This window comes from Streptomyces sp. NPDC096012, from assembly GCF_040426375.1.
Lineage (GTDB): Bacteria > Actinomycetota > Actinomycetes > Streptomycetales > Streptomycetaceae > Streptomyces.
In genome coordinates, this window is sequence record NZ_JBEOTD010000054.1 from 1 (window position 1) to 42,871 (window position 42,871).

At 71.3% G+C, this 42,871-nt stretch carries 41 protein-coding genes and 2 riboswitches; of the genes, 11 read left to right on the forward strand and 30 right to left on the reverse strand.

The window, feature by feature from the left end:
* Positions 1 to 173 precede the first annotated feature (173 nt).
* From ABVB68_RS33550 to ABVB68_RS33615, 14 genes are all read right to left on the reverse strand, one after another.
* A complete protein-coding gene (locus ABVB68_RS33550) occupies positions 174 to 359 on the reverse strand; it encodes a hypothetical protein (RefSeq protein WP_353604972.1) in 186 nt (61 codons plus the stop codon).
* Between the two features lie 195 nt (positions 360 to 554).
* A complete protein-coding gene (locus ABVB68_RS33555; RefSeq protein ID WP_353605009.1) occupies positions 555 to 1,100 on the reverse strand; it encodes a hypothetical protein in 546 nt (181 codons plus the stop codon).
* 266 nt (positions 1,101 to 1,366) lie between these two features.
* Positions 1,367 to 1,942, reverse strand: a complete 576-nt coding sequence (locus ABVB68_RS33560) for a GNAT family N-acetyltransferase (RefSeq protein ID WP_353604974.1) — start codon at positions 1,940 to 1,942, stop codon at positions 1,367 to 1,369.
* Between the two features lie 158 nt (positions 1,943 to 2,100).
* On the reverse strand, positions 2,101 to 2,373 hold the full coding sequence (locus ABVB68_RS33565; RefSeq protein WP_353605010.1) for a hypothetical protein: 273 nt from the start codon (positions 2,371 to 2,373) through the stop codon (positions 2,101 to 2,103).
* 532 nt (positions 2,374 to 2,905) lie between these two features.
* Entirely contained in the window at positions 2,906 to 4,417 is a 1,512-nt protein-coding gene (gatB, locus tag ABVB68_RS33570; RefSeq protein ID WP_353604975.1) for an Asp-tRNA(Asn)/Glu-tRNA(Gln) amidotransferase subunit GatB, read from the reverse strand.
* Between the two features lie 16 nt (positions 4,418 to 4,433).
* Positions 4,434 to 4,673 carry a hypothetical protein gene (locus ABVB68_RS33575; protein ID WP_258780702.1) on the reverse strand — a complete coding sequence of 80 codons (240 nt, stop codon included), beginning with the start codon at positions 4,671 to 4,673 and terminating at the stop codon, positions 4,434 to 4,436.
* Positions 4,670 to 6,169: an Asp-tRNA(Asn)/Glu-tRNA(Gln) amidotransferase subunit GatA gene (gene gatA / locus ABVB68_RS33580; protein ID WP_503006462.1), complete on the reverse strand. Its 1,500-nt coding sequence runs from the start codon at positions 6,167 to 6,169 to the stop codon at positions 4,670 to 4,672. The genes ABVB68_RS33575 and gatA overlap by 4 nt, the downstream gene beginning before the upstream one ends.
* Before the next feature lie 2 nt (positions 6,170 to 6,171).
* Positions 6,172 to 6,468 carry an Asp-tRNA(Asn)/Glu-tRNA(Gln) amidotransferase subunit GatC gene (gene gatC, locus ABVB68_RS33585; RefSeq protein WP_353605012.1) on the reverse strand — a complete coding sequence of 99 codons (297 nt, stop codon included), beginning with the start codon at positions 6,466 to 6,468 and terminating at the stop codon, positions 6,172 to 6,174.
* Positions 6,469 to 6,560: 92 nt separating this feature from the next.
* Positions 6,561 to 7,055, reverse strand: a complete 495-nt coding sequence (locus tag ABVB68_RS33590; protein ID WP_353604976.1) for a cupin domain-containing protein — start codon at positions 7,053 to 7,055, stop codon at positions 6,561 to 6,563.
* A gap of 522 nt (positions 7,056 to 7,577) precedes the next feature.
* On the reverse strand, positions 7,578 to 9,815 hold the full coding sequence (locus ABVB68_RS33595) for a putative bifunctional diguanylate cyclase/phosphodiesterase (protein ID WP_353604977.1): 2,238 nt from the start codon (positions 9,813 to 9,815) through the stop codon (positions 7,578 to 7,580).
* A gap of 259 nt (positions 9,816 to 10,074) precedes the next feature.
* Positions 10,075 to 12,270, reverse strand: coding sequence for an NAD-dependent DNA ligase LigA (ligA, locus tag ABVB68_RS33600; RefSeq protein ID WP_353604978.1), 2,196 nt, complete (start codon positions 12,268 to 12,270; stop codon positions 10,075 to 10,077).
* Between the two features lie 15 nt (positions 12,271 to 12,285).
* Positions 12,286 to 13,293: a methionine synthase gene (locus tag ABVB68_RS33605; protein WP_353604979.1), complete on the reverse strand. Its 1,008-nt coding sequence runs from the start codon at positions 13,291 to 13,293 to the stop codon at positions 12,286 to 12,288.
* A gap of 30 nt (positions 13,294 to 13,323) precedes the next feature.
* A complete protein-coding gene (locus tag ABVB68_RS33610; RefSeq protein WP_353604980.1) occupies positions 13,324 to 14,022 on the reverse strand; it encodes an SDR family oxidoreductase in 699 nt (232 codons plus the stop codon).
* A gap of 7 nt (positions 14,023 to 14,029) precedes the next feature.
* Positions 14,030 to 14,569, reverse strand: a complete 540-nt coding sequence (locus ABVB68_RS33615; protein WP_353604981.1) for an LOG family protein — start codon at positions 14,567 to 14,569, stop codon at positions 14,030 to 14,032.
* Positions 14,570 to 14,634: 65 nt separating this feature from the next.
* On the opposite strand from ABVB68_RS33615, the gene ABVB68_RS33620 reads away from it, so the two are divergent.
* On the forward strand, positions 14,635 to 14,958 hold the full coding sequence (locus ABVB68_RS33620; RefSeq protein ID WP_353604982.1) for a DUF427 domain-containing protein: 324 nt from the start codon (positions 14,635 to 14,637) through the stop codon (positions 14,956 to 14,958).
* 58 nt (positions 14,959 to 15,016) lie between these two features.
* Positions 15,017 to 15,799, forward strand: coding sequence for an alpha/beta fold hydrolase (locus ABVB68_RS33625; protein ID WP_353604983.1), 783 nt, complete (start codon positions 15,017 to 15,019; stop codon positions 15,797 to 15,799).
* 49 nt (positions 15,800 to 15,848) lie between these two features.
* Here ABVB68_RS33625 and mnmA read toward each other — a convergent pair whose 3' ends face one another.
* The gene (mnmA, locus tag ABVB68_RS33630) at positions 15,849 to 16,979 is read right to left on the reverse strand and encodes a tRNA 2-thiouridine(34) synthase MnmA (RefSeq protein ID WP_353604984.1); all 1,131 of its coding nucleotides are present in this window, start codon (positions 16,977 to 16,979) and stop codon (positions 15,849 to 15,851) included.
* A 60-nt stretch (positions 16,980 to 17,039) separates the two neighbouring features.
* On the opposite strand from mnmA, the gene ABVB68_RS33635 reads away from it, so the two are divergent.
* Positions 17,040 to 17,729, forward strand: coding sequence for an N-acetylmuramoyl-L-alanine amidase (locus ABVB68_RS33635; protein ID WP_353604985.1), 690 nt, complete (start codon positions 17,040 to 17,042; stop codon positions 17,727 to 17,729).
* A gap of 259 nt (positions 17,730 to 17,988) precedes the next feature.
* Here the strand turns inward: ABVB68_RS33635 and ABVB68_RS33640 are convergent, their stop codons facing one another.
* The 3 genes from ABVB68_RS33640 to ABVB68_RS33650 form a co-directional block, all read right to left on the reverse strand.
* Positions 17,989 to 19,158 carry a cysteine desulfurase family protein gene (locus tag ABVB68_RS33640; protein ID WP_353604986.1) on the reverse strand — a complete coding sequence of 390 codons (1,170 nt, stop codon included), beginning with the start codon at positions 19,156 to 19,158 and terminating at the stop codon, positions 17,989 to 17,991.
* A 100-nt stretch (positions 19,159 to 19,258) separates the two neighbouring features.
* A complete protein-coding gene (locus ABVB68_RS33645) occupies positions 19,259 to 19,555 on the reverse strand; it encodes a DUF4190 domain-containing protein (RefSeq protein ID WP_353604987.1) in 297 nt (98 codons plus the stop codon).
* A gap of 31 nt (positions 19,556 to 19,586) precedes the next feature.
* A complete protein-coding gene (locus ABVB68_RS33650; RefSeq protein ID WP_353604988.1) occupies positions 19,587 to 19,754 on the reverse strand; it encodes a hypothetical protein in 168 nt (55 codons plus the stop codon).
* Positions 19,755 to 19,898: 144 nt separating this feature from the next.
* Between ABVB68_RS33650 and ABVB68_RS33655 the strand changes: the two genes are divergently transcribed.
* The gene (locus ABVB68_RS33655) at positions 19,899 to 20,525 is read left to right on the forward strand and encodes a TetR family transcriptional regulator (protein WP_353604989.1); all 627 of its coding nucleotides are present in this window, start codon (positions 19,899 to 19,901) and stop codon (positions 20,523 to 20,525) included.
* Positions 20,526 to 20,586: 61 nt separating this feature from the next.
* Here ABVB68_RS33655 and ABVB68_RS33660 read toward each other — a convergent pair whose 3' ends face one another.
* On the reverse strand, positions 20,587 to 21,480 hold the full coding sequence (locus tag ABVB68_RS33660) for a thioesterase family protein (protein WP_353604990.1): 894 nt from the start codon (positions 21,478 to 21,480) through the stop codon (positions 20,587 to 20,589).
* A 253-nt stretch (positions 21,481 to 21,733) separates the two neighbouring features.
* Here ABVB68_RS33660 and ABVB68_RS33665 point away from each other — a divergent pair, with 253 nt between their 5' ends.
* Positions 21,734 to 23,023 carry an alpha/beta hydrolase gene (locus ABVB68_RS33665; protein ID WP_353604991.1) on the forward strand — a complete coding sequence of 430 codons (1,290 nt, stop codon included), beginning with the start codon at positions 21,734 to 21,736 and terminating at the stop codon, positions 23,021 to 23,023.
* On the opposite strand, the gene ABVB68_RS33670 is transcribed toward ABVB68_RS33665, so the two are convergent.
* From ABVB68_RS33670 to ABVB68_RS33715, 10 genes are all read right to left on the reverse strand, one after another.
* A complete protein-coding gene (locus tag ABVB68_RS33670; protein ID WP_353604992.1) occupies positions 22,932 to 23,588 on the reverse strand; it encodes a trimeric intracellular cation channel family protein in 657 nt (218 codons plus the stop codon). The two genes, ABVB68_RS33665 and ABVB68_RS33670, sit on opposite strands and share 92 nt — an antisense overlap.
* A 47-nt stretch (positions 23,589 to 23,635) precedes the next feature.
* The gene (locus tag ABVB68_RS33675; RefSeq protein ID WP_353604993.1) at positions 23,636 to 25,027 is read right to left on the reverse strand and encodes a M1 family metallopeptidase; all 1,392 of its coding nucleotides are present in this window, start codon (positions 25,025 to 25,027) and stop codon (positions 23,636 to 23,638) included.
* Between the two features lie 115 nt (positions 25,028 to 25,142).
* Positions 25,143 to 26,672 carry a dipeptide ABC transporter ATP-binding protein gene (locus ABVB68_RS33680; protein WP_503006473.1) on the reverse strand — a complete coding sequence of 510 codons (1,530 nt, stop codon included), beginning with the start codon at positions 26,670 to 26,672 and terminating at the stop codon, positions 25,143 to 25,145.
* A 32-nt stretch (positions 26,673 to 26,704) separates the two neighbouring features.
* Positions 26,705 to 27,799 carry an ABC transporter ATP-binding protein gene (locus ABVB68_RS33685; protein WP_353604995.1) on the reverse strand — a complete coding sequence of 365 codons (1,095 nt, stop codon included), beginning with the start codon at positions 27,797 to 27,799 and terminating at the stop codon, positions 26,705 to 26,707.
* Entirely contained in the window at positions 27,796 to 28,803 is a 1,008-nt protein-coding gene (locus ABVB68_RS33690; RefSeq protein ID WP_353604996.1) for an ABC transporter permease, read from the reverse strand. Before ABVB68_RS33690 ends, ABVB68_RS33685 begins: the two co-directional genes overlap by 4 nt.
* Before the next feature lie 72 nt (positions 28,804 to 28,875).
* Positions 28,876 to 30,627 (reverse strand): ABC transporter substrate-binding protein, encoded by a 1,752-nt coding sequence (locus ABVB68_RS33695; protein WP_503006469.1) that lies wholly within the window; start codon positions 30,625 to 30,627, stop codon positions 28,876 to 28,878.
* 55 nt (positions 30,628 to 30,682) lie between these two features.
* Positions 30,683 to 31,681 carry an ABC transporter permease gene (locus ABVB68_RS33700; protein WP_353604998.1) on the reverse strand — a complete coding sequence of 333 codons (999 nt, stop codon included), beginning with the start codon at positions 31,679 to 31,681 and terminating at the stop codon, positions 30,683 to 30,685.
* 350 nt (positions 31,682 to 32,031) lie between these two features.
* Positions 32,032 to 32,793 (reverse strand): enhanced serine sensitivity protein SseB C-terminal domain-containing protein, encoded by a 762-nt coding sequence (locus ABVB68_RS33705; protein WP_503006475.1) that lies wholly within the window; start codon positions 32,791 to 32,793, stop codon positions 32,032 to 32,034.
* Positions 32,794 to 32,950: 157 nt separating this feature from the next.
* Positions 32,951 to 33,742, reverse strand: coding sequence for an enhanced serine sensitivity protein SseB (locus ABVB68_RS33710; protein ID WP_353605000.1), 792 nt, complete (start codon positions 33,740 to 33,742; stop codon positions 32,951 to 32,953).
* Between the two features lie 192 nt (positions 33,743 to 33,934).
* A complete protein-coding gene (locus ABVB68_RS33715) occupies positions 33,935 to 34,615 on the reverse strand; it encodes an AAA family ATPase (RefSeq protein ID WP_353605001.1) in 681 nt (226 codons plus the stop codon).
* A gap of 179 nt (positions 34,616 to 34,794) precedes the next feature.
* A riboswitch (glycine riboswitch) is annotated at positions 34,795 to 34,887 on the forward strand.
* A riboswitch (glycine riboswitch) is annotated at positions 34,888 to 35,000 on the forward strand.
* 41 nt (positions 35,001 to 35,041) lie between these two features.
* Between ABVB68_RS33715 and gcvT the strand changes: the two genes are divergently transcribed.
* The 4 genes from gcvT (at position 35,042) to ABVB68_RS33735 (ending at position 39,438) form a co-directional block, all read left to right on the forward strand.
* Entirely contained in the window at positions 35,042 to 36,160 is a 1,119-nt protein-coding gene (gene gcvT / locus ABVB68_RS33720) for a glycine cleavage system aminomethyltransferase GcvT (RefSeq protein ID WP_353605002.1), read from the forward strand.
* A 117-nt stretch (positions 36,161 to 36,277) separates the two neighbouring features.
* Positions 36,278 to 36,655, forward strand: coding sequence for a glycine cleavage system protein GcvH (gcvH, locus tag ABVB68_RS33725; protein WP_353605003.1), 378 nt, complete (start codon positions 36,278 to 36,280; stop codon positions 36,653 to 36,655).
* Between the two features lie 14 nt (positions 36,656 to 36,669).
* Positions 36,670 to 37,950 (forward strand): serine hydroxymethyltransferase, encoded by a 1,281-nt coding sequence (gene glyA, locus ABVB68_RS33730; RefSeq protein WP_353605004.1) that lies wholly within the window; start codon positions 36,670 to 36,672, stop codon positions 37,948 to 37,950.
* Positions 37,951 to 38,070: 120 nt separating this feature from the next.
* Positions 38,071 to 39,438, forward strand: a complete 1,368-nt coding sequence (locus ABVB68_RS33735) for an L-serine ammonia-lyase (RefSeq protein WP_353605005.1) — start codon at positions 38,071 to 38,073, stop codon at positions 39,436 to 39,438.
* Between the two features lie 192 nt (positions 39,439 to 39,630).
* Here ABVB68_RS33735 and ABVB68_RS33740 read toward each other — a convergent pair whose 3' ends face one another.
* The gene (locus tag ABVB68_RS33740) at positions 39,631 to 40,287 is read right to left on the reverse strand and encodes a hypothetical protein (RefSeq protein ID WP_353605006.1); all 657 of its coding nucleotides are present in this window, start codon (positions 40,285 to 40,287) and stop codon (positions 39,631 to 39,633) included.
* Positions 40,288 to 41,026: 739 nt separating this feature from the next.
* Between ABVB68_RS33740 and ABVB68_RS33745 the strand changes: the two genes are divergently transcribed.
* Both ABVB68_RS33745 and ABVB68_RS33750 read left to right on the forward strand, forming a co-directional pair.
* Positions 41,027 to 42,067 carry a phosphatidylinositol-specific phospholipase C domain-containing protein gene (locus tag ABVB68_RS33745; RefSeq protein ID WP_503006472.1) on the forward strand — a complete coding sequence of 347 codons (1,041 nt, stop codon included), beginning with the start codon at positions 41,027 to 41,029 and terminating at the stop codon, positions 42,065 to 42,067.
* Positions 42,068 to 42,160: 93 nt separating this feature from the next.
* Positions 42,161 to 42,715, forward strand: coding sequence for a glycoside hydrolase family 25 protein (locus ABVB68_RS33750; RefSeq protein ID WP_353605008.1), 555 nt, complete (start codon positions 42,161 to 42,163; stop codon positions 42,713 to 42,715).
* Positions 42,716 to 42,871 lie beyond the last annotated feature (156 nt).

A 42,871-nucleotide genomic window follows, 5' to 3' on the forward strand; every position in this document is an offset into this window, starting at 1 on the left:
GCGCGCCCGGGGGGGGGTGCGCGCGTCGGCGGGGCGGGCGGGGCGCGCCCCCCCGGGGGTCGGCCCCCCCGCCCCCCGGGGTGGAGGTGGGCCGACCCCCGTGCGGCCCACCTCCGCCCTGTCCGTGCCCGGGCCGCCGGCGGCGGGGCCGTCGGCGCCCGCCGGGGCGGGGGTCACGCGGTGCGGGGCTGCCGGTGCCGGCGGGGGCGGTCGATATGTGACTCGGCGGCCGCGGCACCCTCGCAGGACTCGTCGCGGGCGGCGCGGCGGGCCCGGGCGGCCTCGCGGGCCAGACGGTGCTGGGCGGCCTCGCGGATCAGCTGGGCGGAACGCATCCGGTGGTATTCGATCTCGAACACGGCTTGTCCTTCAGGTGAGTCGGGGTGGTGCTTCGCTTTCTGCGACGCCTCCACCTTCGTCTCCCAGGGGGGTCGGCCACATCGGGAGAGTTCCGCATCTTCGGGCCGCCGGCGGGCCGCACGCACGCGTAAGGGGCCTTAGGGAGTCCGTAAGGTGCTCACGGATTCCCTAAGGCCCCTGGGACCTGCGGGTTGTCAGCCGGCCGAGGGCACGCCGAGCAGCGCGTCGGAGTACTTGAGGACGGCCAGGAGGAGGCCGACGACGCCGAGCGAGACGCCGGCCCAGGCGACCGACCTGGTCCAGGGGGCCTGCGGGCGGCCGGGCGCGCCGAACGCCGGGCGTACGAGGACGACCACGCCGGTGATCAGCGCGGCCAGCGCGAACAGGCCGGCCCACAGGGCGGTGGTGTGCCAGGAGTCGCCGTAGACCTCCTTGAGCTGCGTGGCGACGTTCGCCGACGAGGAGGTGCGCAACTGGCCGACGAGCTGCTCGCGGGCACCGGCGACGGTGCCGATCCAGCCGCCGCTGAGCGAGACCAGACCGAGCGCGGCGGACACCACGGCACCGGCGCCCTGCCCGATCCCGGAAGCGGTCCTGCCTTCCGGATCGGGGGCTTCGAGCGCCTCGTCCCCGACGGCCTCCGTGCCGGCGGGCACCGCGTCGGCGTCGGCGGCCCCGGCGGACTCGGCGCCGGTCCTCCCCGCGTCGGTCTTCCCCACGCCGGTCTCGCCCGCGTCCACGGTCCGCGCGGCACGGCTGCCCGCGCCACCGCCTTCGGCGTCACGGTCTCCCGCGTCACGGCCCTCAGCGTCACGGCCCTCAGCGGTGGCGGTCTCGGGCGCCTCCGCCGGCGTCTGCGCCCCCGTCGTTCCGGATGTCCGGCCCTTCCCGGCGGCGCCGGGCCGCGCCGTCGTCTCGTCGGTGCGCGCCTCGATACCGCTCTCGGCGCCTTCCTCTGTCTTCGTTGCCATGCCCGGCACCGTACGGACGCTGTCTGAGAGCCGTCTTAATGATCGGCGCGTGCGGCACGCGCGCGTGCCGCACGCCACTCGGGGGCGAGCACCGCCCAGATCTCGGTGCTGGTGCGCACGCCGCGGTGCAGGTAGTTCTCGCGCAGCAGGCCCTCGCGGCTCATGCCGAGTCGCCGGGCCACGTTGATGCTGGGCCCGTTCGCCGACGACACGTGCCATTCCACGCGGTGCATGCCGCGCTCCTCGAAGGCCCAGTCGAACAGCACCCGCATGCCGCGTGTGACGAGCCCGCGCCCGGCCGCCCGCGGTTCCAGCCAGCAGCCGGCCTCGCAGACCCCGGCCGGGGTGTCCCAGACACGGAACAGCAGGCCGCCGACGAGCCTCCCACCGAGCCAGACGCCGTGCAGGCTCCCGGCGTCGGCGCTCCGCTTGACGGCGTAGGACGTGAGGAAGGCACGCGCGGACTCCAGGTCGGTCACCGCGTCCGCCAGGCCGACGTGCCGGCCGATGAACTCGCGTCCCCGGTCGATGCAGGCGAGCAGCTCCTCGGCGTGCCAGGTCTCCAGGGGCCGCAGTTCGGCGCCGTCGTCACCCAGGGGTATCGCGTACATCGTGCCGCTCTTCCTTCCGCGGTCCGCCGGTCGGGACCCGGCCGAGCCTCTCATGCGCGGCACGGTGCTCGGGCGGCCCGGTGCCGGTAGGGGCACCGGCCCAGGGCAGGCGGTGTCCGGGGCGCAGGACGCTCCGGGCGCAGGACGCTTCGCGCGGTTCAGTCGAACTGGTCGCCCAGCGCCATGACCATCGTCCCCGCGATCAGCAGCCACAGGGCCCTGCGGGTCCGGCCGCCGAACCCGAGGAGCGCGGCGAGGGCGCAGACGGCGGCGCCGAGCGCGTAGGCGGCGGGGACCAGCACCGGGGCGGACCCGGTGAGCCGGAGCAGCGCGGCCCCCAGCCCGGCGAGACTCAGCAGCCCCCCGGTACCGGCGGCGGTCCACCGAGCCCGCCGGGCCTCCCCGGCCTGTGCTTCCCCGTCCTCGTCCAGGCCCTCGGCACCCGCTGCCGGGCCGTCCGCGTCCTCGGTCCGGCCGCCCCTGTCCGCCGCCCGGCCGTCCACATCCCGGCCCCCGCCCGCGACGTCCGCTGTACGGCCGTCCTCGACCGGGCCTGCGATGTCCGCTGCCCGCTGCCGCGCGCCCGCTGCCCGCCCCTGCGTGTCCTCGGCCTCGGCAGTCCCGGCTATCTCGGGGTCGGTGCCGGAGTTGGTGCGTCCGTTCATGGCGGTCGAGCGTAGTACCCGCGACCGGCTCTGCCGTGCGCCGGTCGAGCGTGGTACCCACGACCCGGCTCCCTCTGCCGTACGAAGGAACCAGGGCGCCTGGCCGGCCTGTCCAGCCGTTCAGCCGTTCAGCCGTTCAGCCGTTCAGCCGCTCGACCCTGCCCCCCGTCGGCCCTGTCCGCCCACTCGGCCCAGTCGGCCCCGTCCGCCCCATCGCCTCGCGCGGGTCGCGGGGCGCCGCGGATGACGGTACGGCCCCGGAGGGCATGCCTCCGGGGCCGTACCGAACAGGGCGGGGTCAGCCTTCGACGCCCAGCTTCTCCAGGATCAGCTCCTTGACGCGGGCCGCGTCGGCCTGGCCTCGGGTGGCCTTCATGACCGCGCCGACCAGAGCGCCGGCCGCGGCCAGCTTGCCGCCGCGGATCTTGTCCGCGACGCCGGGGTTGCCGGCGATGGCCTCCTCGACGGCGGCGGTCAGCGCGCCCTCGTCGGAGACGACCTTCAGGCCGCGCTTGTCGACGACCTCGTCCGGGGTGCCCTCGCCCGCGAGGACGCCCTCGATGACCTGGCGGGCCAGCTTGTCGTTCAGGTCGCCCTTCGCGACCAGCTCGGCGACCCGGGCCACCTGCTGCGGGGTGATCGCCAGCTCGTCCAGGGTCTTGCCGGACTCGTTGGCGCTGCGCGCCAGCTCGCCCATCCACCACTTGCGGGCGGAGGCCGCGTCGGCACCGGCGTCGATCGTCGCGACGATCGGCTCCAGCGCACCGGCGTTGAGGATCGCCTGCATGTCGGTGGCCGAGATGCCCCACTCGGCCAGCAGCCGGGTGCGGCGGGCCAGCGGCAGCTCGGGCAGGGCCGCGCGGATCTCCTCGACCCACTCGCGCGAGGGCGCCACGGGGACGAGGTCGGGCTCCGGGAAGTACCGGTAGTCCTCGGCCTCCTCCTTCACGCGGCCCGAGGTCGTGGACCCGGTGTCCTCGTGGAAGTGGCGGGTCTCCTGGATGATCGTGCCGCCCGAGGACAGCACGGCCGCGTGCCGCTGGATCTCGAAGCGGGCCGCACGCTCCACGGAACGCAGCGAGTTGACGTTCTTCGTCTCGGAACGCGTGCCGAACTTCTCGGTGCCGTTCGGGCGCAGCGACAGGTTCACGTCGCAGCGCATCTGGCCCATCTCCATGCGGGCCTCGGACACGCCGAGGGCCCGGATGAGCTCACGCAGCTCGCGGACGTACGCCTTCGCCACCTCGGGCGCGCGCTCGCCGGCGCCCTCGATCGGCTTGGTGACGATCTCGATGAGCGGGATGCCGGCGCGGTTGTAGTCCAGCAGGGAGTGGGACGCGCCGTGGATACGGCCGGTGGCGCCGCCGACGTGGGTCGACTTGCCGGTGTCCTCCTCCATGTGGGCGCGCTCGATCTGCACACGGAAGATCTCGCCGTCCTCCAGCTGCACGTCGAGGTAGCCGTCGAAGGCGATCGGCTCGTCGTACTGGGAGGTCTGGAAGTTCTTCGGCATGTCCGGATAGAAGTAGTTCTTCCGGGCGAAGCGGCACCATTCGGCGATCTCGCAGTTGAGCGCGAGACCGATCTTGACGGCGGACTCGACGCCGGTCGCGTTGACGGCCGGGAGCGCGCCGGGCAGGCCGAGGCAGGTCGGGCAGGTCTGCGAGTTGGGCTCGGCGCCCAGCTCGGTCGAACAGCCGCAGAACATCTTGGTCCTGGTGCCGAGTTCGACGTGGACCTCGAGGCCCATGACGGGGTCGTACGACGCCAGCGCGTCCTCGTACGACACCAGGTCGGTCGTGGTGGTCACGGTGAAAACTTCCCTCTCAGCCCAGCAGGACGTCGTCGTCGCCCAGCCGCTTCAGCTCGCGGTAGAGGATGGCGAGGCCGGTGACGATCGCGACGGCGGACACGGTGGCGTCGATCAGCCGCAGCGTGTCCTGCTCGGCGCGCGCCTTCTTGATCTGCTTGGCCACACCGAGCGCGCCGAACGCGGTCCCGGCCATCGACAGGTACGTGCCGGACTTCGACTTCTTGAAGCCCTTGGCCTTGTTCAGTGCGCTCACAGCGACGGAGCCTCCTCGATCAGCGGGTGCCCCCACTTTTCCACGAAGGCGGCCTCGACGGCGGCACCCACCTTGTACAGCCGGTCGTCCTTCATCACCGGGGCGATGATCTGCAGGCCCACCGGGAGGCCGTCCTCCGGGGCGAGACCGCAGGGCAGGGACATGGCCGCGTTGCCCGCCAGGTTGGTCGGGATGGTGCACAGGTCCGCGAGGTACATCGCCATCGGGTCGTCGGCGCGCTCGCCGATCGCGAACGCGGTGGTCGGGGTCGTCGGGGAGACGATCACGTCGACCTGCTCGAACGCCTTGTCGAAGTCCTGCTTGATCAGCGTGCGGACCTTCTGGGCGCTGCCGTAGTACGCGTCGTAGTAGCCGGAGCTGAGGGCGTACGTACCGAGCATGATGCGGCGCTTGACCTCGGGCCCGAAGCCGGCCTCACGGGTCAGGGAGGTGACCTCCTCGGCCGAGTGGTTGCCGTCGTCGCCGACCCGCCGGCCGTAGCGCAGGCCGTCGAAGCGGGCGAGGTTGGACGAGCACTCGGAGGGGGCGATCAGGTAGTACGCCGACAGCGCGAGGTCGAAGGACGGGCAGTCCAGCTCGACGATCTCGGCGCCCAGCCCCTTGAGCAGCTCGACGGACTCGTCGAAGCGCTGGATGACGCCGGCCTGGTAGCCCTCGCCGCGGAACTGCTTGACCACACCGACGCGCATGCCCGCGACGCTGCCGTTGCGGGCGGCCTCGACGACCGGCGGGACCGGGGCGTCGATGGAGGTGGAGTCGAGCGGGTCGTGCCCGGCGATGACCTCGTGCAGCAGGGCCGCGTCCAGGACCGTACGGGCGCAGGGGCCGCCCTGGTCGAGGGAGGAGGAGAAGGCGACCATGCCGAAGCGGGAGACCGCGCCGTAGGTCGGCTTGACGCCGACCGTGCCGGTGACGGCGGCCGGCTGGCGGATGGAGCCGCCGGTGTCGGTGCCGATGGCGAGCGGGGCCTGGAAGGAGGCGAGCGCGGCGGAGGAGCCGCCGCCGGAACCGCCGGGGATCTTGGTGAGGTCCCAGGGGTTGCCGGTCGGCCCGTAGGCGCTGTTCTCCGTCGACGACCCCATGGCGAACTCGTCCATGTTGGTCTTGCCGAGGATGACGACGTCGGCGTCCTTCAGGCGCTTGGTGAGCGTCGCGTCGTACGGCGGGATCCAGCCCTCGAGGATCTTCGAGCCGACGGTCGTGGGCACGCCCTCGGTGGTGAAGATGTCCTTGAGCGCGAGCGGGACGCCGGCCAGCGGGCCGAGCTTCTCGCCGCGGGCGCGCTTCTCGTCCACGGCGCGGGCCTGGGCGAGGGCACCCTCGCGGTCGACGTGCAGGAAGGCGTGGACCTTCTCGTCGACGGCCTCGATGCGGGCGAGGTGTGCCTCGGTGACCTGGACGGCCGTGAGCTCGCCGGCGGCGATCTTCTCGGCGGTCTCGGCCGCCGTGAGCTTGATGATGGTGCTGTCCGTCATGGTCAGTCCTCCCCCAGGATCTGCGGCACCTTGAAACGCTGCTGCTCCTGGGCCGGGGCGCCGGAGAGCGCCTGCTCGGGGGTGAGCGAGGGACGGACCTCGTCCTGCCGCATGACGTTCGTCAGCGGCAGCGGGTGCGAGGTCGGCGGTACGTCTTGGTCGGCGACCTCGCTGACGCGGGCGACCGCGCCGATGATGTCGTCGAGCTGGGCGGCGAAGTGGTCGAGTTCTTCGGGCTTCAGCTCCAGACGCGCCAGCCGGGCGAGGTGGGCGACCTCCTCGCGCGTGATGCCAGGCATGCAGCGTTCCTCTGGGTGAGTGCGTGTGGTTTGGGGCCAATCCTATGGGTCGGGGCCCCGTACCCGTGAAACGGTTTGCCGGGACCCCGTCCTCACCGGCGCCGGCCGTCCCAGGCGCCGCTCTTCACGAAGTGGTTGTCGTACAGCTCCTGGACCTCCAGCAGGCTCTCCTCGGTGGCCTGACCGGTGCGGATGCGCTGCAGGTGGCGGAAGTACTCGAAGCGCTCGACGCCCGGGGCGATGACGATCAGGATGTCGGCCGTGCTGCCGGGGGCGGCGGCGAAGGCGTGCGGCCGGTCGGGCGGCACGACGACCAGGTCGCCGCTCAGGGCGGTGACGACGTCGTCGCCGGACAGCAGCTCGGCCTCGCCGTCGAGGACGAAGAACATCTCGGCCGAGCCGTGGTGCACGTGCGGGCGGGCGCCGTCGGCGCCCTCCGCCAGGGTGACGCGCACGGTGGACAGCGCGCCCCCGGTGGCGCTGCTGTCGGCCAGCAGCCTGACGCCGAGGGGCGCCCGGCCGACCAGCTCGGCCTCCGCGTCCCGGACCAGCACGGTGTCGTCGAACTTCGGTACGAACAGTGACATGGCATCCCCCTGGTGTGGCCGGACCGGGCGGGTGCGGTCCGGCGGCGGCGAGCACGACGGTCGCGGCGGCGGAGCGGACCCGTGGACGCCGGCCTCCGCACCGCCGTGCCGCAGGACTACCAGGGTGGCACCGAGCGGGCGCGGGAGCTGCTGTGGGGCCGTGGGCGGGCGAGGAACGTGCCTGGGGCGGCGCGCGTGGGGGCGTGCTTGCAGCGGGGCCGCGGGGAGCGTGCTCGCAGAGAGGTGGGCGGGCGAGGAGCGTGGCTGGGGGCGGGGCGGGTGGGGAGCGTGCTTGCAGCGAGGTGGGCGGGACGAGAGCGTGCCGTGGGGCGGATGGGGGGGTGGGGCGGGAGTGTGGGGCGGGGCGGGAGCGCGGCACGGGACGCGGCACGGGACGAGAGCGCGGCACGGGACGAGAGTGTGCCGCGGGGCGGACGAGAAGCCGGCGTGGCGCCGGGCCGGGTGGGGCGGGAGTCGGTGTCCGCGGGAGGGGGTGCGGGCCGGGGTCTGCCGACGGGGGTGCTACTCGCCCGCCGGGAGTGCGGCCCGGGGCCGCTGCCAGCCGCGTGATCCTCGCGCCAGCAGCCACGCCGTCGCCTCCTCGGGCGGCATCGCCGCGGCGACCAGCCAGCCCTGTACGGCGTCACAGCCCAGGTCCCGCAGCCGCTCCCAGGTCTCGTCGTCCTCCACGCCCTCGGCGACGACCAGGAGGCCCAGCGAATGCGCGAGGTCGACGGTGCAGCGCACGATCTCGGCGTCCTCGTTGTCGACGGCCAGCCGGGCCACGAAGGAGCGGTCGATCTTCAGCTCGCTGACGGGCAGCCGCCGCAGGTGGACCAGGGAGGAGTACCCGGTGCCGAAGTCGTCCAAAGACATCTTCACGCCGTGCCCGGTGAGCCCGGCGAGGGTGTCGGCGGCCCGCTGCGGGTCCTCCAGCAGGACGTGTTCCGTTATCTCCAGCTGGAGCGCCCCGGCGGGGACCCCGTGCCGGGCCAGCCGCGCGGCGACCGAGCCCGCGAAACCCGGTGTGTGGACGTCGCGCGGGGAGACGTTGACCGCGACCGGCACCGGCAGGCCCTGGGCCCGCCAGCGGGCGACCTGCGCGAGCGCGGTGTCCAGGACGTACTCCGTGAGATGGGGCATCAGGCCAGAGGACTCGGCGATCGCGATGAACTCGTCCGGCGGAACCTTCCCGCGCTCGGGATGCACCCAGCGGACCAGCGCCTCCAGGCCCGCGACCTGCCCGTCGAAGCGGACCTTGGGCTGGTAGTGCAGCTGCACCTCGTGCGCGTCCAGGGCGCGGCGCAGGTCGCCCAGCAGGCCGAGGCGGTCCGGGGTGTTCGAGTCCCGCTTGGACTCGTACACCTCGACGCCCGTACGGTCCCGCTTCGCCTGGTACATCGCCACGTCGGCCCGCCGCAGCAGTCCTTCGGCGTCCAGGGCGTGGTCGGGGAAGACGGCGACCCCGGCGCTGGCCTCCAGGACGAGGGTGAGCCCGTCGAGGTCGAGCGGGGAGCTGAGGGCGCCGACGAGGCCACGGGCGATCCGGGTGGCGGAGGTCGTGGAGTCGGCGACGGGAAGTAAGACGGCGAACTCGTCACCGCCGAGCCGCGCCGCCTCCGCTCCGCGCGGCAGGGCGAGCCGCAGCCGGTCGGCGATCTGGAGCAGCAGCCGGTCACCGGCGAGATGACCGAGGGTGTCGTTCACCGACCGGAACCGGTCGAGGTCGATCAGCATGAGGGCGGAGCGGGCGTCGATGCGTTCCGCGTCGTCGAGGGCGGTCCAGATCCGGTCCAGCAGCCACTGGCGGTTGGGCAGTCCGGTCAGCGGGTCGCGCAGCTGCTCCTCGGCGCGGGCCCGGGCCATCCACAGGGTGGAGTCGAGGGCGACGAGCGGGATGGCGAACAGCGGGAGCAGGATCGGCTGGGCGTCGGCGACGACGCACAGCAGGGGCGCGATGCCGAGCAGCGCGACGGCGACCAGACCCTGCCTGACCAGGGCGGTGCGGGGGACGGCGGGCAGGCCGCCGCCGCGCGGGGCGCGCAGGTACCAGAACAGGCCGCGGCTGACGGCGAGGTAGGCCACCGCGACGAGGACGACCTCGGGGACGGTGGTGACGCTCCAGCTGTCGGGCCGCCAGGGTGTCTCGACGCTCGGCACCCGGCCGAACGCGCCGAGCAGCAGGGCGCCGACGCCGATGCCGAGGATGTCCACCGATCCGTGCAGCACGCCCTGGCGCCAGCGGTGCCGCCGGGCGATGCCGACGAGGACGACGACGGTGAGGCTGACCATGCCGGCCGGCACCCAGCCGTACAGCAGCAGCACGGCGAGGGTGAGTGCGGCGCCGGAGCCGGTGCCGCCCCACCAGCGGGCGCGGCCCAGCATGACGAGGTGGCCGACGATGACGCCGGTGAGCAGGGCCAGCGACCAGCCGACCGTGCCACCCGGGAAGAGGGCGTGGTGGCCCGTGAAGGCGTGGTAGAAGCCGGCGCCGAGGACGAGTGCGGCGGCGGCCACGACGGCCGCGGGCAGTGCGGGCCAGGAGGGTGGCCGTTCGTGACCGGAGCCGGGCAGGCCGGGGGTGGTGTCGATGGTCAGGGGTATGGCGGCGTGCGGTTCGCCGGCGGCGCCGGATCCGGCCGGGCGCGGCTGGCCGCCCGTCCGTCCGCCCCGCCCCGTCCACCGGTTCCCCCGCCACGCGAGCGCCCGGCGGCGCAGACGCAGCCGTGAGCCCGGGGCGACGCTCTCGGTCGGTTCCATTCCCGTCCCTCTCACAGCCGGCGGTGCCCACGCCACGCGGTCCGATGCCCGACAACCATCAGCGGCTCCGCGTCGAAGAAACCTTTCCCGCACCCTTGCCGGGCAGGGGGATGCCCCGACCGCAGCTGGGCACGGCAGGCGCACATCTCAACAGTAGGCCGCAGAAGGCTTCCACGGGCACCGGTCGTCGGTGGTTGCCCGAATGCGCCCGGGCCACCCGTATGCAACTGATATGCGCCGAACGGGTGGCCTTCAACCGCTACTCCCCGGTCGGAAGCGCGACTTCGGCCGCCGCTTCGGGGCCTTGCTCCAAAAGGACCCCGAAACCGTCCTCGTTCAGAACGGGAACCTTCAGCTGCACGGCCTTGTCGTACTTCGATCCGGGGTTGTCACCCACAACGACGAACGACGTCTTCTTCGACACCGAGCCGGTCACTTTCGCCCCTCTGGTCTGCAGGGCCTCCTTGGCGCCGTCCCGGGTGTGGTTCTCCAGGGTGCCGGTCACCACGACGGTGAGGCCCTCCAGCGGGCGCGGGCCCTCGTCCTCGCCGGTCGCCTCCTCCTCCAGGGGGACCCCGGCGGCCTTCCACTTGCGGACGATCTCGCGGTGCCAGTCCTCGGCGAACCACTCCTTGAGCGCGGCCGCGATGATCGGGCCGACGCCGTCGGTGGCCGCCAGTTCCTCCTCGGAGGCCTGTTCGATGCGGTCGACGGAACGGAACTCACGGGCCAGGGCCTGGGCCGCCACCGGTCCCACGTGCCGGATGGACAGCCCGTTGAGGAACCGGGCCAGCGGGCGCCGCTTGGCCGCCTCGATGTTCTCCAGCAGGGCGAGGGTGTTCTTCTTCGGCTCGCCCTTCTGGTTGGCGAAGACGGTGACGACCTTCTCCTCGCCCGTCTTCGGGTCGCGCTTGGGCAGGCCGCTGTCCGGGTCGAGGACGTAGGCCTTGATGGGCAGCAGCTTCTCCACCGTCAGGTCGAACAGGTCGCCCTCGTCCACCAGCGGCGGGTCGGCCGGCTCCAGCGGGCGGGTCAGCGCGGCGGCGGCCACCGCCCCGAAGTGCTCGATGTCCAGGCACTCGCGCCCCGCGAGGTAGGAGACGCGCTCGCGCAACTGGGCCGGGCAGGTGCGGGCGTTGGGGCAGCGCAGGTCGATGTCGCCCTCCTTCATGGGCCGCAGCGGCGTCCCGCACTCGGGGCACTCGCCCGGCATCACGAACTCCCGCTCGCCGCCGTCCCGCAGGTCGACCACCGGGCCGAGGATCTCCGGGATGACGTCACCGGCCTTGCGGATCACCACGGTGTCCCCGATGAGCACGCCCTTGGCCTTGACGACCTCCTGGTTGTGCAGGGTGGCGAACTCGACCTCGCTGCCGGCCACCGTGACCGGCTCGACCTGCGCGTACGGCGTGACGCGTCCGGTACGGCCGACGCCCACCTTGATGTCGACGAGCTTGGTGTTGACCTCTTCCGGCGCGTACTTGTAGGCGATCGCCCAGCGCGGCGCCCGCGCGGTGGAGCCGAGGCGGCCCTGGAGCCGAATCTCGTCCAGCTTGACGACGACACCGTCGATCTCGTGCTCGACGGAGTGCCGGTTCTCGCCGTAGTACGCGATGAACTCGCGCACCCCGTCGAGGTCGTCGACCACGCGGTTGTGCGCGGAGGTGGGCAGGCCCCAGCTGCCCAGCAGGTCGTACGCCTCGGAGAGGCGGGTCATGCCCGTGAAGCCCTCCAGGGCGCCGATGCCGTGGACCACCATGTGCAGCGGCCGGGTGGCGGTGACCCGCGGATCCTTCTGGCGCAGCGAACCGGCGGCGGCGTTGCGGGGGTTGGCGAAGGGCTTGTCACCGGCCGCGACCAGGCGTGCGTTGAGTTCGAGGAACTTCTCCATCGGGAAGTAGACCTCACCGCGGATCTCCACCAGGGCGGGGACGTCGTCGCCGTCCAGCCGGTCCGGGATGTCCGCGATCGTGCGCACGTTCGGCGTGATGTCCTCGCCGGTGCGGCCGTCGCCGCGCGTCGCCGCGCGCGTGAGGCGGCCGTTCTCGTACGTCAGGTTAACCGCGAGACCGTCGACCTTCAGCTCGCACAGGAAGTGGTAGTCCTGCTCGCCCAGTTCCCTCGCGATGCGGTCGGCCCAGGTGGCCAGCTCGTCGTCGTTGAAGGTGTTGTCGAGCGACAGCATCCGCTGGCGGTGCTCGACCGCCGTGAACTCGGTCGCGTAGGACCCGGCGACCTTCTGGGTCGGCGAGTCCGGGGTGCGCAGCTCCGGATACTCCTCCTCCAGGGCCTCCAGAGTCTTCAGCAGTCCGTCGAACTCCGCGTCGCTGACGACGGGGGCGTCCTTCACGTAGTACCGGAAGCGGTGCTCCTCGATCTGCTCCGCCAGCTGGGCGTGCTTCTCGCGGGCCTCCGCCGGCACCGCCGTGGTCTCCGCTTGCTTGTCGCCGGCCACCGTGTTGTCCTCCCGTTACTCTGGGTTGTCCGCGAGGGATCTCGCCGCCCGGACGCAGTGGGCGAGGGCCTGGCGCGCGTACGCCGGGGAAGCGCCCGCCAGACCGCACGCCGGGGTGACCGTGACCGCCTCGGCGAGCAGTCCCGGATGCAGGCCCAGCCTGCGCCACAGCGTCCTGACACCCACGACGCTACCGGCAGGGTCTGACAATGGGCCGTCCGTGCCGGGCACGACACCGGCGAACAGCCGGGTGCCGGCCTCCACGGCCTCGCCGATCACATCGTCGTCACGCTCGGTGAGAAGCGTGAAGTCGAAGGAGACGGCGGCCGCGCCGGCCCGCCGCAGCAGGGCGAACGGGACGTCGGGCGCGCAGGAGTGCACGACCACGGGACCGCCGGGGTGCACCCCGACGACGTCCCGGAGGGTGGCCTCCACGGCCTGCCGGTCCACGGCGCGGTACGTGCGGTAGCCGCTGGCCGTGCGGACCTCCCCGCGCAGCACGGCGGTGAGGGAGGGCTCGTCGAGCTGCAGCACGATCCGCGCCCCGGGGATCCGGCGCCGCACCTCCCCCAGGTGCAGACGCAGTCCTTCCGCGAGGGAGGCGGCGAGGTCGCGGCGAGCGCCGGGGTCGGACAGCGCGGACTGGCCGTTCCTCAGCTCCAGGGCGGCGGCCAGCGTCCACGGGCCGACCGCCTGGACCTTCAGGTCGCCCCGGTAGCCCTGGGTGAACTCCTCCAGGGCGTCCAGGTCCTCGACCAGCCAGCCCCGGGCCCGCCTGGTGTCGCGGCCCGGGCGGTCCCCGATCCGCCAGCCGCTGGGCTCCACGCGCGCGTACAGCTCGACCAGCATGCCGGCGGTACGGCCGATCATGTCGGCACCGGGTCCCCGGGCGGGCAACTCGGGCAGGAAGGGGAAGTCCTCGAAGGACCCGGTCACGGTCTTGGCGGCCTCGCGGGCGTCCGCCCCTGGCATGGAGCCGACACCGGTGGCACCGCCGAATCCGAACACGCTGTTTTCGCTCACCCGGGAAGCCTACGGAACCCGCGGCCGGGCTCAGCGCCCCGGCCGTACCGTCACATCGTTGATCTCCGCGTCCCTGGGCAGGTCCAGGGCCGTCAGGATCGTCGTGGCGACCGACTCCGGGTCGATCCACTGCCCGGCGTCGTACTCCTTGCCCTCCTGCCGGTGGACCTTGGCCTGCATGGGGCTCGCCGTGCGGCCGGGGTAGACCGAGGTGACCCGCACGCCGTTGCCGTGCTCCTCGTGGCGCAGGGAGTCGGCGAGGGCCTTCAGCCCGTGCTTGGAGGCGGCGTAGGCGGACCAGCCGGCGTGCGCGCTCAGACCGGCGCCGGAGTTGACGAAGATCACCTGTCCGCGGGCCGCGCGGAGCTGGGGCAGGAAGTGCCGGGTCAGCTCGGCGGGGGCGATCAGGTTGACGTTGAGCTGGTGGCGCCAGGACTTCGGGGTCAGGTCGCCGACCGGGCCGAGGTCCACCACGCCGGCGACGTGCAGCAGGGAGTCCACCCGCTCCGGGAGGGTCTGGTGGGAGAACGCCCAGGACAGCTTGTCGGGGTCCGCGAGGTCGCCGACCAGGGTGCGCGCCCCGGGGAACTCGGCGGCCAGTTCCTTCGCGCGGCCCGCGTCGCGCGCGTGCAGCACCAGTTCGTCCCCGCGCGCGTGCAGCCGGCGGGCGACGGCCGCGCCGATGCCGGAACCGGCCCCGGTGATCAAGTGAGTAGCCATGCCCGCCATGCTCGCATCAGTGGACGCCGAGCTGCTCCTCCAGGTGGGCCAGGGCGCCGGCCGGCTCCTCGGCGAAGAAGACCAGGTCGGCCAGCGGCCGCGGCAGGAAGCCCTCGGCCTCCATGCGGCGGAACTGCTCCTGCAGGCCGTCGTAGAAGCCGGCGGTGTTCAGCAGCACGACCGGCTTGGTGGTGCGGCCGTGCTTCTTCAGCTCCAGGATCTCGGTGGCCTCGTCGAGCGTGCCGGTGCCGCCCACCATGACGACCACGGCGTCGGCGTTGTCCAGCAGCAGCCTCTTGCGTTCGGCGAGGTCACCGGCGATGAGCATCTCGTCCGCACCGGGGCGTGCCTTGTTCGAGAGGAACTCCACGGAGACGCCCAGCAGCCGGCCGCCCGCCTCGTGCACGCCGTCGGCGACCACCTTCATCAGGCCGACGTCGGAACCGCCCCAGACCAGGGTGTGGCCGGCCTTGCCGATCAGTTCCGCGAACTCGCGCGCGGGGCGGGTGTAACGCTCGTCGAGGTCGGCGGCGGACAGGAAGACGCAGATGTTCATGGTGACCACCGTACGACCCGGGGCGTGCGCGGGAAGAAGAGCGGGCCGCCCGGTGCTCTCCCGGTATGAGCCAAGGACACACGATCACCATTGAGCCCAGCGAGCGGCACGTGCGCGTGGTGCGCGGCGGCCGGGTCCTCGCGGAGAGCGACCGCGCCCTGCTGCTGCGCGAGACGGGCTGTCCGGTGCGGTACTACATCCCCGCCGAGGACGTGCGACTCGACCTGCTGACCCCCTCCGGCACGCACACCGTCTGCCCCTTCAAGGGCACGGCGTCCTACTGGTCGCTGCCGGAGGCGCCGGATCTGGTCTGGGCGTACCCGGATCCGAAGCCGGAGGTGGCGCGGATCCAAGATCACCTGTGCTTCTACGAACCCGAGGTGTCTTGAGCGCCGACGCCGTGTCGTGACGCGATGAGTTCCGTGCCGTGCGGCAGTCTGCACGGCCATGGACAAGAAGACGACTTCCCGGGACGGCACCCGTCTCGCGTACGAAGTGACCGGTCAGGGGCCGACGGTGATCCTGGTGAGCGGCGCGATGTCCACCGGCGGCACCGTGGCGCCCCTGGCCCAGCGGCTCGCGGAGCGCTGTACGGCCGTCGTCTACGACCGCCGGGGCCGCGGCGCGAGCGGCGACACGCCACCGTACGAGGTCGCTAGGGAGGTCGAGGACCTGGCCGCGCTGATCGACGCGGTGGGCGCGCAGGCGGCGCTGTTCGGGGTCTCCTCGGGCGGCGCGCTGGTCCTTCGGGCCGCGGCGAGCGGGCTGCCGGTCGCCCGGGTCGCCGTGTACGAGGTGCCGTTCGCCGACTTCCTCGAGGGCGGCGCCGAGCGGGAGGCCGCGTACAAGGAGCAGCTGACCGAGGCGCTCGGCGAGGGCCGGCGCGGGGACGCGGTGGAGCTGTTCCTGCGTCTGACGGGCCTGGGCGAGGAGATGATCCAGCGCGCCCGCCAGTCGCCCATGTGGTCCGGCATGGAGGCCGTGGCGCCGAGTCTCGCCTACGACGACGCGGTCATGGGTGACGGCCTGCTCCCCCGGGAGGTGCTCGCGGGGATCTCCGTGCCCGTGCTCAGTGTCGCGGGCGGTGCCAGCCCGGACTTCCTGCGTCAGGCGTCCCGCGCGGTGGCGGAGACGGTGCCCGGGGGCACGTACCGGGTCCTGGAGGGCCAGACGCACGTGGTGGAGCCGGACGTCCTGGGACCGGTGCTGACGGAGTTCTTCGCCGGCTAGCAGGGCCGACGGGCGGCCCGGCGGCCCGGGCCGCCGGGGGCGAGCGCCTCTAGAGCGCCGCGGCCGTCGCGCGCGTGGTGGACGCGATCGTCGCCGAGCCGACCACGCGGGTGCCGTCGTACAGCACGATCGCCTGGCCGGGTGCGACGCCGCGGACCGGTTCGGTGAACGTGACGCGCAGGCCGCCGTCGACCGGTTCGGCGGTGACCTCGGTCTCGCCGCCGTGGGCCCGCAGCTGGGCGGTGTAGGTGCCGGGGCCCGCCGGGGCGGTGCCGCACCAGCGGGGCTTGATCGCGGTGAGGGCGGTGACGTCGAGGGCGGCGGCCGGGCCGACGGTGACCGTGTTGGTGACCGGCGAGATGTCGAGGACGTAGCGCGGCTTGCCGTCGGCGGCCGGGGTACCGATGCGCAGGCCCTTGCGCTGGCCGATGGTGAAGCCGTAGGCGCCCTCGTGCCCGCCCAGGCGGTTGCCGTCCTCGTCGACGATGTCGCCCTCGGCCTTGCCGAGCCGCTCGGCCAGGAAGCCCTGGGTGTCGCCGTCGGCGATGAAGCAGATGTCGTGCGAGTCGGGCTTCTTGGCCACGGCGAGGCCCCGGCGCTCGGCCTCGGCGCGGATCTCGTCCTTGGTGGTGACCGTGTCGCCGAGCGGGAACATCGCGTGGGCGAGCTGCCGGTCGTCCAGGACACCGAGGACGTACGACTGGTCCTTCGCCATGTCGGAGGCGCGGTGCAGCTCGCGGGATCCGTCCTCGCCCACGACCACCTTGGCGTAGTGGCCGGTGCAGACGGCGTCGAAGCCGAGGGCCAGCGCCTTGTCGAGCAGCGCGGCGAACTTGATCTTCTCGTTGCAGCGCAGGCACGGGTTCGGCGTGCGGCCGGCCTCGTACTCGGCGACGAAGTCCTCGACGACGTCCTCGCGGAACCGGTCGGCGAGGTCCCAGACGTAGAACGGGATGCCGATGACGTCGGCCGCGCGGCGGGCGTCGCGCGAGTCCTCGATGGTGCAACAGCCCCGCGCGCCGGTACGGAAGGACTGCGGGTTCGCGGAGAGCGCGAGGTGGACGCCGGTGACGTCGTGACCGGCTTCCGCGGCACGCGCGGCGGCGACGGCAGAGTCGACCCCGCCGGACATGGCGGCGAGGACGCGGAGGGGGCGGGTGCGCTGCGGGGTGTCAGTCATAGCCCTTCCAGGGTACGGGGGCGCGGGAACCGGGTCGGCCGGATATCCGTTGGAGGTCGTATGGGGGCGAGCGAGGGCCGCGCGCAGGCACCGAAGGGCGCGAGGGGCGACGGCGACCGGCGGCTGGGGCGGCGTGCGCTGCTGGCCGGCGGGGCCGCGGCCGCGGTGGGCACGGCGGTGCTGGCCCGGGACGAGCTGTCCCGGCTGTGGTGGCGGCTGCCCGGGGTCGACCGGCCGCGGGTGGCGGGCGCGGTGGACTTCCGGGGCGCCCGCTGGGTGGCGGCCTCGCCGGCGAACTACCGGCGGGCGGACCGGCCGGACGACTACCGGGTGGACCGGGTGGTCGTGCACGTGACGCAGGGTGGTTACGCGTCGGCGGTGAGGGTGTTCCAGGACCCGGCGCACGGGGCGGCCGCGCACTACATCGTGCGCAAGGACGGGCGGGTCACCCAGCTGATCCGGGAACTGGACGTGGCCTTCCACGCGGGCGACCGGCTGGTCAACGAGCGCAGTGTGGGCATCGAGCACGAGGGCTTCGTGGCGGACGCCTCCTCCTTCACGGACGCCATGTACGCGGCTTCGGCGCGGCTGACCGCGGCGGTCTGCGGGCGGTACGGCATACCGGTGGACCGCGAGCACATCATCGGCCACGCGGAGGTGCCGGGCACGGACCACACCGACCCGGGGCCGCACTGGGACTGGCAGCGGTATCTGGGGCTGGTGGGGCGGGCGCGCACGACCGGGACCTGACCGGGAAAAAAATCAAGAGCGAAGCCCTTTTTGTCCGTTGTGAGGCGTTTTATTCTGAACCCAAGACCTGCGAGACGAGTGAGGGAGTTCAAGCGGAGTAGCCGACTTCAGCGAGAGACACACGGTCTCCGCTGGTGCCGACGTCGACGCTCGAACTGAGAGGCCGAAGGGTTGCTGGCATAGGACCGGACGGCGACCCCCAGTACCTGATCCGGACCATGCCGGCGAAGGGAACCCGCCTCGTAGGTCGTTCCGTGTCTCAGCTGAGCCCCGCCGCCCGGGCCCGCTCCACCGCCGGACCGATCGCCTTGGCGACCGCCTCGACGTCCGCCTTCGTGGAGGTGTGGCCGAGGGAGAAGCGCAGGGTGCCGCGGGCCAGGTCCGGGTCGGCGCCGGTGGCGAGCAGGACATGGCTGGGCTGGGCGACGCCCGCGGTGCAGGCCGAGCCGGTGGAGCACTCGATGCCCTGGGCGTCCAGCAGCAGCAGCAGGGAGTCGCCCTCGCACCCCGGGAAGGAGAAGTGCGCGTTGGCCGGGAGGCGCCCCTCGGGCGCCGGGTCACCACCGAGGATCGCGTCCGGCACGGCGGCCCGGACGGCGTCGGCCAACTGGTCCCGCAGGGCGCCGATCTCGCGCGCGAACCAGGCGCGCCGCTCGGCCGCGATACGGCCGGCGACGGCGAAGGAGGCGATGACCGGGACGTCGAGGGTGCCGGAGCGGACGTGCCGCTCCTGACCCCCGCCGTGCAGGACGGGGACGGGGGTGTACTCGCGGCCGAGCAGCAGGGCCCCGATGCCGTACGGGCCGCCGACCTTGTGTCCGGAGACGGTCATCGCGGCGAGGCCGGAGGCGGCGAAGTCGACCGGCACCTGCCCGAAGGCCTGGACCGCGTCGGAGTGCAGCGGTACTCCGAACCCGGCCGCCACGTCGGCGAGTTCACGGACCGGCAGCACCGTTCCGATCTCGTTGTTGGCCCACATCACGGTGGCGAGGGCGACGTCGCCGGGATTGCGGCCGATGGCCTCGCGCAGCGCCTCGGGGTGGACGCGGCCGCAGGAGTCGACGGGCAGGTACTCGACCGTGGCGCCCTCGTGTTCGCCGAGCCAGTGCACGGCGTCGAGGACGGCGTGGTGCTCGACGGGGCTGACCAGGATGCGGGTGCGGGCCGGATCAGCGGCGCGGCGGGACCAGTACAGGCCCTTCACGGCGAGGTTGTCGGCCTCGGTGCCGCCCGAGGTGAAGACGACCTCGCTGGGACGGGCGCCCAGCGCTTCCGCGAGCGTCTCGCGGGACTCCTCGACCGTGCGGCGCGCCCGGCGGCCGGAGGCGTGCAGGGAGGACGCGTTGCCGGTGATGCTCAGCTGGGCGGTCAGTGCCTCTGCCGCCTCCGGGAGCATCGGGGTCGTGGCGGCGTGGTCGAGGTAAGCCATGGTGCGCCCGATTCTACGGGTCCCCGGCGGCCGCCCTCGGCGCCGAGGGGGTGCCGTCGAGCCGGGGCGTCCGGTGGCGGCCACACACCTCGGTCGTCGCTCACAGGCTCCAGGAGACCGTGTGGGCCGTCTGCATGGCGGCCACCAGGACCGCGAGGTCGGCCACGCCCAGGGCCAGGCCGAGGTAGGCGCGGCCGCGGCGGGCCGTGCCGCGCCACAGGGCGACGGCGGCGAGCGCGATGGCGATGGGGCCCAGGAAGAGGTTGAGGACGAGCAGTCCGAGCAGGCCGAGGATGAAGGACGCCACGGCCATGCCGTCGGCGTCACGCGAACGCGTACGGGTGCCGGATTCGGTGCCGACGGCGGTGCGGTCGGTTGCCGGTGCGGTGAGTTGCATGGTGCTCAGCTCCTGAGGTCTCGGGCGACGGTCAGTTGGCCGGTGTGCGGCGACGGCGGCCGTGGCGCTCCCTGAGCGCGAAGACGCCGAGCCAGACGGCGATCACGACGGCCATGACGGCGCTGACGTCCAGCGGCACGTGGGCCACGGTGCCCATCACGACTCCGAGCAGCATCAGTGCGGCGACGAGGAACAGCATGAGATCGGATCCCCCCTCGGGATACCTCGTGTTCGGCCGGTGTGAAGTCTGGGTGAACAGTTGTAGTAACAGTTGTTCACTGACTTCGAGTCTAGCGCGCCGCACGGCTTTTCAATTACGGAGAACAGTTGTTAACTGGATGACATGAGTCACACCCTCGGCATCCGGCAGGCGCAGAAGCAGAAGACCCGGCAGGCGTTCCTCGACGCGGCACTCGCCCTGCTGGAGGAACAGAGCCTGAGCAGCCTGGGTCTGCGCGAGGTCACCCGGGCCGTCGGTGTCGCCCCGACCGCCTTCTACCGGCACTTCCGCTCGACCGCGGATCTCGGGGTCGCCCTGGTCGACGAGGCGCTGGGCAGTCTGCACCCGATGGTGCGGACGACGGTGTCCACGACGGGTGACAGCGAGGAACGCATCGCGGGGGCCGTCGAGTTGATCGCGCGTCACGTCGAGGCGTTTCCGGCGCACGTCCGCTTCATCGCCCGGGAGCGGCACGGCGGCGTGCAGCCGGTTCGCGAGGCCATCCGCGAGCAACTCGCCCGGTTCGCCGGTGAGGTGAAGGCCGAACTGGCCAAGGACCCCGAGGCCGCGGGCTGGGACGACGACGACCTGCTGATGCTGGCGCACCTCTACGTCGACCAGATGCTCATCACCGCCTCCCTGTTCCTGGAGGCGCTGGAGGCCCCGGAGGAGGAGCGCGAACGGGTGACGCAGCTCGCCACCCGGCAGTTGCGGCTGATCAGCATCGGCCGCAGCCACTGGCGCGACTGAGTCGTGCGGGGCGGCGGCGGACGGCGGCCGAAGGGGGGCCGGGCCGGGTGCGCCGGGTGGTTCAGCCGAGCCTGACCCGGGCCAGCTGGCGGGACTGGGCGACCAGGCGGTCCTCGCTGTCCCAGACCTCGGCGTCCTCCTCCAGGAAGCCGCCGGCCAGGTTGCGGGTGGTGATGGACACCCGCAGCGGGCCGGGAGCCGGGCGGTGCCGGACGTGGACGGTGAGTTCCACCGTGGGGACCCAGCCCTTGATGCCGATCTCGAAGGCGGTGGGCGGCAGGGCGTCCACGGTGAGCAGCAGGGAGAGGGGGTCGGCGTCGCGGCCGTCGGCCAGGCCGAACCAGGCGCGCATCTCGCCCTTGCCCGTGGGGGCGCCGAGGGCCCAGCCGAGGGTGGCGGGGTCCAGCTTGAGCATCAGGCGCTCGGTGATCGCCGAGCTGCCCGGCACCGGGGCGGGCGAGTCGTCGGGGCCGAAGCACCGGTCCATGGGCGGGATCGCGGGCGGCGTCGCCGTCGTACGGACGTCGTCGGGGAGGGCGGCGAGGTCGCCGTAGGAGGCGAGGACCCGGATGCGCTCCACCTCGCGCCCCTCGTCGTCGTACTGCAGGAGCGAGGCCTGGCCGGTGGACAGGGTGCGGCCGGTGCGGACCGTCTGGGTGCGGACGACCGCCGGGCCGGGCTGGGAGGCGGTGAGGTAGTGCGCGGAGATGGTGAACGGGTCAGGGTGCGGCAGGGTGTCCGCGAGGGCCCGGCCGAGCACGGCCAGCAGATAGCCGCCGTTCACGGCGCTGATGATGGTCCAGCCGGCCGAGAGGTCGATGTCGTAGACGCCGGGCTCGCGCCGGGTGACCGAGGTGTCGCGGTCGAACTCGCTGTCGCCGATCGTCGCCCGCGATGGGGCTCCCCCCGCTCGGAAGCCGGGAGCGGTGGAGGCGGCGGAGGCTGCTTCTGACATGGATGAACGGTACAACAGGAAATTACTGAGCGGTAGCTTTTGCTGCGGCAGCGGCCGTCGGACGGCGGGGCTCGGACGGCGGACGGGACCGGGGGCCGCCGGGGGCGGGAGGGCCGAGAGGGGCCAGAGGGCCCAGAGGGCCGGCAGGGCCAGGCGGGACGAGCGAGCCTCCGGGTGCGGGGTGTCGGCAATTTCTCGGCAAGTGTCCGGACACGTCCAGAACCTGGAGGCGCCGATTCCCCTCTAGTGAGACATGAGCCTCACCGGGACCCCGTTCCTCTACACGACCGTCGTGCTGGCCGCGGTCGCCCTCGTGCTGCCGCTCTTCCTGTGGTCGCGGTTGCGCGGCCCCAGGCCGCTCCGGCTCGCGGCCCGGGTACTGATGCTGCTGTTCGCCCAGGGTACGGCCATCACCCTGGTCTTCGTGCTCGTCAACAACCAGAACAACCTGTACGACGGCTGGGCCGACCTGCTCGGTACCGGCAACCACGTCCAGCGGGCCGCCGACCTCGGCCCGGACGGCACGGGCGGCATAGCGGTGCAGCGGCTGCCCAGGGTCGAGCAGACCTTCAGACCGGCCCGCGGGCCCGGCATGGACGCGGCCGGAGGGGTGCGCGTCACCCGGCTCGAGGGCCGGGTCTCGGGCGTGAACGCCGAGGTCTACGTCTGGCTGCCGCCCCAGTACGACGACCCCGCGCACCGGCACAGCCGGTTCCCGGTGGTGGAGCTGCTCCCCGGCTACCCCGGCTCGGCGAAGGCCTGGTTCGGGGCGCTGGCGGCGCACGAGCAGCTGCTGCCGCTGATGCGGACCGGGCAGGTGGCGCCGTTCATCCTGGTCGCGCCGCGCACCAACCTGGTGGCCGGGGCCGACACGGGCTGCGCCAACATCCCGGGCCGGGTCAACGCCGACAGCTGGCTCAGCATCGACGTGCCGAAGATGGTCACGGACAACTTCCGGGCCCAGCCGGCGCCCCGGGGCTGGGCGGTGGCCGGGTACTCGGCCGGCGCCCACTGCGCGGTGAAGCTGGCGGTGGCGCACCCCGACCGCTACCGGGCGGCGGTGAGCATGTCCGGGTACAACGACCCGGTCGGCGAACCCGGCTCGCTCGCCGCCCGGACCCCCGCCCTGCGGGCCCGGAACAATCCCTATCTGCTGCTGAAGAAGGCGCCCGTGCCGCCCCGGACAGCGCTGTACCTCTCCGGTGAGCCCGGGGACGGCTACCAGGCGGGCGTGGCGCTGGAGTCCGTCGCCAAGGCGCCGACCCGCGTGCACGTGGTGTTCCTGCCGCGCAGCGCGGGCGGCCACACCATGGCGCTGTGGCGGCCGCAGGTCCCCGCGGCCTTCCGCTGGCTGACCCTCACGATGGGCCGGGAGCCGGCCGCGGGCCCGGACCGCTCCCCCACCGGGGCCACCGGTGCGGTCACCCGGACCACGGCGGCCCTCGCCGGGTCTACTCCTCGGTCACGGTCGAACGGCGGTTCCACGCGCGCGGCGCCCGCCAGTGGAACCGCATCGCGAGCAGCCGCAGGACGAAGGCCGTGACGACCGCGAGCCCGCTGGTGAACGGGGTCAGCATGCCGTAACGGATGCACAGCACGACCATGGTGGCGCCGACGATCGCCGGGACCGCGTACAGGTCGCGGTCCCAGCGCAGCAGCGAGGGAACCTCGTTGGCGAGTACGTCCCGCAGCACGCCGCCGCCGACGGCGGTGGCGAGGCCCAGCGTCGCCGACGCGGTCAGCCCGAGGCCGAAGCTGTACGCCTTCGTCGTACCGCTCACGCAGAACAGGCCGAGGCCGGCCGCGTCGAAGACCAGCACCGCCGCCTGGATGCGCTCCACGTGCGGGTGCAGGAAGAAGACCACGAGCGTGGCGAACAGCGGGGTGAGGAAGTACCCGAGGTCGGTGAAGGCGGCCGGCGGCACGGCCCCGATGACCAGGTCGCGGAACAGTCCTCCGCCCAGCGCGGTGACCTCGGCGAGGACGGCGATGCCGAAGACGTCGAAGTTCTTCCGGACGGCGAGCAGCGCGCCGGAGATCGCGAACACGAAGATGCCGATGACATCGAGCGTGTGCTGGACGGAGGGACTGAAAAGTTGCTGGAGCACCCTGACATTCTCACCTGTCGCGGGGCCTGAACCTTACAAAGCCAGGCTCACAGGGTGGGTTTCCCTGTCGTGAAGAGCCAGGTGTCGAACAGATCGTCCAGCTGCCGGCCGCTGACCTGCTCGGCGAGGCGGATGAAGTCGGCGGTGTTCGCGTTGCCGTAGCGGTGCAGCTTCGTCCAGGCGGGCAGCAGCTTGAAGAAGGCGGTGTCGCCGATCCGCTCGCGCAGCGCCTGGAGGGTCATCGCGCCGCGCTGGTAGACGGCGGAGGCGAACATCGTGTCCCGCTGCGGATCGGCCACCTTTATCTGCCAGAAGGAGGAGTCGGCGGGCCGCGAGTTGTAGCCGGCCAGGAAGGAGTCGTGGGCGGAGCGGGTGCCCTGGTGCTCGGCCCACAGCCACTGGGCGTAGGTGGCGAAGCCCTCGTTGAGCCAGATGTCCTTCCACTGCGCCACGCTCACCGAGTCGCCGAACCACTGGTGGGCCAGCTCGTGCACGATGGTCGTCTCGCTGCGCACGGCCGAGTAGGCGGGCTTGCTCTGCACCTCCAGCGAGAAGCCGGCCTCGGGCATGTCGTCGACGATCGCGCCGGTCTCCTCGAACGGGTACGGGCCGAAGACCTGCGACCAGTAGTCGGTGGCGGCGGCCGTGACGGCGTACACGTCGACGCCGTTGGCGTCCTTCAGGACGGGGTCGACGGCGACGTAGATCGGGGTGCCGCCCGGGGTCCGCCCGGTGCGCACGTCGAACTTCCCGATGGTGGCGGTGGCGAGATAGGTGGCCATCGGCCTGCTCTCGCGCCAGTGGGTGTAGGTCGAGCCGTGCTTGTCGTACGCCGACACGAGCCGGCCGTTGGAGACGGCGGTCAGGCCCCTGGGCGTCCTGATCCGGATGTCGTAGGTGGCCTTGTCGGAGGGGTGGTCGCTGGAGGGGAACCAGGTGGAGGCGGCGTTGGGCTCGCAGGCGACGAAGACGCCGTCGGCCGTCTTCATCCAGCCGTACCGGGAGCCGAACACGATGGGGCCGCCGAGCGCCTCGGGTATCCCGCCGTAGGTGACGGAGACGGTGAAGTCCCGGCCCTCACGCAGGTCGTCGCGCGGGGTGACGGTGATCTCGTCGCCGTCCCGCGTGAACCGCGCCTTTCTGCCGTCGACTTCGACCCCGCTGACCTGCAACTGCTGCAGGTCCAGGTCGAAGGAGGAGAGGTTCCGGGTCGCCCGCGCGCGCAGGGTCGTACGGCCGTCCAGGCGGCCGGTGTCCGGGGCGTAGGAGAGGTTCAGGTCGTAGTGGCGGGCGTCGAAGCCGCCGTTGCCGAGCCGGGGGAAGTAGGGGTCGCCGATGCCGGGCGCGCCGGGGGTGGGGGCGGAGGAGGCCGCGATCACGAAGAAGGAGGCCGTCGCGGTGGCGAGGGCCCCCAGACGTGCCGAACGGGAGAGTGCCATGAGTCGTCCCTTTCGAGCATGTGCCGGTCAGTGGACTGACACGGACGACTCTGCGCTCTCCCGCCCGAACATGTACATGACTTTACTTAGTCGTCATGTGCAACTCGCGTCTGCACTACTTGCCGTTCGACTCCGGGGACCCGGCCGCGCCCTCGTCCGCCGTGCCTTCGTCCGCCGTCTCCCCGGCGGAGCCGTCGGCGTCGGTGGCGGCCGGCTCCGTGGCGCTCTTCGCACCGGGACCGGTCTTCGCCGCGGACTCCTTCACCGCGGACGGCTTCTCCGCGGACTCCTTCGCGGACGGCTTCTCCGCGGGCTGCTCTTCCGCCGCCTTCGCCGCGGACGGCTTCTCCACGGACTCCTTCGCCACGGGCTGCTCTTCCGCCGCCTTCACCACGGACGGCTTCTCGGCGGACTCCTTCGCCGCAGACGGCTTCTCGGCGGACTCCTTCGCCGCGGACGGCTTCTCCGCGGGCTGCTCCTCGGCAGGCTCCTTCTCCGCCGGCTGCGCCTGCGCGGGCTCCTGCTCCGCCGGAGCGGCGGCGGCGATGACCGCGTCCGGGACCAGCTCGATGGCCTCCTTCGCCGCCGACAGCAGGACCGTATCCTGCGGGGCCTGGTCGGCGAAGTTCTCCGGGTGGTGGCAGGCCACCCGCTGGCCGGGCTTCAGTTCCAGGAGCTGCGGTTCGGTCGTCTTGCAGATCTGGGTCGCCTTCCAGCACCGGGTGTGGAAGCGGCAGCCGGAGGGCGGGGCGATCGGGGACGGCACGTCACCGCGGAGCAGGATGCGCTCGCTCTTCTGCCCCCGGCGCCGGGTGTCGGGCACCGGCACGGCTGACATCAACGCGTTGGTGTACGGGTGCATCGGTGCCTCATACAGCGCGTTGCGGTCCGCCAGCTCGACGATCTTACCCAGATACATCACCGCTATCCGGTCCGAGACGTGCCGGACGACGGAGAGGTCGTGCGCGATGATGACGTAGGTCAGACCGAGTTCCTGCTGGAGGTCGTCCATGAGGTTGACGACCTGCGCCTGGATCGACACGTCCAGCGCCGACACCGGCTCGTCCGCAACGACCAGCTTCGGCTTGAGCGCGAGCGCGCGGGCGATGCCGATGCGCTGGCGCTGACCGCCGGAGAACTCGTGCGGGTAGCGGTTGTAGTGCTCGGGGCTCAGACCGACCAGCTCCAGGAGGCGCTGGACCTCCTTCTTCACCCCGCCCTCGGGCTCGACGTTCTGCAGCCGGAAGGGCGCCGAGACGATCGAGCCGATGGTGTGACGGGGGTTCAGGGAGCCGTATGGGTCCTGGAAGATCATCTGGATATCGCGGCGCAACGGACGCATCTGCCCGGTACTGAGCCGCGTGATGTCCTGGCCCTCGAAGGTGATCGTGCCGCCGGTCGGGTCCTGCAGCCGGGTGATGACCCGGCCCATGGTCGACTTTCCGCAGCCCGACTCGCCGACCACGCCCAGGGTCTCGCCCTTGCGCACCTCGAAGTCGATGCCGTCGACGGCCTTCACGGCGCCGACCTGGCGCTGCAGGATGCCCTTCTTGATCGGGAAGTGCTTGGTCAGGCGCTCAACCCGGAGCAGCACCTCACGCTCCGCCGCGGCGTCGTCGGGAGCCGGCGCCTGCTGCGGGATCAGGGCCTCGGCCTCGTCCGTCTTCTTGGTCTCACTCACAGCTTCGGCGCAATCTCTTCGGTCCAGATCCGCTGACGGTCCTCCGCCGAGAGGTGACAGGCGGACCAGTGGCCGCCGTTCACCTGCTCCAGCTCGGGGCGCACCGTTCGGGTGACGTTCCCCTTGGGGATGTCCGCGTACGGGCAGCGCGGGTGGAAGGCGCAGCCCGAGGGGACGTTGATGAGACTCGGCGGCTGACCCTTGACCGGGATGAGCCGTTCGGAAGTCTCACGGTCGATGCGGGGCATCGAGCCGAGCAGGCCCCAGGTATAGGGGTGCTGCGGCTGCTCGAAGACCTCGTCGGCCGGACCGCGCTCGATGCAACGGCCGCCGTACATCACGAGGACGTCGTCGGCGATCTCGGCGACCACTCCCAGGTCGTGGGTGATCATGATGACCGCGGAGCCGAACTCCTTCTGCAGATCCCGGATCAGGTCGAGGATCTGCGCCTGGACGGTCACGTCAAGAGCGGTGGTCGGCTCGTCCGCGATGAGCAACTCGGGGTTGTTCACCAGCGCCATGGCGATCATGGCGCGCTGGCGCATACCCCCCGAGAACTCGTGCGGGTAGCCGTCGACACGCTTGGCGGGCTCGGGGATGCCAACCCGGTCGAGCATCTCGATGGCGCGCTTGCGGGCGACCTTCTTGCTGACGTCGTGGTGCACCCTGTAGGCCTCGACGATCTGGTCGCCGATCTTGTAGTAGGGGTGCATCGCGGACAGCGGGTCCTGGAAGATCATCGCCATCTCGCGGCCGCGCAGCTTGCGCACCTCGGCCGGGGCGGCGGCGACCAGTTCCTTGCCGTCAAGCCAGATCTCGCCGCTCATCCGCACGTTCTTGCCGCGCGCGCCGAGTCTGTGCAGGCCCATGACTGCCAGCGAGGTGACCGACTTGCCGGAGCCGGATTCGCCGACGATGGCGAGGGTCTTGCCCTTCTCCAGCGCGAAGCTGAGCCCGTCGACGGACTTGACCACGCCGTCGTCGGTCGGGAAGTGCACCCTGAGGTCGCGAACCTCGAGGAAGGCCTCGGGCGCCTTGCGGGGGGAGACGGGCTCCCCTACGGCGGCACCGGAGTTGGAGAGTTCGGTCACGAGAGCCTCACCCGCGGGTCGGCGGCGGCGTAGAGCACGTCCACCAGGAGATTTGCGATGACGACGAAGAAGGCGGCGAGCAGGGTCACGCCGAGGATCTTGGGCAGGTCGTTGTCGGTGATGCCCTGTACCGCGTACTGGCCGATGCCGGGTAGCGAGAACACCGACTCGGTGATCACGGCACCGCCGAGCAGCAGACCGATGTCCATGCCGAAGACGGTGATGATCGGCGTGAGGGCGGCGCGCAGTCCATGTCGGGTGACGACGGTGCGCTCACGCAGGCCCTTCGCCCGGGCCGTGCGGATGAAGTCCTCGTTCATCGTCTCCAGCATGCCCGAGCGGGTGAGCCGCGCGTAGATGGCGGAGTACAGCAGGGCGAGCGAACACCAGGCCGGGAAGAGTGTGTTGGCCCACTGCGAGGGGTTCTCGGTGAACGGGATGTAGGTCTTGCCGAAGATCGGCCACTGGTATTCGAAGAGCAGGATCGCCAGGTTGCCCGTGAAGAACATGGGCAGCGAGACGCCGGCGAGCGCGATGCCCATGAAGCCCCGGTCGAGCACCGAGCGCGGCTTCAGTGCCGAAACGACACCGGCCACCACGCCCGAGAGCAGCCACAGCACGGCGGCGCCCACGGCGAGGGAGAGGGTGATCGGAAGACGTGAGGTGAGCTCCGGCCAGACCGCCTGGTGGTTCTTGAAGGAATAGCCGAAGCACGGTGCGTCGCAGTGCACCGTGGTGGGGCCGAGGTCGTAGGTGGCGCCGGCCACGATCCCCTTGATGAAGTGCCAGTACTGGACGTAGACGGGCTGGTCCAGACCGAGGTTGTGCTTGACAGCGGCGATGTCCGCCGGTGACGGACTCTTGCCGATGTACTGCTGCGCCAGCTGGTCCGCTGTCTGGCCGACGAGCCGTGGCAGCAGGAAGAAGATGGCGAAGGTGACCGCGGAGACGACCAGCAGCAGGATCACTGCCGCGAACGTCCGGCGGAGGATGTACGAGATCACGGGGACCGGCGCTGGTGCCCGCGGGCCGCGAAGCCCGCGGGCACCAATGCCTTCACCTGCCTTCCGGGGCTGCTACTTCGACGCGACGCCGATGTTGAGGTAGTCGTACTGACCGCTGAAGGCCGCCGTGGAAACCAGGTTGGTGTAGTTCTGCGGGCGGGCCAGCAGGACCTTGAAGTAGGTCAGCGGGACGAGGACGGCATCGTCCATGGTCTTCTTGTCGATCTGCGTGTAAAGGCTGTTGCGCTCGGCTGCGTCCTGGGTGCCGATCGCCTTGCCCAGCAGGGTGTTGACGTCCTTGTCGTCGTACTGCGACAGGTTGGTGTTACCGGACTGGCTGATCGCCTTGCCGTTCAGGATCTGCTGCAGGAAGCCGTAGCCGGAGGGCCAGTCGGCACCCCACTGCATCATCTCCAGGCCGATGTTCTGCTTCTTGGTGAACTTCGGCACACCCGCGTAGTCGGTGAAGTACTTGCCGGACGGGTACTGCTTGAGGGTCGCGTTGATGCCGACCTTCTTGAGCGAATTGATGATCGCCGTGGCGGCGTCGATCTCCTGCGGACGGTCCGAGCGGGCCGAGATGTTCGTCGAGATCGACGACTTGCCGCAGGCCTTCAGCTGCTCCTTGGCCTTGGCGACGTCACCCTTGTTGCCGGTGGTGGCGTAGACGTCGGACTTGGTGTAACCCGGAATGTCGGGCGGCAGGACGGTGGAGGCCACGTCACCGCGGATCGGGCCGCCCTCGGCCGTCTGCACCGAGACCTTGTCGATCGCGTACTGGACGGCCTTACGGCACTCGACCTTGTTGAACGGCGCGACCTGGGTGTTGATCGCCAGGTAGACCAGACGGCCACCGTAGGTGTTGTCCGTGTTGGCCTTCATGGCAGCGTCGGTGAGCACCTTGGCCTGGGTGGAGGCCTGGACACCAGTACCGGCCAGGTCGATCGCGTCGCCGGCCAGCACGTCCTGGTCGACGGTCTCCGGGTTGACCTTCAGCTTGACGACGATCTTGTCCGGCAGTTGCTTGCGCAGCGGGTCCGTCTTGGCGTCCCAGTTCTCGTTGCGCACGAGGACTGCCTGCTTGCCGTCCTCGTAGCTCTGGAACTTGTACGAGCCCGAGGAGATGATGTGCTTGACGTAATCGACGCCCGTGTCCTTCGCCTTGGGCACCGGAGCCGTCTGCGGGGCGGCGACCAGGTAGTCGAACTCCTGGAAGGCCTGCTTCAGGTGGAAGACGACCGTGGTGTTGTCCGGCGTCTCGATGGAGGACAGGCCCTTGTCGCTCTTGTCCTTGTAGGGGCCCTTGTACTTGTCACCGCCGGCCATGAACTGCTGGAAGTAGTTCGGGCCGAGGGAGAGCACGTCACGCGCGAAGTTGGAGCGCTCGACGGCGTACTTGACGTCCTTGGAGGTGATCGGCGAGCCGTCCTCGTACTTGAGGCCCGGACGCAGCTTGTACGTCCAGGTCTTGCCGCCGTCGCTCGACACGCCCTTGCCGGCCGCGAGGTCCGGGACCAGCGTGTTGCCCTTTTCGCCCGCGCCGGGCTGGAAGGTCATCAGCGGGCGGGCCCACAGACGGCTGAGGTTGTACATGTAGGCGTAGTACGTGTTGCCCGGGTCGAACGAGTCCGGGACGTCCGACAGCTCGTAGGTGAGCGTGCCGCCCTTCTTGTCTGACGCGTTGACGACGCCCTTGGTCGCGGCATTGGCCCCGGCCGACTTGGTGCCGTTCTCGTTCTTGTTGTCATCGGCCTTGCTGCAGCCTGCGAGAAGCAGACTGACGGAGCCGATGGCCGCGATCGCGGCCAGCGCTGACCTTCGCATGATGGGCGCTTTCCCCTCCATTGTCGGAAACTTTTCGGGCTCTCGGTGGCAGGCGTCAGCGGCTGCGGGGGTCGAGAGCATCACGGAGACCGTCGCCCAGCAGGTTGAAGGCCAGGACGGTCACGAAGATGGCGAGACCAGGGACGATCATGTACTGAGGGTCGACCTGGTAGTAGGTGACCGCTTCACGGAGCATGCCGCCCCAGGAGGCCTGTGGAGGCTGGATGCCGACGCCGAGGTAGCTGAGGGACGCCTCGAAGAGGATGTTGGTCGGGATGAGCAGCGTCGAGTAGACGATGATCGGGCCGACCAGGTTCGGCATCAGTTCCCGGAACAGGATGTACGGGGCCTTGGCGCCCATGCCCCTGGAGGCGTCAACGAACTCGCGTTCGCGCAGGGCGAGGGTCTGGCCACGGACGATCCGGCCCAGATAGGGCCAGTTGAAGAAGCCGATGACGAAGATCAGCACGCTCAGGTGCAGCGGCAGTCCGTTGAGGCCGAACGCGCCGCCCTGCAGCGTGGCGGAGATCGCGATGGCGAACAGCAGGAGGGGGAAGGCAAGGAACGTGTCCATCAGCCGGCTGATGACCGAGTCGACCCGTCCGCCGTAGTAGCCCGCGACGACGCCCATGATCGCGCCGATCACGTTCGACAGGATCGTCGCGCCGAAGGCGACCACCAGCGACACCCAGGAGCCCTCGAGGACACGGGTGGCGATGTCACGGCCGAACTTCGGGTCCACACCGAGCGGATGGTCGAGGCTCATGCCGCCCCAACTGCCCTTCGGCAGCGAGGTGTCAGGGGTGATCAGGTCCTGGTGGAACGCGTTCGGGTCCAAGCCGAACATGGCCTGGATCGGGCGCGAGAGGATCGCGAGGAGGATCAGCAGGATCACGATGACGCCACCAGCGACGGCGACCTTGTCCTTCTTGAAGCGGGTCCAGGCGATCTTGCCCAGGGAACGACCCTCGATCTGCCCCTTTCCGGCACCCTGCAGCACAGCCTCCGGCTGTGCCTCGGCTGCCGCCCCGGTGGTCTCGATCGGTGCGGTCACGGTGAGCGACCCCTCTCGCCGGTGGTGACCGGCCTGCGCCTGCCGCGGATTGCGGCTTTGTCGACTTGCCATCGAACATGAGGTCTCGACCTCGTGTCTGAGTCGCGAGTCTTCAGCGTGGCTGTGATCACCCGCCAGGCCTGACGGCGAAAGTATGCGCAACCGTGATGCAGTGTGAGGGGTTCCGTTATCCGAACAGTGGGTAACGAGCTCCGAACACAGGTCAGTTGCGACAAAGTGGCGAATTTGCGCGGCTCGGGACGTTCGACCAGCGTCTATGCGCGCAGAAGGGCGCTGTCTGTGCGAATTCTCCGCTTCGGAGCCAGGGAGCGGGGCACGCAAACAGTTGTTCAGTAGCCGCCGTGCACCGGCGGATAGCCGTAGCCGGCGGCCGGGGCCTGGGGCGGGGCCGGGGCCGCGTGGGCCTCGCGGTCGTAGAAGGGACGGGCGTTGGCCCGCAGCCACATCACCACCGGGTCGTACTCGTCCGTCATCGCCACCGTCGACACCGGCAGACCCTCCGGGACCGCCCCGACCGACTGCTGCATCATCGCGCGCACCGAGTCCACCGCGGCGGGCGAGGTGTCGTACAGGTCCAGGCCGATGGTGAGGTACGGCACCCCGAGCGTCGGCTGCACCCAGGCGCGGCGCAGGGAACGCAGGGCCGGGGTGCGGTGGGCGTTCTGCGTCAGCAGGGCGTAGAACTGCGGGATCTCGATGCCCGGTTCGGTGACCCGGAGCGGCCCGGCGGGCTGGCGGTCCAGGCCGGTGGCGATGCGGCGCAGATCCAGCCAGGGGATGCCGACGCCGCCTCCGCGGGCGTGCGGGTTGAGCCAGAGGCCGTAGTGGTCCGGGTAGAGGGTGCGGGCCACGTCGAGCCCGTCGACGACCTCGTAGGACCGGTTCCAGCCACTGGCCGACAGCTCCTGGGCGGAGGTCACGCAGGGGGCGTAGTGGAAGCCGTCGACCTCCATGTCCCCGTACTGGGCGTCCGGGGAGCCGGCCTGGCCGTGCCACAGGAGCATCCAGATCTGGCCGGAGGACGGGGTGGCGAGGGCGTGCAGCAGGGCCTCGTAGGCGTCGTAGCGTCCGGGCGTGACCTGGCGCAGCATGTGCTCGACGCTGCCGCTGTGGCTCGCGCTCACCTGTCGTACCGGCCCTTCTTCGTGTGCCCCTCGTTCGGAGACAGCTTATGCGCCTGGCGCCCGGAGGCCCCGGGTTCGTACGCGGGTGCGGGTCGCACGGCTCCCGGCGCTCCCCCGGGCCAGCTCAGTGACCGTGCTGGAAGAAGGGGTGGACCTTCGTCCGCAGCCACTCGGCGACCGGGTCGTCGGTCACGTCGAGGAGGACGAGGTTGACCGGCCACTTGACCGGGACCTGGCCGAGGGCCCGGCCGAGGGCCGCCAGCGGCAGTGCGCGCAGGTCGTCCTCCCAGCGGGAGAGCTCCACGCCGACGAACAGCACCGGCTCGGCCGTCTCGACGGCGGCCAGGCAGCGGCGGGCGGTGCGGACCACGCCGGTCTGGGCGAACTCGGCGGTGGCGGCGGCGAGGAAGTCGACGGGGTCCTCCTGCCAGTCGGGCTCGAAGAGCCGGACCCGGCCGCCCGTGCCGGGGCCGTCGAGCGGGGTGCGGCCCACGCGGCACAGCTCGGCCACCGCGTCGGGCGGCAGCGGGATGCCGACCACGCCCCCGGGGTTCACGGCCAGGCCGGCCTGCGGGGGCAGGCCCTGGGCGAACTCCACGGCGGGCGCCACGGTGTACGGCATGTGGGAGCCGGCCACCTGGCGGAACTGCTCCTCGGAGCTGAACACCGGGACGTAGGCCTGGCCGTCGATGTCCATCGTGGGCAGGTCCAGCGGGACGCTGTGCGGGTCCCCGCCGTTCGGCAGCGGGACCCACAGCAGGCTGCGGCCGAGGACCTCGATGAGCCGGCCGCCGGCGGACGGGATGCCGAGGGAGGCCGAGAGCACCTCCTCCAGCTCGTTGCCGGGCCAACCGCCGTGCGGGTGGGGGTGCGTCTGTGCCGGGAAGTCCGCGGGAATGTCCGCCGGGAAGTCCATCTGCCTACCGCCTGCTGGGAACCACTGCTGTGAGCAAGAAGGCTAACGGGCGGCGGACGGTGCCCGCGCCCGCGGGCCTGGCGGGCGATCCCTCCGGCCGGGGAACCGCCCGGTACGGGGGTTGTCCCTCCCACCGGGATCCACCCGACCGCGGACTCACCCAGCCGGGGATCCGCCCGGCCGGGGATCCGCTCAGCCGGAGAAATCGATGCGGTGCAGGTTGTCCGCCGCGGCCCGGTCCAGCACCACCGCCGAACCGCAGCCCGCGGGCAGTTCGCCGCGCTCGATCGCGCCGAGCAGCCGTGCGGTCGTACGCCGGTGGCGGCCGAAGGCGTACCGGGAGACGCCCCGGCCGCGCTCGCGCTGACCGTCCCGGGCGGTCTCGGGGGCCACGTCGAGCAGCAGCAGGTGCAGGGTGCCGCCGCGACGGCGGGCCTCGCGGGCGAGCCAGGCGCGCACCCAGGCCTGGGTGCCGCAGTCGTGCACGGCGACGCCCCCCTCGGCGCGCAGCGCGCGGCGCAGGCCGGTGTAGTGGGCGAGGCGCACCAGGGGGCGGTAGAGCGCGTAGGGAAGGGCGCGGGGCAGGCGGTCCGCGAAGCGCTCGCGGGCGTCGTGGGAGTCGATGCGGCGGCCGTGGACCGCGCGCCGCATCAGCGTGGACTTGCCGCTGCCGGGCAGGCCGGTGACCACCACGACGTCCCGGGGGCCGAAGACCAGGGCCCCGGGGCTCCGGCCGTCCCGGTCGCGCAGGTCGCGGACGACCCGGACGGGCCTGCGCGCGCGGCGCCCGCGGGCGGTGGCGGAGGGCTGCTGCGGCACCGCGACACCGGTCGTGGTGGCTGCTGCGGTGACGTACGCCGTGGTCCTGTTCACCGTGATCGTCCTCCCCTGTGGGCTCGGTCGTCCCCATGCCCGCTGTTCGTAAAGAGAAGGTAATGGACGACGGTCCGCCGTTTCGTGCGCGTACTGCCACAGGTCGGTTACGGATGCGGGCCCTGACGGGCGGGGGTGCGGCGTGCAATGATGTGGCCGCCAACTGCATACCGGCCGCTTGAATCCGCGCGGGAGAGTCCCCAGCTTCCTGGGGCGCCGAAGGAGCAAGTCCCTCCCTTGAATCTCTCAGGCCCCGTTACCGCGCGGGCGAGGCACATCTGAAAAGCGAGCCGCTGCCGCAGTGGTTCCACCCAAGGTGCAAGCCGTGACCGCCCCCGTGGCGGTCGAGGCGAACCTCTCAGGTTCCGATGACAGATGGGGAGGACGTTCCTCGCCCTCATGTCTGCCCTGGGAGACGACCGACCGATGAGCAGTACCGAACCCCGTCGTACCGCGCTGGACGCGCTGCATCGCTCTCTCGGTGCGACGATGACCGACTTCGCCGGCTGGGACATGCCCCTGCGCTACGGCTCCGAGCGCGACGAGCACCTCGCGGTGCGGACCAGGGCCGGCCTGTTCGACCTCTCCCACATGGGGGAGATCACCGTCACCGGTGCCGATGCGGCCGCCCTGCTGAACTTCGCCCTGGTCGGCAACATCGCCTCCGTCGGCGTCGGGCGCGCCCGCTACACCATGATCTGCCAGGCCGACGGCGGCATCCTGGACGACCTGATCGTCTACCGGCTCGCCGAGACCGAGTACATGGTCGTGGCCAACGCCTCCAACGCCCAGGTGGTGCTGGACGCGCTGACCGAGCGCGCCGCCGGCTTCGACGCCGAGGTCCGCGACGACCGCGACGCCTACGCGCTGATCGCCGTCCAGGGTCCCGAGTCCCCGGGCATCCTGAAGTCCCTCACGGACGCGGACCTGGACAACCTGAAGTACTACGCCGGGCTGCCCGGCACCGTCGCCGGCGTCCCGGCGCTGATCGCCCGCACCGGCTACACCGGTGAGGACGGCTTCGAGCTGTTCGTGAAGCCCGAGCACGCCGTGGCGCTGTGGCAGGCGCTGACCGGGGCGGGCGAGGGCGTCGGGCTGATCCCGTGCGGCCTTTCCTGCCGGGACACCCTGCGCCTGGAGGCGGGCATGCCGCTGTACGGGCACGAGCTGACCACGGAGCTGACCCCCTTCGACGCCGGGCTCGGCCGGGTGGTCAAGTTCGAGAAGGAGGGCGACTTCGTGGGCCGCGAGGCGCTCACCGAGGCCGCCTCCCGGGCCCAGGAGAACCCGCCGCGGGTGCTCGTCGGCCTGATCGCCGAGGGCCGCCGGGTGCCGCGCGCCGGGTACCCCGTCGTCGCGGGCGGGAAGGTGATCGGCGAGGTCACCTCCGGCGCCCCCTCGCCCACCCTGGGCAGGCCGATCGCCATGGCCTACGTCGACGCGGCGCACTCCGCGCCGGGCGCCGAGGGCGTCGGCGTGGACATCCGGGGCAGCCACGAGCCGTACGAGGTCGTGGCGCTGCCGTTCTACAAGCGCCGGAAGTAGACACTGGGCGCGCGGCGTCCCGACGGTGTGACCCTGCGCACATGTCCCCTGCTCACGAGCAGTTCCATCCGTCCCCCCTTTCATCAGCACTCCCGCGCGTACAGGAGAATTCAGGCCATGAGCAATCCCCAGCAGCTGCGCTACAGCAAGGAGCACGAGTGGCTGTCGGTCGCCGAGAACGGCGTCGCGACGGTCGGCATCACCGAGTTCGCGGCCAACGCGCTCGGCGACGTGGTCTACGCCCAGCTCCCCGAGGTCGGCGCCACCGTGGAGGCGGGCGAGACCTGCGGTGAGCTGGAGTCGACGAAGTCGGTCTCCGACCTCTACTCGCCGGTATCCGGTGAGATCACCGAGACCAACGAGGACGTCGTCAACGACCCGTCGCTGGTGAACTCCGCCCCCTTCGAGGGCGGCTGGCTGTTCAAGGTGCGTGTCAGCGGCGAGCCGGAAGACCTGCTCTCCGCCGACGAGTACGCCGCCCACACCGCCGGCTGAGGAGTCGTAGCCCCATGACTGTCCTGAACACGCCCCTGCACGAACTCGACCCGGAGATCGCCGCCGCGGTCGACGCCGAGCTGCACCGCCAGCAGTCGACGCTGGAGATGATCGCCTCCGAGAACTTCGCGCCGCTCGCGGTGATGGAGGCGCAGGGTTCGGTCCTCACCAACAAGTACGCCGAGGGCTACCCGGGCCGCCGCTACTACGGCGGCTGCGAGCACGTCGACGTCGCCGAGCAGATCGCCATCGACCGGATCAAGGAGCTGTTCGGCGCCGAGTACGCCAACGTGCAGCCCCACTCCGGCGCCTCCGCGAACCAGGCGGCCCTGTTCGCGCTGGCCCAGCCCGGGGACACCATCCTCGGCCTGGACCTGGCGCACGGCGGCCACCTGACCCACGGGATGCGGCTGAACTTCTCCGGCAAGCAGTTCGACGTGGTCGCCTACCACGTGGACGCCGCGACCGGCCTGGTCGACATGGCCGAGGTCGAGAAGCTCGCCAAGGAGCACCGCCCCAAGGTGATCATCGCCGGCTGGTCGGCGTACCCGCGCGAGCTGGACTTCGCCGAGTTCCGCCGGATCGCCGACGAGGTCGGCGCGTACCTGTGGGTCGACATGGCGCACTTCGCGGGCCTGGTCGCCGCCGGTCTCCACCCGAACCCGGTGGAGCACGCGCACGTGGTCACCTCCACGACCCACAAGACCCTCGGCGGCCCGCGCGGCGGCATCATCCTGGCGAAGAAGGAGTTCGCGAAGAAGCTGAACTCCTCCGTCTTCCCGGGCTTCCAGGGCGGCCCCCTGGAGCACGTGATCGCGGCCAAGGCGGTGTCCTTCAAGATCGCGGCGGGCGAGGAGTTCAAGGAGCGGCAGCGCGTCACGGTGGAGGGTGCCCGCATCCTCGCCGAGCGCCTCACCGCGCCCGACGCCCGCGAGGCCGGCGTGAACGTCCTGTCCGGCGGCACCGACGTGCATCTCATCCTGGTCGACCTGCGCGAGTCCGAGCTCGACGGGCAGCAGGCCGAGGACCGGCTCCACGAGGTCGGCATCACGGTCAACCGCAACGCCGTCCCGAACGACCCGCGCCCGCCGATGGTCACCTCGGGCCTGCGGATCGGTACGCCGGCCCTCGCCACCCGCGGCTTCACGGCCGAGGACTTCGCCGAGGTCGCGGACGTGATCGCCGAGACGCTGAAGGCCCCCTCCCCCTTCGGGGCGGCCGAGGCCGAGGCCCTCAAGGCGCGCGTGCGGGCACTCGCCGACAAGCACCCGCTCTACCCGGGGCTGAACAAGTAACGCACCTTTCGCGGGGCACCGCGCACACTGGAAGAACCGGTGCGCGCGGTGCCCGCACCCCTGTGTCAGCCCCGCACCACCCCCGCAGCACCCCTGCTTCACCGTATTGAGGAGTCACCCGTGGCCATCTCGGTCTTCGACCTGTTCTCGATCGGCATCGGCCCGTCCAGCTCCCACACGGTCGGCCCGATGCGGGCGGCGCGCATGTTCGCCCGCCGGCTGCGCAACGAGGACCTGCTCGGTTCCGTCGCGTCCCTGCGCTGCGAGCTGTACGGCTCGCTCGGCGCCACCGGCCACGGCCACGGCACGCCGAAGGCGGTGCTGCTGGGCCTGGAGGGCGCCTCGCCGCGCACGGTGGACGTCGAGACGGCCGACGAGCGCATGGAGACGATCCGGCGCAGCGGACGTCTGAGCGTCCTCGGCGAGCACGAGATCGCCTTCTCCTACGACGACGACCTGGTCCTGCACCGCCGCAAGGCCCTGCCCTACCACGCCAACGGCATGACCGTCCGCGCGTACGACGCGGCCGGCGCGGAGCTGCTCTCCAAGACCTACTACTCGGTCGGCGGCGGCTTCGTCGTCGACGAGGACGCGGTCGGCGCGGACCGCATCGTGCTGGACGACACGGTGCTGAAGTACCCCTTCCGCACCGGCGACGAGCTGCTGCGCCTGACCAAGGAGACGGGCCTGTCCATCTCCTCCCTGATGCTGGAGAACGAGCGGGCCTGGCGCACCGAGGACGAGATCCGGGCCGGTCTGCTGGAGATCTGGCGCGTGATGCGCGCGTGCGTGCAGCGCGGCATGTCCCGCGAGGGCATCCTGCCGGGCGGTCTGAAGGTCCGCCGCCGGGCGGCCGTCTCGGCCCGCCAGCTGCGCGCCGAGGGTGATCCGCTGGCGCACGCGATGGAGTGGATCACGCTCTACGCGATGGCCGTGAACGAGGAGAACGCGGCCGGCGGCCGGGTCGTCACCGCGCCCACGAACGGCGCGGCGGGCATCATCCCGGCGGTCCTGCACTACTACATCGACTTCGTGCCGGGCGCCGACGAGGACGGCGTCGTCCGCTTCCTGCTCGCCGCCGGCGCGATCGGCATGCTCTTCAAGGAGAACGCCTCCATCTCGGGCGCCGAGGTCGGCTGCCAGGGCGAGGTCGGTTCGGCCTGCTCCATGGCGGCCGGCGCGCTGGCGGAGGTGCTGGGCGGCTCGCCGGAGCAGGTGGAGAACGCGGCCGAGATCGGCATGGAGCACAACCTGGGCCTGACCTGCGACCCGGTCGGCGGCCTGGTCCAGATCCCGTGCATCGAGCGCAACGGCATGGCCGCGGTGAAGGCGGTCACGGCCGCGAAGATGGCGATGCGCGGCGACGGCTCCCACAAGGTGTCCCTGGACAAGGTCATCAAGACCATGAAGGAGACCGGCGCGGACATGTCCGTGAAGTACAAGGAGACGGCGCGGGGCGGCCTCGCGGTGAACATCATCGAGTGCTAGGCGGACCGGCCGGCAGCCCCTGACGGCGCGTCACAGCTTCCCGCGCCGTCAGGGCGTTCCCCGCCCACGCGGCGGAATGTTCCTGGAGCACCCCTGGGGCAGCCGTGAACCTCCCCTGGATTCCTCGCGCGTCGAGGCGGATCGCCGTCTGTTCCCCTTCGGATTCCTCACTCCAGGGAAAGCCGCCTTGAGTTACTGCGGCTCCAGCGCAATCATCTCGATCTCGTCCGAACCCGCCTGGAAACGCAGGACCCGGGTGTTGCCCTGGTGTTCGTGACCGCGGGCTTCCGTCTCGGCGGGTTCGAATGCCCCGTACACCAGCCCGTGCCACCAGCCTTGGCGGGTCAGCGCATCCTCATCGGTGATGCCGTGGTCCTGGTCGCAGGCGGCCATGTAGAGCTCGACGTCCGAGGTCATCATTCCCGTCGATGACAGCTCGTCATACGCCTGCTTGAGCGAAGCCCGGGCGGCCGAATCGAAGTAGTACTCGTCCGAGCGGTCCGGACCGAGAATCGCGAACAGCACGATCCCCCAGAACGCTCCCCACCCCACCGACGTCAAAGTGCGTAGCTTGATGATGTGTTTGGCGTCGGCGAGCGCGTGAACTCCTTCGCCCACGTGGGCCGCCGTCTCGGCGAACGTGTCCCCGCTGGGGGTTACGGAGGACAGCTCCTGCCCATGCGACGCCGCGTCGTTTCCGGCGAGGACACCTTCGGCGTAGACCGTGCGCTGATCGCCTTCCAGCGTGAAGGGGGCCTCGTTGTCACGGTCGGGATAGGTGAATCCGGCACCGAATCCCTGGCGCCAGGATTCCGCGAAGTCCGTGCCTTCGTAGGGGTTGTCGAGCATGGGTGTCTCCTCACCTCGTTGCGGTGAACCGGTGAGCGCTCCCGCGCGCGACCCGCAGGATCGACAGGGAACTCACCTACCGCCTGATGCCATTCGCTCCGAAGGTGAAGTCCGCGCATCCTCAGAAATCGTGAAATCCTTGAGCGCCGTTCCGACGGCAAGTCCCGAAGCGCCGTTGAATCCCATCCCTATGCGCTCGTCATTGAAGATGACTTTCTGAACCCGCGGAACCAGAACTCGAGGCATCATCAGCTCCACGATTCACTGCCGTGTGCGGAGATCCCGCCGCCGCGTGAGGAGGTCCCGCCGCCTCGTCTCTCTCTGAAATTACACACCCCGGGGCCGTCACCTGCCACTCGGCCCACCAGAGGGAAGGCGTTGCTCCAGCGCCCCTGTGGTGAAGACCTTCGGGTGGGCGACTGCGGCCGCACGGCCAGCCACCGCGGACGGCGGACGCACACCCCTTCCGGGGAGCGGTTCCCGGGGCCGGCCGTGCCGCCCGCCCCGCCCCACCCCACCCCACCCGCGCCGAGCTGTGTGCAGCCGGCGACCACCGCCCACCACCCGGGCACCGAGCCGGCCCACCACGCGGGCACGAGCCGGCCGGCCGCCCGCTCCGCCGTACGGCACCCCCATCTCCCCGCCGCGCGAAGGCCGATGTTGCCCCGAGGGCTACCGCCTGGTAACCACTCCCCTCTACGCTGCCGCCAACTCAGCGACGCCGAAAGGGAGTTCAGGGATGCGCGCGATTCGTGGGGTGAGACGGACGGTGGCGCTCGCAGGGGCCGCCGCGCTGCTGGCGGTGGTGCCGGGGAACGCCCACGCGGCGTCGCCGAAGTTCTCCGGGACGACGGCCATCGGCACGCACAACGCCTACGACAAGGCCAAGTACACCTACTTCGCACAGGCGCTGGACTCCGGAGCCTCGCTGCTGGAGCTGGACGTGTACGTCGACAGCATCACCCACCGCTGGCGGGTGAGCCACAGCAACCCGCTGGGCAACAACAACAACTGCGAGGCCGCGAAGACACCGGCCGAGCTGTACGGCAAGAGCCGGGACCAGGACCTGGGCAGCTGCCTGGACAACATCGCCGCCTGGAACCAGCTGCACCCCGACCACCCGCCGATCGTCTTCAAGGTGGAGATGAAGGTGGGCTTCAACAACAACGCGAACTTGGGGCCGGACGAGTTCGACACGCTGGTGTCGCGGAAGCTCGGCGGCAGCGTGTACAAGCCGGCCGACCTGCTGGGCGGGTCGTACCCCACGCTGGACGCCGCGGCCAGGGCGGACGCGTGGCCCTCCCGGGACGCGCTGAAGGGCAAGTTCCTCTTCGAGCTGATCCCGGGCACGGTGGAGCAGGCGAACCCGTTCGACCACTACTGGACGGACCGGGAGTACGGCGACCACCTGCGCGACCTGTACGCGGCGGGGAACATCGCGGCGGCCCAGGCCTTCCCGGCCGTGCTCGGCGCCGAGAACGGCGACCCGCGCACCACCCGCTACGACGCCTCGATCCGGCCCTGGTTCGTGTTCTTCGACGGTGACGCGGCCGGCTACGTGAACGGCGGCTACGACACCTCGTTCTACTCGGCGAACCACTACGTCCTGATCATGACGGGCGCCGACGGCGTGTCCCCGGCGATCTCCTCGACCGACCCGACGGACGCCGAAGTCGCGGCCCGGCTCGCGCTCTTGGCGAAGGACCACGCGAGCTTCATCACCTCCGACTGGTCGGCGAAGCCCGCGGCCGTGCTGGCGTCGGTCACGGCACGGGGCTGACGCCGTCCGGGCGCGCGGACGGATCACCCGGGCCGTGACGGGGCATATAGCTCTCAACTCCTGTCACCCCACAGGCACTCAGGGAGTCCCCCCATGCTCCACGGCATCGATGTCAGCGCGTACCAGTCGTCGTCGTACGGTACGGACGGCCTCTCCTTCGTCTTCATCAAGGCGACGGAGGGCCGTTCGTACGTCAATCCGAGACTGGCCGCCCAGACCAAGCACGGCCGCGACGCCGGCCTCGTCGTCGGCTTCTACCACTTCCTGTGGCCGGGACACATCGACGAACAGGCCGAGTACTTCGTCTCGCACGCCCCCGAGAAGGCGGGCGACCTGCTCGCCGTCGACTGGGAGACCACGGGCGACGGGACGCGGGCCGGCAACGCGGAGAAGGACCAGTTCATCCGGAAGGTGAAGCAACTGCGCCCGCACCACCGGGTCCTGCTCTACACCAACCGGGACTTCTGGCTCAACGTCGACGTCACCTCGTACGCCGGGGACGGTCTGTGGATCGCCGACTACGTGAGCGCCGGCAAGCCCCGCATCAAGGCCAAGTGGCGGTTCCACCAGTACAGCAGTGAACCGCACGACAAGGACGTGGCCGACTTCGCCGGCAAGAGCGCGCTGCGCGCATGGGCCACGCCCTGACGAGGCCGCCGGGCCCGTCGTGCACGGCGCCGCGGAGCGGTCGGCGATCGCCGCCGGGCGCCTAGGTGTACTCGGCCAAGAGGTTGGTGACTCGCGTCGGTAGTTGATCAAGAGGAGACCTCCGGGCGTAGTGGAGATGCCTGTCTTCACGACAAC

Excerpts from the sequence above, each read along its gene's own strand:
- mnmA (WP_353604984.1), bottom strand. The coding sequence starts at position 16,979 with ATGACTGACACCCCGCAGCGCACCCGCCCCCTCCGCGTCCTCGCCGCC.
- gcvT (WP_353605002.1), top strand. The coding sequence starts at position 35,042 with ATGAGCAGTACCGAACCCCGTCGTACCGCGCTGGACGCGCTGCATCGC.
- ABVB68_RS33625 (WP_353604983.1), top strand. The coding sequence starts at position 15,017 with ATGGACAAGAAGACGACTTCCCGGGACGGCACCCGTCTCGCGTACGAA.
- glyA (WP_353605004.1), top strand. The coding sequence starts at position 36,670 with ATGACTGTCCTGAACACGCCCCTGCACGAACTCGACCCGGAGATCGCC.
- ABVB68_RS33655 (WP_353604989.1), top strand. The coding sequence starts at position 19,899 with ATGAGTCACACCCTCGGCATCCGGCAGGCGCAGAAGCAGAAGACCCGG.
- ABVB68_RS33745 (WP_503006472.1), top strand. The coding sequence starts at position 41,027 with ATGCGCGCGATTCGTGGGGTGAGACGGACGGTGGCGCTCGCAGGGGCC.
- ABVB68_RS33635 (WP_353604985.1), top strand. The coding sequence starts at position 17,040 with ATGGGGGCGAGCGAGGGCCGCGCGCAGGCACCGAAGGGCGCGAGGGGC.
- ABVB68_RS33710 (WP_353605000.1), bottom strand. The coding sequence starts at position 33,742 with ATGGACTTCCCGGCGGACATTCCCGCGGACTTCCCGGCACAGACGCAC.
- ABVB68_RS33620 (WP_353604982.1), top strand. The coding sequence starts at position 14,635 with ATGAGCCAAGGACACACGATCACCATTGAGCCCAGCGAGCGGCACGTG.
- gatC (WP_353605012.1), bottom strand. The coding sequence starts at position 6,468 with ATGCCTGGCATCACGCGCGAGGAGGTCGCCCACCTCGCCCGGCTGGCG.
- ABVB68_RS33675 (WP_353604993.1), bottom strand. The coding sequence starts at position 25,027 with ATGGCACTCTCCCGTTCGGCACGTCTGGGGGCCCTCGCCACCGCGACG.
- ABVB68_RS33590 (WP_353604976.1), bottom strand. The coding sequence starts at position 7,055 with ATGTCACTGTTCGTACCGAAGTTCGACGACACCGTGCTGGTCCGGGAC.
- ABVB68_RS33615 (WP_353604981.1), bottom strand. The coding sequence starts at position 14,569 with ATGAACATCTGCGTCTTCCTGTCCGCCGCCGACCTCGACGAGCGTTAC.
- gatA (WP_503006462.1), bottom strand. The coding sequence starts at position 6,169 with ATGACGGACAGCACCATCATCAAGCTCACGGCGGCCGAGACCGCCGAG.
- ABVB68_RS33665 (WP_353604991.1), top strand. The coding sequence starts at position 21,734 with ATGAGCCTCACCGGGACCCCGTTCCTCTACACGACCGTCGTGCTGGCC.
- ABVB68_RS33560 (WP_353604974.1), bottom strand. The coding sequence starts at position 1,942 with ATGTACGCGATACCCCTGGGTGACGACGGCGCCGAACTGCGGCCCCTG.
- ABVB68_RS33650 (WP_353604988.1), bottom strand. The coding sequence starts at position 19,754 with ATGCTGTTCCTCGTCGCCGCACTGATGCTGCTCGGAGTCGTGATGGGC.
- ABVB68_RS33705 (WP_503006475.1), bottom strand. The coding sequence starts at position 32,793 with ATGCTGCGCCAGGTCACGCCCGGACGCTACGACGCCTACGAGGCCCTG.
- ABVB68_RS33660 (WP_353604990.1), bottom strand. The coding sequence starts at position 21,480 with ATGTCAGAAGCAGCCTCCGCCGCCTCCACCGCTCCCGGCTTCCGAGCG.
- ABVB68_RS33610 (WP_353604980.1), bottom strand. The coding sequence starts at position 14,022 with ATGGCGGGCATGGCTACTCACTTGATCACCGGGGCCGGTTCCGGCATC.
- ABVB68_RS33750 (WP_353605008.1), top strand. The coding sequence starts at position 42,161 with ATGCTCCACGGCATCGATGTCAGCGCGTACCAGTCGTCGTCGTACGGT.
- ABVB68_RS33740 (WP_353605006.1), bottom strand. The coding sequence starts at position 40,287 with ATGCTCGACAACCCCTACGAAGGCACGGACTTCGCGGAATCCTGGCGC.
- ABVB68_RS33640 (WP_353604986.1), bottom strand. The coding sequence starts at position 19,158 with ATGGCTTACCTCGACCACGCCGCCACGACCCCGATGCTCCCGGAGGCG.
- ABVB68_RS33595 (WP_353604977.1), bottom strand. The coding sequence starts at position 9,815 with ATGGAACCGACCGAGAGCGTCGCCCCGGGCTCACGGCTGCGTCTGCGC.
- gcvH (WP_353605003.1), top strand. The coding sequence starts at position 36,278 with ATGAGCAATCCCCAGCAGCTGCGCTACAGCAAGGAGCACGAGTGGCTG.
- ABVB68_RS33645 (WP_353604987.1), bottom strand. The coding sequence starts at position 19,555 with ATGCAACTCACCGCACCGGCAACCGACCGCACCGCCGTCGGCACCGAA.
- ABVB68_RS33695 (WP_503006469.1), bottom strand. The coding sequence starts at position 30,627 with ATGCGAAGGTCAGCGCTGGCCGCGATCGCGGCCATCGGCTCCGTCAGT.